This is a genomic window from Pseudomonas sp. B3(2017), from assembly GCF_002113595.1.
Taxonomy (GTDB): domain Bacteria; phylum Pseudomonadota; class Gammaproteobacteria; order Pseudomonadales; family Pseudomonadaceae; genus Aquipseudomonas; species Aquipseudomonas ekonensis.
The window spans coordinates 1-56,060 of the sequence record NZ_NEIU01000025.1; the positions used below are offsets into that span (position 1 = coordinate 1).

Below are 56,060 nucleotides of genomic sequence, written 5' to 3' on the forward strand. Positions count from 1 at the left end.
CCTGATCCCATCCCGAACTCAGAAGTGAAACGATGCATCGCCGATGGTAGTGTGGGGTTTCCCCATGTGAGAGTAGGTCATCGTCAAGATTAAATTCCGAAACCCCAACTGCGAAAGCGGTTGGGGTTTTGTTTTGCCCGCAGGAAAGTTTTGTTAGCGTACGCAGAACAAATTTGCACAGTTATTTTCGAATAAGAACACTAAAATAGACCCCTCTTTTTCGGAGCCAGTGCCCTTATGTCTGATTCGGTTGACGCCCCCGGGCTGTCAGATTTACCGCTGGATGACTTGGTGGCCTGCCATGAGTGCGACTTGCTGATGCGCAAGCCGAAACTTGCCCATGGCGAGAAAGCCCTTTGCCCTCGCTGCGGCTACGAACTGTACGCCCATCGCCACAACGTGGTGCAGCGCAGCCTCGCCCTGGTTGTGGCGGCGCTATTGCTTTATGTGCCGGCGAACTTTCTGCCCATCATGCAGCTCAATGTACTCGGGCAATCATCGCAGGACACGGTCTGGAGCGGCGTCGTCGGTCTTTTCGACACCGACATGCGCGGCGTCTCGATCGTCGTGTTCCTGTGCAGCATGGCGATTCCGCTGCTCAAGCTGTTGTGCCAATTGATGGTGCTGCTGACGATCCGCTTCAATGTCGGACGCAGTTATGGCCTGCTGCTCTATCGGATCTATCACCACATGCGGGACTGGGGAATGCTGGAGGTGTACCTCATGGGCGTGCTGGTGGCGATCGTCAAGTTGGCGGACATGGCGGCGATCACCGTCGGTCTCGGCCTGATGTGCTTCATCGGTTTGCTGTTGGTTCAGGTCTGGCTGGAGGTGGTGATGTCACCGCATCAAATCTGGCAGGCGTTATCAGGAGAGGATGCCCATGCGGGCGATTGATGCAGGCATTCTGATCTGTGCCGAATGCCATGAACTGAACAGGCAGGAGGCCGGCACCGATGAGCAGACGTGCACGCGTTGCGGAGCGCAGGTCCACGCCCGGCGTCCGAACAGCCTCGTGCGTACTTGGGCGTTGTTGATCACGGCCGCCATCATCTACATCCCGGCCAACGTGTTGCCGATCATGACCGTCAGCGCGTTGGGCCAAGGCGAGCCCGCCACGATCATGTCCGGCGTGATCCAACTGGTGCAGCACGGGATGATCCCGATCGCGGCGGTGGTGTTCATCGCCAGCATCCTGGTGCCGACGTTCAAGCTGGTGGGCATCGCCCTGCTGCTGTTTTCCGTGCAGCGGCACCAGCCGTTGTCCGCACGTCAGCGGATCTGGATGTACCGCTTCATCGAGTTCATCGGCCGCTGGTCGATGCTCGACATTTTCGTGATCGCCATCCTGGTGGCGGTCGTCAACTTCGGCCGGCTCGCCAGCGTCGAAGCCAATCTCGGCGCCGTCGCCTTCGCCAGTGTGGTGATCCTGACGATGCTCGCCGCTGTCACTTTCGATCCCCGACTGATTTGGGACAACACGGAGTCGGATGCCGACCATGACTGATTTGCCTGTAGCGAAAACCCGACCGGCCTCGAACTGGTCCGCCATTTGGGTGCTGCCCCTGATCGCCCTGATCATCGGCGGTTGGCTCGGCTGGCGTGCCTACAACGAGACCGGCATCGAGATTCAGGTGCGCTTCGAAAGCGGCGAGGGCATTCAGGCCAACAAGACCGAAGTGTTTTACAAAGGCATGACGGTCGGCAAGGTGAAGGCCCTAAAGCTCGACGACGAAGGCAACTCCAAAGGCGTGATCGCCACGATCGAGATGAACAAGGATGTCGGACAGTACCTCAAGACCAGCACCCGTTTCTGGCTGGTCAAGCCGAGCGTGAGCCTGGCCGGCATCACCGGCCTCGAGACCCTGGTGTCCGGCAACTACGTGGCCATCAGCCCGGGAGAAGGCGAGCCGACCCGCAAGTTCACGGCCCTGGCCGAAGAGCCGCCGCTGTCCGATTCCCAGCCGGGCCTGCACTTGACCATCAAGGCGGATCGCCTTGGCTCGCTGGACCGTGGCAGCCCGGTGTTCTACAAGCAGATCAAGGTCGGCCAGATCAAAAGCTACCTGCTGTCCGAAGACCAGAACACCGTCGAGCTCAAAGTGTTCATCGAACCGGCCTACGCCAAACTGGTGCGCAAGCACACGCGGTTCTGGAACGCCAGCGGCATCAGCATCGACGCCAACCTGTCAGGCGTGAAGGTGCGCAGCGAATCCCTGGCCAGCATCGTCGCCGGCGGCATCGCGTTCGCCACCCCGGAGAACCGCAAGGACAGCCCGCCCACCGACCCGAGCCTGCCGTTCCGCCTCTACGAGGACTTCGACGCCGCGGCCGCCGGGATCCGGGTGAAGGTCAAGCTCAGCGACTACGAAGGTTTGCAGGCCGGCCGTACGCCGGTGATGTACAAGGGCATCCAGGTCGGCAATCTCAAGGCGCTGAAGATCGATCCTGACCTGTCCACCGCCACCGCTGAACTGACCCTCGACCCGCTGGCCGAGGACTATCTGGTGGCCGGCACTCAGTTCTGGGTGGTCAAACCGTCGATTTCCCTGGCCGGCATCACCGGCCTGGAAGCGTTGGTTAAAGGCAACTACATCGCTGTGCGCCCGGGCGACAAGGGTGCGGCGCCGCAGCGCGAGTTCGAGGCCCGGCCGAAGGCGCCGCCGCTCGACCTGCGGGCGCCGGGCCTGCACCTGGTGCTGTTCACCGACAACCTGGGCTCGCTGGAGGTCGGCAGCCCGGTGCTCTACAAGCAAGTCAAGGTCGGTTCGGTGCAGAGCTATCAGTTCTCCAAGACCAAGAAGCAATTGGTCATCGGCGTGCACATCGAGAAGGAATACGAAAACCTGGTCAACGCCTCCACCCGTTTCTGGAACGCCAGCGGCGTCACGCTGACGGGCGGCTTGACCAGCGGCATCCAGGTCAAGAGCGAATCCCTGCAGAGCCTGATGGCCGGCGGCATCGCATTCGAGACGCCGCAGGCCAAGGCACCGCTGCAGAAGCGCATTCCGCGTTTCCGTCTGTTCGCCAACCATGACGAGGCGAACCAGAAAGGCGAGGTGGTGACGATCAAGGTCGACCGCGCCGACGGGTTACGCAGCGGCACGCCGATCCGCTTCAAGGGGTTGGATGTCGGCAAGGTCGAGAGCGTCGACCTGACGGACGACCTGCAGTCGGTGATCCTGACTGCCCGCATCACCGAAGTGCCGGAGCGCATCGCCCGGGTCGGCAGTCAGTTCTGGGTGGTCAAGCCGGAGCTGGGGCTGATCAAGACCTCCAACCTGGAGACCCTGGTCACCGGCCAATACCTGGAAGTGCAGCCGGCGGCGAAGAGCCTCGGGCCGCAGAAAAACTTCGTGGCGCTGGCCAGCCCGCCGGAAGCGGCGAAACAGGAGCCGGGGCTGAGCCTGGTGCTGAGCGCCGCCCGCCGGGGCTCGCTCAAGCCTGGCGTGCCGGTGACCTACCGCGAGATCACGGTGGGCAAAGTCACCGGTTACGAGCTGGGGCAGACGGCGGACCGGGTGCTGGTGCACATCCTGATCGAGCCGAAGTACGCGCCGTTGGTGCGCAGCGGCACGCGGTTCTGGAACACCAGCGGCCTGGGCTTCGATTACGGTCTGTTCAAGGGCGTGACGGTGCGCACCGAGTCGCTGGAGACCCTGATCCAGGGCGGCATCGCCTTCGCCACGCCGGACGGCGAGCGGATGGGCAGCCCGGCCCGTGCGGAGCAGACGTTCCCGCTGTTCGACAAGTTCGAGGACGAGTGGCTGACCTGGGCGCCGAAGATTCCGCTCGGCAAGTGACCTATGCGTAGGCGCCGGCACTGAAAATCCCAGGCCAAGAAAAAGGGCCGCGATCCATTGGATCGCGGCCCTTTGTTTTGCCTTCAGCCCACGCGGATCAGACCGCGTCCAGCTCCGGCTCGTCGGCTTGCGCGTTGAGGGTGGCCTTCACCACGTCGTGACGGCGGATGTACTTCCAGTCCGCCTCGTCGATGTAGATCCCCGCCGGGCCGCTGCCGCCTTCCAGGTCGATGGCGACACTGGCGCAGACCTGCGGCTTCACGCTCGCCAGGATCGGCACGAAGCCCAGCTGCAGGCTGGTCTCCAGCAGCGCGGCCTGGTTCTTCTCGTCGATGTCCGCCGCCTCGTCGAGGTAGTACGGCAGACGCACGCGGCCGGCCAGGTCGCGGTCCATCAAGTGCAGCAACAGGTACATGTTGGTCAGCGCCTTGATGGTCATGGTGGTGCCGTTGGACGCCGCACCGTCGATGTCGGTGTGGATCACCGGCTGGCCGTTGACCTTGGTGATCTCGAACGCCAGTTCGAACAAGTCCTTGAGGCCGAGCTGGTTGTGGTTGGCCGCCACCAGCCGCGCCAGGTATTCCTTGGCCTCTTCGTTCTTGTTGTCCTGCTCGGCGCTCTGGCTCAGGTCGAACACCGACAGGGTCTCGCCTTCCTCGTACTGGCCGGCGCTGTGGATGATCTGGTCGATGTGCTTGAGCGCTTCCTTGTTCGGTGCCAGCACGATGCGGAAGCTTTGCAGGTTGGACACCTGACGCTTGTTGATCTCGCGGTTGAACAGCGCCAACTGGTGTTCGAGGCTGTCGTAGTCGCTGCGGATGTTGCGCAGGGTACGGGCGATGTCGGTGACCGCCGCGCGCCGCGCCTTGCCCAAGGTGAGGGCTTCGTCGGTGCGGTGCGCGTAGGCGTTGATCAGCAGCTGCAGGCGGCGCTCCATGTCGTCTTCGCTGTCGAACTTGGCCACGCCCTTGAGGCGCACCTGGGCGTACAGCGCTTCGATCTGGCCGTCGCAGCGCAGCAGGCCCTGCCAGCTGTCCTGGTAGTCGTTGAGCAGCGGCAGCAGGTTGTCCATCGAATCGTCGACCGGATCCATGAACGGCGTGCCGAACGGCAGATCCGCCGGCAGCAACTGACGGCGGCGCAGGGCGTCGTCGAGGGTGCGTTGCTTGGCTTCCATGTCGGCGATCTGCCGGCCGACCAGCTGCAGCTTGGCCGACAGCTGCTGGACGCGTTCGGTGAACGCGTCGCTGGAGCGCTTGAGCTCGTCCTGGGCGGCTTCCATCTGCGCCAGTTGCTCAAGCTTGTCGCCTTCCTCGGCGCTCAGGGTCTGGGTGCGGCGGAAGTCTTCCAGCGCCTTCTGCGCGTCCAGCACCTGCTGGTACAGCGCTTCGGTCTGGGTCTTGCTCGCGGCGCGGTCGGCGGCCACGGCCTGCTGGGTCTTGAGTTGCTTGAGCTCTTTTTCCAGACGCTCCTTCTGGTCGCGCAGCGCGGCGCGGTCGGCCAGGGCCTGGAGGGCCGGCGGTTCGATGTGCGAGATGTCGATGGACAGGCCCGGCACCTCGAAGCGCTCGCCCTTGAAGCCGTCGAGGATCAGTTCCACGGACTTGACCCATTCTCCGGCGTCGTCCAGCGCGATGCCGTGTTCGCCCAGCGGCAGGCTGAACAGCGCACTGTTGAACAGGCGCATCAGGCGTTCGACGTCCTGCTGGGAGAACTCTTCGCGCAGGCGGGCGTAGCTGTTGTTGTCGGCGTGGTCGAGTTGCTGCTTCACCGACTTCAGGCGCTTCTCCAGATCGCGCAGGCGCTCTTCCAGATCTTCGGCGCTGAACTGACGGGACTGCGCCAGGGCGCCGGCCAGTTCGTCGTGGGCGTCCTTGGCGGCCAGCAGCTGCTGCTCCAGCACCTTGACGTCGTCGACCAACGCAAAGCGGTGCTTGAGCACCGACAGCTCACCGAGCCAGCGCTGGATGCCGGTGATTTCCCGCTCCAGGCGCATCAGTTCCTGGGTGCCGCCGCGCTGGTCGTTCTGCAGGTCGTCCTGCTCGCGGCGGTAGTGTTCGGCCTGGATCGTCAGCTCTTCCTTGCGCGCGTTGGCGTAGTCCGACCAGGTGCCGAGCAGCGAGTCGAGCAGCGGCGACAGGCGATGCAGCTTGCCGCGCAACACGTCGCGCTGCTTGACGCCGTTGGCCAGGGCCTCGACCAGCGGGCCGGCGGCCACCAGCGAGTTGTAGTCCTGTTCCATGCGGCGCACATCGCGGAAGGCTTCTTCGCAGGCGGCGATGTAGTCGACGCTGCCGGAGCGCAGGCTGTGCTCGAACGCGTCGAGGAACAGTTGCTTGAGCTTGGCTGCGGTGATTTCGCGCATGTGCAGCAGGTTGATGAACAGGGCGCGGAAGGTCTTCAGGCTTTGCTCGTTGGTGGAGCGCAGCGGGATCAGGGTCAGGTCGAGCGGGATCGACGTATGGCCGCCGACCAGCAGGCGACGCAGTTCGTCGGGCTTGAGCTCGTAGGCTTTGAGGCCTTCGCGCTCAAGGTTGCTGAACAGCTCCTTCTGGCGCAGGCAGGTGTCGTCTTTCTGGTAGTGGGCCAGGTCGAGCTTGCCGGCGTAGGCGAAGAACTGGTGGCCGAAGCCGCCGCCCGGGCCGCGACCGGCCACGCCGATCACGTGGGGGCCGTGGGGCAGGTTGACTTCGACGAGGATGTAGCTGGTGTCCGAGGCGAAGTAGAAGCGCCGCGACTGCTCCAGGCTGTACTTGCCGAAGCTCATGTCCGACATGCGCGCCAGGATCGGGAACTGCAAGGCGTTGATCGAGGCGGACTTGCCGAGGTTGTTCGCGCCGTAGACCGACAGCGGCTCTTCCAGCGGGAACAGGCCCAGGCTGTAGCCGGCGGTGTTCAAAAGGGCAAAGCGGCGGATGCCGTAGCGTTCCTGGCTCATTCGCCATACTCCTGTTCTTCGGCAATGGCCCGGGCCAGTGCGTCTTCTTCGCTTTCGTCCTCGAATTCGGACAGGTCAAGCGGGTCGTCGGTGGCCAGAAACTTCGCTTCGGCCGCGGCGTCGATCAGCACCGGCGCCGGCAGCGGCAGGACGCTGTGGACGCTGGCCGCCAGGTCGCGGTCCTGCTGCACCGACAGGCACACGTCGAGGAAACGGTGCATCGGCGGCAGGAAGCGGTACACGCCGTTCTCTTCGCTGGCGAAGCCGAGCTGGGTCATGCGGCGCATGATCTTCTCTTCGAGTTCGTCCTGGGTCTGCACTTCGGCCTGGATGAACAGGTCGCGGTACTTTTCCAGCAGCGACGGCAGTTCCTCGCGGCCGAGGCTGCCGCCGTCGAGCACGGCGATCGGGTCGCGGCCCTGGTCGGCCAGGTGCTCGACGAGGATGAAGGTGAACAGCGCCAGGCGCTGGGCGGTCTTGTTCACCGCGGCGGCGGCCATGTCCGGCACGAAGTAGTAGAAGCCGCGGGTGTCGCAGACCAGTTCGAAGCCCAGGGCCTTGAACAGCGTGCGGTACTGGTCCTGGAAGTTGGACAGTTGCGCGTACAGTTCCGGATCGCGGCGGCTGACGTGGTAGCCCTTGAACAGTTCGCGGAAGATCGGCGCGAGTTGGGACAGTTCGGATAGATCAAGATGCATGAGAAGTACCTGCAGAGAGGGGGCTCGCAGCATCCTCGGCGGCGGTGTCGCGGGCCGAGAGCAGGGCGAAGGAGCGCAGGCTGACCCGGTGCTCGTGAGTGTGGTATTCGCGGCGCTCCAGACGCTCGCGCTTGAAGCGTTTCTCCCGCGACAGGCGCGAGAACCAGTAGAGCAGTTCGTCGGTGGCGCCGTCCGGTTCCTGCTCCAGCAGCCAGTTCATCAGATCCGGCATCGGCAGGGCTTCTTCGCAGCGGTCGACCATTTCGCGCACGGTGCGCGGCGCCCGCGGGGCGTCGCCGCCCTTGGCGGTCTTGTGGGCCTTGGGGAAGCGCGCCGGTTTCGGCTCGAAGCGGGCGAGGGCGTACACGTAGGCCTCGACCTGGCTGGCGCTGCCCAGGAACGTGCTCTGCGGACGGGTGAACAGCGGCATCGCCGCCTGCGGCACGGCGTCGAGACCCTTGCGCCGGATCGCCGCCAGGGCGAGGGCGGCGCCGCGGGTCACGGCGTTGTGCCGGCGGGCCTCTTCGCGCAGCGGCAGCAGCAGTTCCCGGGCGTGGCGCAGGGTGAGCTGGGCGCTGGTCTGCATTTCGAGGATGCGCGCGTGGGTGCGCAGCAGCATGTCGTCGTCGACCAGGTGGCCCAGGCGCTGCTGTTCGCTGAGCATCTTGAGCAGCACGGTCTCGACCTTGCGCACGCCCTGTTCGAAGGCGCCGTCGGCGTTGACCAGGTCGATCATCGGCTCGACGTACTCGTCCCAGGTCGCCAGCACTTCGGCGTAGCGCTGGCGCAGCGGGATCTGCCGGTCGCTGGTCTTGGCCCGTTCGGCCACGGCCACCAGGGCCTGCTCGTCGTTGTCGAGCTTCTTCAGGACGTCGCGCACGCGCATGTCGAGCAGGCGCAGCTGACGGGCGAGGTCGTTGCCGTCGCGGATCTCGAAGGCGTCCTGGATGTAGCCGGCCAGGCGTTCGAGGTGGCGCAGGTAGGCTTCGATCTCCAGGCACAGGCCCAGGCGGTGTTCACGGCGCAGGTAGGCGAGGAAGTCGTGGATCTGCGCGTTGAGCTCGAAACGGTTCGGGCTTTTGGCCACGGGCACCAGAATGTCGAGGCGGATCCACACGTCGAGCAGGTGGGTGATGTCCTGCGGCGTGCTTTCCAGTTGCTGGGCGGCCAGTTGCGTGCGCAGTTCGTTGAGGCTCAGGGTGCCTTGGTCGAAGTGCTCGCACAGTGGCTCCAGAAGTGCCCAGTGTTCAGCGAGGGCGCGCAAGACGCGCTTGGGTTCGATCATCGGAATGGCCGGCTGGTTGGCGGATAAAAGCCGCGATTGTACTGCATCGCGCGCGGTGCGATTCATTCTCGGGACGGGCTGTCGCATTCTTTGGTGAACGGACACCGGTCAAGGCTATCGATCAACAGCAAGCGATCTTGAGCGAAGGGCGGTAGAATCAGCGCACTTTAAGTTATCCACAAGTGGCCGACCCTTGCTTATCGAGTCCCGCCGCCGCGCCTATCTGAACGCCATGCAGGTGGTCAATTGGCTGCCGCGCACCGAATTGCCCTTTGCCGCGCCGTCGCGGCCCGAGTTGCTGGAGGCGCCTGAACCCGAGGCCGTCGTGCCGGATCTGCCGGCCTCTGCGGCCTCGGCCCCGGCGCAATCGGCCCCGCGTGCGGCCGAGCGGGTGAAGATCGAAGTGCCGCGCCCGACGCCGGCCGCCGGCCGTCCTGCCGCCAAACCGGTGGAGGACGCCGAGGAGGCGGCGCCGGTCGTGCGTCCCGCACCGGTGCCGCCGCCGCGTTTCGCCCTGCAGCTGCTGCGGGCCGGGCGGTGCTTCCTGCTGGTCGAGCTGCCCACCGGCGAGCCGTTCCAGTCCCGGGATCCGGCCTACCTGCTGCTCAAGGACATGCTGCGCGCCGCCGGCCTGCCGGACGCCCCGCAGATCGTCGGCGAGCCGGTGCGCTGGCCGCTGCTGGTGCGCAGTTCGATGGATCAGGGGCCGGAGGCTGCCCGGGATTTCGTCCAGGGGTTCCTGTCGGTGCGCATGGAAGAAGCGCCGTGTGCGTTTGTGTGGCTGATCGGTCTGCCGGCGGTGCGGTTTGCCGGCGAGGCGGACGCCGAGGCGTTCAACCGCGAACTGCAGATCGAAGGGCTCGGCCCGGCCTGGGCGTTGCCGGGCCTGGAACTGTTGATGGAAGAGCCGCAGCGCAAGGGCGCCGTGTGGCAAGCCATGCGCCGGCTGATGGCGCGCTGGAAAGAATCGAATGAGTGACGCTGTATCGTTCCGCCCGATGACCGAGGCGGACCTGGACGCTGTGCTGAAGATCGAATACGCGGCGTACAGCCACCCGTGGACCCGCGGGATCTTTCTCGACGGTCTGGGCAAGTACCAGATCTGGCTGATGTTCGAAGGCCAGCAGCAGGTCGGTCACGGCGTCGTCCAGATCATCCTGGACGAGGCGCACCTGCTGAACATCACGGTCAAGCCCGAGAACCAGGGCCGCGGCCTGGGGCTCAAACTGCTGGAGCACCTGATGTCCCGAGCCTACGCGGCCGAGGCGCGGGAGTGTTTCCTGGAGGTGCGCGACAGCAACACCGCGGCGTTTCGCCTGTACGAGCGCTACGGCTTCAACGAGGTCGGCCGGCGCCGGGACTACTACCCGGCGGTGGGCGGACGCGAGGACGCCGTGGTGATGGTCTGCACGCTGGTCGACTGATCCCCTCTGGCCGCACAAGGCCTGCACGGTCTCAGCGCTTGCGGTCCAGCGGGTCGCGCCTGGCCAGTTCCGCCTCGTCCGGCCCGTCGCCGGCGCCGATGTCCCGGCTGTCGACGATGCTCAAGTCCCAGTCCGCCGGATCGTCCCGACCGGCCTCATGGGCATCCCTGGCGCCGTCTTCGCGGATCAGGGTCTCCGGGCTCAGGTCATCGTCGGTGGGCTGATGGTCGCCGACGGAAGCACCGGTCATGCCCGCTTCACGCACCCGCTGGCGGGGCATCAGCTGTTCGCGCTCCCGGGGCGGCAGTTCGTCGCCGATCTTGGCGTCCGGCTGTTCGTCGTCGAAATCCAGCTCGTGCACCGACCCCATGCGGTCTTGGGTATCATCGATCGGCGCCGGCTGCGCTGCGTCGAAGGGGCGTCGTGAGTCGTTCATGGCAATTCCTCGTACTATGCTATGGGCCTTATCTGGGTGGACTCACCGGGCACCCGAGAAATTCCGATGAAAACACTTGCCGCGCATCCGTGACCCCGACCGGCGGTCGACTGTCACACCCACGCATCTTTCTTGAGGCCTTACAGCATGCATGACTTACAAGACCTGATTGATAACAACGAGCGTTGGGCTGACGCGATCACCAAGGAAGACCCGGATTTCTTCGCCAAGCTGGCCCGCCAGCAGACGCCGGAGTATCTGTGGATCGGCTGCTCCGACGCACGGGTGCCGGCCAACGAGATCGTCGGCATGCTGCCGGGCGATCTGTTCGTGCACCGCAACGTCGCCAACGTGGTACTGCACACCGACCTCAACTGCCTGTCGGTGATCCAGTACGCGGTGGACGTGCTCAAGGTCAAGCACATCCTGGTGACCGGCCACTACGGCTGCGGCGGTGTGCGGGCCTCGATGCAGGATCGCCAGTTCGGCCTGATCGACGGCTGGCTGCGTTCGATCCGCGACCTGTACTACGAGAAGCGCGAAGAGATCGCCAAGCTGGCGACCGAGGAAGAGCAGGTCGACCGCCTGTGCGAACTCAACGTGATCCAGCAGGTGGCCAACGTCGCCCACACCAGCATCGTGCAGAACGCCTGGCACCGCGGCCAGAGCCTGTCGGTGCACGGCTGCATCTACGGCATCAAGGACGGTCGCTGGAAAAGCCTGAACACCACCATCAGCGGTTTCGAGCAACTGCCGCCGCAATACCGCCTGCGTCCGGTCGGGGCGCCGTGACGGCGTGATCAGCGCCGGCGCCTCCAGTCCTGCAGGAAGCGCTGGCCTTGCGGGTTCGGCGGTTCGTCGAACCCGGTGATCCAGCCGCGGCAGCGCGGGGCGCCGCAGCCGCAGGCGAACTGGTGCAGCACCTTGCTTTCGGTGGCGGCCAGATCGACCGTGAGCCGCTCGCCCGGCGCGATGTCCCTGAGCGCCCACAGCCACAGTTCGCTCATGTCCAGGAACACGTTCGGGTCGCAGGCATGTCCGATCAACCCGCAGAATCTCGGGTCATACAGATGCACGTCCGGCAGCAACTGCCGGGTCTGCCGGCAGCGGTAGGGCAGCAGTTGCCCCGAGATCCGGCACATGCGGCTGATGCGCAGGAATCCCTTGCGCGCCACGACGGCCGAGGGCAGGCCTTGGGGATCGTGGACGATCTCGAAGTCGTGCCGGGAGGGAAAGCCTAGGCGGACCGGCAGCCCCGCGAACGGATAGATGCCTTCCGTGTCGCGCGGCACGGGTCGTTGGACGACGCAACGGTTCATAACTGTCCCTGTCGATGGTCGTGTTGATTCCTCAAAACCGACGTCCTGTCGGTACTGTTTCGCTGATTGGCTCAATGTTCTCGCGAGCGGCCCGGCAGGTCTACTGTCAGATCTGACAGGCGAAATGGACGCATCCTTGCGTCAGCCCTGGCTGACACAAGGGGCGTCGAGCGTGCCTTACAGGTGCGGGGCGGGTTGGGCGGTGGCCGGCAACGGTTCCTTCAGGGCCTTGAGCTGCGTCTTGACCGGCGCGGTGGCGCACTTGGCCGCCGCCTGCTCCGGGGTGAGGTTGCGGATCGAGGTGTAGAACAGCTCGCAGGTCTTGACCTTCTGCGTGACTTGCCAGGTCTGGGTGCAACTGTCGAGCAGGGTCTTCGGATCGCTGCCCGGCTTGCTGCCCATGCCCGCCTGCCAGCAGGCGGCGCTCAGGTCCTGGCCCATCACCTTCAGGCCGGCCGCGTCGGCCTTGGCCTGGGCGTCGTCGCCGGTGTAGGTTTCCGGATCCGCCGCGTACCAGATGTAGCTCGGGTGGTTGGAGCCCAGCACCGGCACCTTCACGCCGTCGCTCGGGCTGATGGTCGCCAGGCCCAGCACGTTCACGGTCTGGCCGTACTGCTGCTTGATCCAGTTACGCACCGGCGCGCCGAAGGCCACCATCGGCAACGCGGCGCCGTTGGCGCTGACGCTGACCTGCTTGACCATGGTGGTCTGGTAGTCCTTGAAGTAGTCGTAGACGCCTTCCAGATCCTTGCCGGCGCTGGCCGGCGCGGCGATCGGGGCGATGTCGACGATGGTCTGGTAGGCCGGGGTCTGGTCGGCGGGGATGCCGTTGTCGGTCAGAAGCGCCGCCCAGCGGTCGGTGGTGTTGGAGCGCAGGTAGTCCTGGGCCTGGGTCAGCGAATAGTCCGGCGGGAAGTGCAGCAGCTCGACGCTCTTGCGGTTCTCCAGGGCCATGCCCAGCGGCAGGAACAGATACCAGCTGTACGCCCACTTGCCGTCGGCGTTGAGCTTGCTGGCGCCGGTGTAGGCCAGGTCGCCGGCGTCCAGCAGGGCGGACAGCGGCTTGTCGTAGCCCTGCGGCACGCCGCTGATCTCGGCGTAGAGCTGATCGTTGTCGGTCTTCACCAGCACCTTGGCGTTGGCGTACCCGTCGCGCTGCACGCTCTGGGTCAGGTAGTGCGACACGGTCTGTTCCAGCGTCCAGTTGCGGAAACAGATCACGCTGCAGTTGTTGGGGTAGGCGAAGAGGCGGGTGACGCGTTCGGTGCTGCCCAGCTTCAGGTCGACATCGGCGTGGGCCGCCGCGCTGAGGGTCAGCGCGGCGAGAGTGAGTCCTGCGAGTTTGAACATGCTCAGATCCTTTTCAGCGTGGGTCCCGGAGATGGGATGCGTGCCATATTGGATCAGCCGTACGGCGCAGAGAAGCGCCCGCACGGAGTTTTTTTGCACGCCCGCAGGCGCTCTCCTCAGACCGGAAAACGCAGGGCGGCGGTCAGGTCGCCCAGCGGTTTCTGGCCCCGGGCGGCCATGGCCTCGTCGCGTTGCCTGAGCCCGTCGAGCTTCTCCAGCCGGAACACCCGGGTGATCAGGCGCAGGATCGAGGCGGTGTCGTACACCGTATGGTCCACCGTGCCCTTGCGGGCGAACGGCGACACCACCAGCGCCGGCACCCGGGAACCGGGGCCCCAGCGGTCGCCCTTGGGCGGCGCGACGTGGTCCCACCAGCCGCCGTTCTCGTCGACCGTGACGATCACCACCATGTTTTTCCATTGCGGACTTTCCTGCAGCACCTTCAAGGCCCTGGCGATGTGGCGGTCGCCGGAGGCCACGTCGGCGTAGCCGGCATGCATGTTCAGGTTGCCCTGGGGCTTGTAGAAGCTGACGGCTGGCAGCTTGCCGGCCTCGGCGTCGGCGAAGAAGCGGTTGCTGCCCGACTCGTCGCCCAGGCCCGCGTCACGCAGGCGCCGGGCGCGCTCTTCGGGGTTCTCGGGCCCCTGCTGGCGGAAGTAGTTGAACGGCTGGTGGTGGTACTGGAAGTTCGGGATCTTGGGGATGCCGCCCGAGTCCTTGAACTGATCCAGCGTCGCTTGCCAGGCGCCGGCGTACCAGGCCCAGTCGATGTTGCGCTTGGAGAGCTTGTCGCCGATGTGTTCGTGGGTCTGGGGCACCAGGACGTTGGGCAGGTCCGGCTTGGAATAGGCCGGCCGCTCCGGGTCGCGGATCCAGGTGGGCCAGTACGGTGGCGCCAGGGTGTTCACCGCATAGCCGTCCGGCGTCAGCGCGCTCGGGCCGAACTGCGGCGGGCCGGTCATGGCGCTGGCCGGGGATTGCTCCAGCGGCTTGAGGCGCGGGTCGGCGGGGTCGTCGCTCTGCAGGGACGCGATCTGACCTTTGGCCACCGACTCGGCCGCGTGCGGATAGAAAGGCACGGTGGCGCTGATCAGGTACTGGTGATTGAGGAAGGAGCCGCCGAAAGCGCCCTGGAAGAAGTTGTCGCACAGCACGAACTCCCGGGCGACGTCCCACAGGCGCAGGGAATAGCGGCTCTGTGCGTAGTGGCCCATGGTCAGGCCGCCGGAGTCGGCCCAGGCCACGAAGCCGTCGTTCTTGCCGCCGTTGATCTGCATCTGGTTCTGGTAGAACACGTGCCACAGGTCGCGGGTCACCAGGCCCAGCGGCAAGTCTTCGGCGTTCGGCCCTTTGAGGGCGAACGGTGCGTTGGGCAGGTTTTCCTGAAACTGCACGGCGGTGGGGTACGTCACGCCGTCCAGGGTCTGCGGGCCGGTCTGCAGGATGCCGCCCCAGGCGGGAGGCAGGGCCGGCAGCAGGCTGCCGTCGCGGTCGCGCTGCTGGTAGTCGGCGGGCTTGAGGGCCGACAGCGGTCGCTCGACGCCCGGGAAGTCGCCGAACAGGTTGTTGAAGCTGCGGTTCTCGGCGTAGATCACCACCACGGTCTTCACGTGGGTTTGCAGGGCCTTGTCCAGTTCGGCCGCCGACAGCGGACGTTCGTCCGTCTTGCCCGATCCGTCGCTGCGGTTGCCGCAGGCCGCCAGCGTCGCGCCGGCGCCGAGCACCGCCACACCGCCGAGGAAACGGCGGCGACTGGTGTCGGCAGGAAGGTCATGGTCGGGGGAGGGCGGGGCGCTGTCGTTTGTGTCGTCGTTCATCTAGAAGCCTGTGTCTGCTTAATTGTTTCAGTATGTTTCTTGCGGACGCTAGCAAGGGAATGTGACGGTTGGGTGACCGTCCGCAAGGCCAGGCCCGTCGCAGCGGGAGCGCGGTGTGTCCGCGCCCCCGTCAGGCCTGAGTCCGCCAGCCGAGCCGGTTACGGCATCGCCGGCGGCAGGTAGGCCAGCGTCGTCCCCAGTGCCCACAGCAACGCCAGCACCAACGGCGTGTGCACCAGCAACTGCACGAACGAGAAGCCGATCAAGTCCCGCGCCTTCAGCCCCAGCACGCCCAGCAGCGGCAGCATGTAGAACGGGTTGATCAGGTTCGGCAGGGCCTCGGCGGCGTTGTAGATCTGCACCGCCCAGCCCAAGTGGTACTTGAGGTCGTTGGCCACCTGCATCACGTACGGCGCCTCGATGATCCACTTGCCGCCGCCGGACGGGATGAAGAAGCCGAGGATCGCCGAGTACACGCCCATCAGCAGCGCATAGGTGTCATGGGAGGCGATGCTGACGAAGAACGTCGAGATGTGGTGGGCCAGGGTCTGGGCGTCGGCGCCCTTGACCGTGGTCATCAGCGCGGCGATGGAGCCGTACAGCGGGAACTGGATCAGCACCCCGGTGGTGGTCGGCACGGCGCGGGCGACCGCGTCGAGGAAGCTGCGCGGGCGCCAGTGCAGCAGCGCGCCGAGCATGATGAACAGGAAGTTGTAGGTGTTCAGCCCGGAGATCGCGGTGATCGCAGGCTTGGTCGAGAACTCGTGGAACAGCCAACCGGCCGCCAGCAGCACCAGCACGATGATCAGCAGCGGGCTGTGTTCCAGCCACTCGCCGGGGCGGGTGCGCGGTTGCAGCGGCGGCAGGTTGAAGCTCGGGTCGATGCCGCAGGCCTGGGCGTCGCGGGCGGAGTTCGGGCCGGGGGCGGTGGCGTAGGCGATGATGATCGACACCACGATCAGCGCCAGCAGCATCACGCCGGACTGCCAGAGGAAGATGGTCTGGGTGAACGGGATCACCCCGGTGATCGACAGGATCGACGGCGGCAGGCTGCCGGGGTTGGCCTGCAGTTGCGCGGCCGACGAGGACAGGCCCAGCGCCCATACCGCGCCGAGGCCCAGGTAGGCCGCGGCGCCGGCGGCGCGGTAGTCCATCTTCAGGTCGCTGCGCCGGGCGAGGGCGCGCACCAGCAAGCCGCCGAACACCAACGACAGGCCCCAGTTGAGCAGCGAGGCGACCATCGAGATCAGCGCGACCCAGGCCACGGCCGAACGGCCGTTCTTGGGCAGCCGCGCCAGGCGGTCGATCAGTTTCACGGCGGGCGGCGAGCTGGCGACCACATAGCCGCCGATCACCACGAAGGCCATCTGCATGGTGAACGGGATCAGGCTCCAGAACCCGTCGCCGAACGCCATGGCGGCGTCGGTGGGCTTGGCGCCCATGGCCAGGGTGGCCAGGGCCACGATGATCACGGCGAGCGCGGCGAACACCCAGGAATCGGGAAACCAGCGTTCGGCAAAGTTGGAGCAGCGCAGGGCAAAACGGGCGGAGCGGCTATCTTCGATGTCAACGGCCACGGGAATACCTCGGATTCTTATGTTTATTGTGATCCGTCAGAAGCGCCGCGCCCCCTGTGGCAGCGGGCTTGTCCGCGAAGGCGTCAGGCCGGTCGGCATCGGTGCCGGACGCAACGGCCTCTTCGGGGGCAAGCCCGCTGCCACGGTGTGTCTGGCGTGGTGTCTGCGGACAGGCCCCAACAGTAAATCAGGCGCCGGCCTTTCCGTGAGCAGGTTTTGCAAAACCGGGACTATGGTCTAACGGGTTGTCCCCCGGCCCGTTTGCGTAGACCATGGGCGCCCCGGTTTTTGCCGCTGCCCGAGCCTCTGCCATGACTGCCGCCCCGCTTGCCCGACCGGCCCCTTTCAGCCGTTCCGACTACAAGACCTTAGGTCTTGCGGCGTTGGGCGGGGCGCTGGAGATCTACGACTTCATCATTTTCGTGTTCTTCGCCCTGACCCTCAGCCAGCTGTTCTTCCCGCCGGAAATGCCCGAATGGCTGCGCCTGCTGCAAAGCTTCGGGATCTTCGTCACCGGGTACCTGGCGCGGCCGCTGGGCGGGATCCTGATGGCGCATTTCGCCGACCGCCTGGGGCGCAAGAAGGTCTTCAGCCTGAGCATCCTGATGATGGCGCTGCCGTGCCTGCTGATCGGGCTGATGCCGACGTACGCGCAGATCGGCTACTTCGCGCCGCTGCTCCTGCTGGCGCTGCGCATCCTGCAAGGGGCGGCGGTGGGCGGCGAGGTGCCGAGCGCCTGGGTGTTCGTCGCCGAGCACGCGCCGCCGGGCCACCGTGGCTATGCCCTGGGCTTTCTGCAGGCCGGCCTGACCTTCGGTTACCTGATCGGCGCGCTGACCGCGACCTTCCTGGCGCAGATGTTCACCCCGGCGGAGGTGCTGGACTACGCCTGGCGCTACCCGTTCCTGCTCGGCGGCGTGTTCGGCGTGATCGGTGTGTGGCTGCGCCGCTGGCTCAGCGAGACGCCGGTGTTCATGGCGATGGAGGCGCAGCGCGAAGCGCGGGTCGAACTGCCGCTGCGCACGGTGCTGCGCGAGCACCGCCTGGCGATGCTGCCGGCCATGCTGCTGACCTGCGTGCTGACGTCGGCGGTGGTGGTGTTCGTGGTCATCACCCCGACCATGATGCAGAAGACCTTCGGCATGACCGCCAGCCGCACCTTCGCCTTGAGCGCGCTGGGCATCGTGTTCCTGAACATCGGCTGCGTGATCGCCGGCAAACTGGTCGACCGCATCGGCGCCTGGCGCACGGTCATGCTCTACAGCCTGCTGCTGCCGCTGGGCATCGGCGTGCTGTACGCCTGCCTGATCGGCGGGGGCGGCTGGATCGGCCTCGCCTATGCCGTGGCCGGGCTCGCCTGCGGCGTGGTGGGGGCGGTGCCGTCGGTGATGGTCGGCCTGTTTCCGGCGCGGATCCGGGTGTCGGGGATCTCCTTCACCTACAACATCGCCTACGCGGCCTGGGCCAGCGTGACGCCGCTGCTGCTGGTCGGGCTGATGCCGTGGAGCCCGTGGGTCTGCGTGATCTTCTGCGCCGTGATGGGCCTGGCGGGCCTGGCCGGCGCGGCGTATTTCGGCTCGCGGATGCCGCATCCGGGACAGTGCCGGGTGGCGGGAACCGCCTGAGTGGCGGGGGCCGAACTATTTTTGTAGGACAGCCCTCAAGCGCACTTCAGAAAAGAATCCCGAGGCCGATGGTTAGGTGGCATACCCGCTTTCTACCCATCGGTGCTTTCCCATGTTCAATACACGCCTGAAGCAAGAGCTCGCGGCTCTTCGCGAAGAACTCTCCAGCCTTCTGCAAGTGAAAGAGAGTCTGGAAAGCGAGATGCTGGTGCTGACCCTTGAGCCCGACGGACGCATCCAGTCCGCCAACCAGAATTTCCTCAACGAGATGGGCTACCGGAGCCACGACCTGATCGGTCGTGCCCTGGAAGACATCGTGCCGGCCCATGTGAAGTCCGATGAGTTCCACCACCGTTTCCGCGCCGCGCTGACCCGCGGCGAACACTTCGCCGGGGCCGTGCGCCTGCTGCGCGGCAATGGCGAAGAAGCCTGGTTGCGTTCCATTTCGCAGCCGATCCGCTCCTCGGACGGGCGGATCAAGTATTTCGCGATCTACTCCAGCGACCTGACCCGCACCATCGAGGCCTCGCGCGAGCACGAGAACCTGATCGGGGCGCTGGTGCGTTCGACCGCCGTGATCGAGTTCGACCTCAACGGCAACGTGCTGAGCGCCAACGACCGCTTCCTCAATGGCATGGGCTACAGCCTGGCGCAGATCCAGGGCAAGCATCACCGCATGTTCTGCGACCCGATGGAAGCCGGCAGCGCCGACTACCAGAACTTCTGGCGCCGCCTGAACAACGGCGAGTTCGTGGCCGGCCGCTTCAAGCGGGTGGACAGCCATGGCCGCACCGTGTGGCTGGAGGCTTCCTACAACCCGGTGGTCGACGCCAACGACAAGCTCTACAAAGTGGTGAAGTTCGCCACGGTGATCACCGACCAGGTCAACCAGGAGCAGGCGGTCGCCGAAGCCGCCAACATCGCTTACAGCACCTCGCTGCAGACCGACAGCACCGCCCAGCGCGGCACCGCGGTGGTGACCGAAGCGGTCAATGTGATGCGCGACCTGTCACGGCACATGCAGACCGCCGGCGAAGGCATCGAGGCGCTGAACGAGCAGTCGCTGGTGATCGGCACCATCGTCAAGACCATCAGCGGCATCGCCGAACAGACCAACCTGCTGGCGCTCAACGCTGCCATCGAAGCGGCCCGCGCCGGCGAGCAGGGGCGGGGCTTTGCGGTGGTGGCCGACGAAGTGCGGCAACTGGCCTCGCGCACCAGCCAGGCCACCGAAGAGATCGTCGGCGTGGTGCGCCAGAACCAGGACATGGCGCGCAACGCCGTGGCCTTGATGACCGACGGCAAGCTCCAGGCCGAACAGGGCCTGGCGCTGGCGGCGGAGGCGGGCACCGTGATCGTCGAGATCCAGGACGGTGCGCAGAAGGTGGTGAACGCGGTCGGCCAGTTCGCCAACCAGCTGTCCAACTGATTCAAGGCTTCTCCCTGTGGGAGCGAGCCTGTTCGCGATGGCGTCCGATCACTCACGTTCCAGGTGACTGACGGGGCGCCCTCGCACGCAGGCTCGCTCCCACAGTCATTGGGGCTGAGGCTACAATCGGTTCCTTTTCCCGGAGCAGATGCCCATGAGCGTTTCCCACCGCCGCCCGGTTCCCCTGAACAAAGCCTACCGCCTGCTCAACCACGGCCCGACCGTGCTGGTCAGCGCCGCCCACGGCGGCCAGCGCAACATCATGGCCGCCGCCTGGGCCATGCCGCTGGACTTCGAACCGCCGAAGGTGGCGGTGGTGCTCGACAAGTCCACCTGGACGCGGCAACTGCTGGAAGCCAGCGGCACCTTCGTGCTCAACGTCCCTTGTGCGCTTCAGGCCGACGTCGTGCAGACCGTCGGTTCGACCTCCGGGCTTGAGATCAGCCAGGCCCAGGGCCGGGACAAGTTCCAGGCCTTTGGCTTGCAGACGTTCGAAGGCGAACAGGTGCAGGCGCCGATGCTCGACGGCTGCGTGGCCTGGCTGGAATGCCGGCTGCTGCCGGAGCCGCACAACCATGACCGGTACGACCTGTTTCTCGCCGAGGTGATCGCCGCCCAGGCGGACGAACGTGTGTTCAGCGACGGCCGCTGGCACTTCGACGGTCAGGACGGTTTGCGCACGCTGCACCATGTGGCCGGCGGGCACTTCCTGAAGATCGGCGACCCGGTGGACGGCAAGGCGCTCAAGGCCTAAAGGCGGATATGGTTCTTCACGTGGGCACGGCTCGGCTGCGGCAGCAGAAAGTCGTGCAGCAGTGACACCCAGGCCGACAGCACCAGGGTCATGATGCCCAGCACGGCGTTGGCCAGCCACTGCTTGAGGGCCACGGGCTCCACTTCGATGAACGGTGCGATGATCAGGAAGCCGACGATGGCCCCCAGTCCGGTGCGCAGCAGCGTGAGGAAGCTGGTGCCGACCTCGGCGGTCACCTGGTAGATCGACTCGAAGCGCTCCCGCATGCGGTCTGTCTTGAGCCGGTACAGTTTCTTGTGCAGGCACACCAGGCTGTAGATCAGCAGCAGGCACACGGCGTGGTCGATCACCGGGGTGCTGGCCAGCAGGGCCTGGAGCATGGCATGCAGCTCCGAGGGACGGGTCGAGTGCATCAGCAGCGGCACCGTCCCCAGCAGGAAACCGACGATCAGCTCGGTTCTGAAACGCCGCAGAAACCTTCCGAAATCCGCGTATGAATTGCTCTGCCAGCGGTTGCTCATGGAATGCCGTGCCTTGTGCAGTTGAAGATGTAACACCTTAAATCAACGGCTTCAGGGCGGATGTCTGACGCTTCTTCGGATGTTGCAGGGCATTTCTCCACGTGGTGTGAGCAGAGCGCCGGGAACGGCCCTTGACCGGTTCTTTTCCCGGACCCGTTGCCGTCATGTCCGGGGCTGGCGGGAGCGAACCGCTCCCGCTCGACGGCGCAGCAGTCGCCGTGAGGGAACCTCAGTCCTTGAGCGGAATGTACAGCTCGACCACGCTGCGCGGATCCATCGGGCCGAAGAAGCGCTCGCCGCAGTATTCGAACTCGATGCCTTCGGCCGGGGCCATGCCGGCGGCGGGCAGCCATTCGCTGTAGGCCGCACGGAAGGTCTCCGGCAGCGTGGTCACCGAACCGTGGTGCTCGACGCGGGCGTACGGGCGGGCGGGAATGTGCAGTTCCACCATCCCGTCGGGCAGGTGGGCGCCGCTGCCCACCGGGAGCCCGGCGACGTACCGCCACTGACCGTCCGCCAAAGGCTCGCACACGCCGAAGGTGCCGACCGGCTCGCGCAGGCGGTCGATCTCGGGCTCCCTGGGTTCAAAGCGATCCCACATTTGCGCGATCGAACCGTCCTCTCCTTGCTGCCAGCTCATGCCCATGATCCGCAGCGCGGGGTAGGCGACCCGTTCGGGCGCCTGCAGGGCCGGCAGTCCGCGATCCGGCTGTGCGAGGTAGCGAGTCAGCTGGCCCAGCACGTTTTCGCTGCGCTGCAGTTCCGCGCGCAAGTGCCGGGCGTGGGCTTCGAGGGTCTCGCGCATCGCGCCGACGCTGTCGAGCCCGCCGCCTGCGGCCAGCGAGCGGATGTCCTCCAGCGCTAGGCCAAGGCCCTTGAGCCAGAGGATCCGGCCGAGGATGACGATCTGCTCCGGGCGATAGTAGCGGTAGCCGTTGTCGCGCCCGGTGAGCGCCGGGCTGAACAGCCCGATGCTGTCGTAGTGGCGCAGGGTCTTGGTGGTGAGCCCGTGGCAGCGGGCCATTTGTCCGATGGTCAGCATGAATCTCTCCTGTTTGGCTGCTCGGGACTCACGCTAAAGCCTGCCCCAAGGGCAAGCTCAATCCCCCAACGCCTCGCCTTCACGGCGCGGATCCGCCCCGCCCTCGAAAGAGACCTTTCCTTGCGCATCCTTGACCCGCACGATGGCCTGGGTGCCGCTGGTCATGTCGATCTCGTTCACCGCGTGCCCCTGGGCCTTGAGCGCCTGGATCAGGGCCGGGCTGAACTGGCCTTGCTCCAGTTCGGTGGGCCCGTTGCGGCTGCCGAAGTTGGGCAGGCTGATGGCGTCTTGGGCGTCGAGGTTCCAGTCGAGCAGGCCGACGGTGGTCTTGGCCACGTACTCGATGATCTGCGAGCCGCCCGGGGAGCCGACCGTGGCGACGAACCCGCCGCTGGCGCGGTCGAAGATCAGGGTCGGCGCCATCGACGAGCGCGGGCGCTTGCCGGGCTCGACGCGGTTGGCGACTTTCTGCCCGTTCTCCTCGGGGATGAACGAGAAGTCGGTCATCTGGTTGTTCAGCAAGAAGCCTTGGACCATCAGGTGCGAGCCGAAGGCGGCCTCGATGGTGGTGGTCATGGAGATCGCACCGCCGAAGTCATCCACCGCCACCACTTGCGAGGTGGAGATGCGCAGCGGCGAACGGTCCGGCGCATAGGCCACCTGTACCCCTGGCGGGTTGCCCGGCCGGGCGCTGCCCATGCTGCGCTCACCGATCAGGCCGGCACGTGTGGCCAGGTAGCCCGGATCCACCAGGCCCTTGACCGGCACCGGCACAAAGTCGGTGTCGGCCACGTATTGCGCACGGTCGGCGTAGGCGAGGCGTTCGGCCTCGGCGATCAGGTGCACGGCTTCAGGCGCAGGCTCAATGCCTGCGGGCAGGTCGGTCTTGCGGGGCTTGAGCGGCGTCAGCGCCAGGCGCGGGTCGCGGGTCTCGAGGGCCTGCAAGGTGCCGAGGATCTGCGCCACGGCAATCCCGCCCGAGGACGGCGGCGGCATGCCGCAGACCTGCCAGCGCTTGTAGTCGGTGCACAGCGGCGCGCGCTCCTTGGCCTGATAGCGGGCGAGGTCGTTCAGCGACAGGCTGCCGGGGTTGGCGTGGCCCTGGACCTTGGCGACGATCTCTTCGGCGATCGGGCCCTTGTACAGGGCGTCGGCGCCTTCGTGGGCGATGCGCTTGAGCACGGCGGCCAGTTCGGGATTGCGCAGGCGTGTGCCGACGGCCTTGACGCTGCCGTCGGCGTTGAGGAAGTACCTGGCCATGTCCGGCGACTGGCCGATCGCCGGGTCAGACGCCAGCAGCGAATGCAGTCGGGGGGACAGGGCGAAGCCGTCCTCGGCCAGCTTGATCGCCGGTTCGAAGAGCGTCGCCCACGGCAGGCGACCGTGCTGCCGGTGCGCCAGCTCCAGCGCCCGCATCACCCCGGGCGTGCCGACCGAGCGCCCGCCGATCTGCGCCTGGGGGAACGGCATCGGTTTGCCGTCCGCTTGCAGGAACAGCTTCTCGGTGGCGCCGGCCGGCGCGGTTTCACGCCCGTCGTAGGTGCGCACCTGCTTGCCGTCCCACAGCACGATCATCGCACCGCCGCCGATGCCCGAGGATTGCGGCTCGACCAACGTCAGCACCGCCTGCATCGCGATTGCCGCGTCGACGGCCGAACCGCCCTTGCTCAGCATCTCCCGGCCGGCTTCGGCGGCCAGCGGGTTGGCGGCGGCCGCCATGTGCCGGCTGGCGTGGCTGGCCTGCAGGCCGGTGCGGTAGCCGGAGGCGGCTTCCGGTGCCTGGGGCAAGGTCGATGCGGGCGGGGCGTTGCAGGCGGCGAGGGTGAGGGCGCTGACGATCAGGCTCAGGGCAGGCAGGCGAAAACGGCTCAGGGGCAGGGCTGGAAACACGCGGGCTTCTCCGTCCGTGGGGTGAAAAGACTGACGGACTGTATCGGCCGACCGTACGGGACGCAAACCGCCGGGTACTTTCTCCTTCAAGCCCCGGTGGATTTTCTGTAGGGTCGAAGGCACACGAGACGCCAGAAAACCTACAAGAGGCCTCCATGGACAACGCATTTGCCACGCACACCGGCTACCGCCTTCAGCGCGAACGCTTTATCGCCGCCGCGAACATCGCCGGGGCGACCCTCTTCTCTTACGCGCATCCGCTCAACGGGCCGTTCGGCGAGTCGTTGAGCACCGATGTCGCGGTGCTGGGCGATCCCCAGTCCGAGCGGCGTCTGGTGGCCATCAGCGGCACGCACGGGGTGGAGGGCTACTACGGCTCCGAGTGCCAGATCGACTGGCTGAAGCGGTTCACGCCCGACCAGTTGCCCAGGGACGTCGCCGTGGTGATGGTGCACCTGATCAACCCGTGGGGCACGGCGTGGCTGCGCAGGGTCAACGAGGACAACATCGACCTCAACCGCAACCACCTGGACTTCTCCCGGCCGTTGCCGGACAACCGGGCCTATGCGGCGCTGCACGGGATCTATGCCTGCACGCAGCTCGACGGCCCTGAGCGGCAGCGGGCCGATGCCCTGCTTGACGCGCAGATCGCCGAACACGGCTGGCCGGCGGTGATGTCGATCGTCGAGGGCGGCCAGCACAGCCACCCCGACGGATTGTTCTATGGCGGGCGGGAACCGGCCTGGTCGAACCGTACGTTGCACCGCATCGTCCAGCAGCACCTGGCGGGTGCCGAAACCGTGATGTGTTTCGACCTGCACACCGGCGCGGGCGAGTACGGCCACCCGATGCTGCTGACCATCACCCAAGGCCCTTACCCTGCGCTGGCCCAGGCTCAATCGGTTTACGGTCCGTGGCTGTACACCCTGCACACCGGCGCCGATACCCTGAGCGAAACCGGCGTCGCGGCGACGGCCACCGGCTACACCTCCCAGGCGCTGCTCGATGCGCTGACGGGCGTGCGGATGATGCCGTTCGTGATCGAGTGCGGCACCTACCCGGGGGCGCAGGTGCACCGGCATCTGCGCGACGACCACTGGCTGCACCTGCACGGCGATCCGCTCAGTGCGCAGGGGCGCAAGATCAAGCTCAACCTGCTGGAGCAGTTCTACCCGGCGGATCCGGACTGGCGGGCGATGGTGGGATTGCGCACCCGGCAGATCTGGGCGAAGGGGTTGGCGGCGCTGGGCGAGTGATGCCCGGCACTTTTCTCGGGGCATGAAAAACGGCTGTTCTTATGTGTAATTGCTGATTTTCTTTGTCATGGGTCATTCCCGGTGAAGGTCGATGTGTTTTGTGGGCGTACTGCCCCTTAAACTGTCGACCTACGCCGTGCGCCTCAAATGCTCAGGCGCTTCTAAATCCAGACAATCCTCGCGCTGCTCGCCAGTCCTTTACGATTTTGGTTACGCCCTCCGGGGAGTTATCGGCCCCGGCCTCTGGGTAATAGATCAAGTCCGACCCGGCCGGGTGTTCGCTGATTTTCTCGAAGTGCAACAGCAGCAAATCGGCGCGATCATCGTTCTCGGCTTCTGCATCCTCTTGGGCGAGTTCCTTCAGCAGCGCGACGAACTCGGCCTCGGTGTACTCTGAAAAGCTTTTTTTCAGTAATGTGTCTGTCATGGCTGACCTACTGGTTCCGATGAATATCGATGTGGTTTCGTGGTGTGTTGACTCGTAGATTATCTACGTCGTAAACGTTGCCACCCTCGGATACTTTTTCGAGATGATGAAGTTCGTAGGATCTTCTACCTCCCACACTTTCGGCGTTGCGTACACGTGGTGCTTTACCTTTACGCATACGGCCAACGCTTTGTTCGATGAACTGACCCGCCGCGGCTGACTCCGAGACAGCTTTCCAAAAGGCTGTTCTGAACGAGTCGAAACTTTGGAATTCGCGTCCTCTAAGCGCGTCAGCCACGTCCGTTGGAATTGGTACTCCCACTCCAGAGCCCGCTCCGATGAGCCAGGTTCCAAATACATCCTCACCCAGCCCCGTCACCGTCCCCGGCGTCAGTCTCGCCGGCTTGGAAAACACCACATACAGCGATTTCAGCCCGGTCTCTGCCGGGAACACCAGAATGCAGTCCTCGGCAGTCACATCCTCGCCGGGCAGGCCTTCTATCTGGCTGTCGGTGTTCTCGGGAATCGGGTGAACGAGGATTGTACCCAGTTGCTCCGCGTGTTCCGGATAGATCAGCGGCGGCAATGACCCCAGGGGCCCGCGCTGCGGCGTCCACAATATCGTGATGCCGTTGAGACTGGCCTCCATCGCTGTCTTGTCGCTGTTCCACTCGACCTTGACGGTGCGCACCGAGTCATCGCCCGAGGCGCCGGTATGGATGCCGTAGACCTGCATGACGCCTTCGGCATCGCGCCGGAACTGGAAACGCACGCGGGTAGTGGCGCGGGTCATGCGGCGCAACTGTTCATCGGTATGAAGAGTGCCGTCGCCCATCCTGGCCGGGAGCATTCCGAGGATGAACACACTCGCCGGGCCGCCTGCACCGCGTACCGCCCAGTTGAGGCGCTGCTGCAAGATGCCGCCGCCTGCCATGCGCCCCAATGCCAGATCAGCGCCGAGTGCCGTTGCTACCGCGCTGCTGGCGGACGGAAAGAGCATGGCGCCCGCCACCATGACCTTGCCGAAGTTGGAGGAGGGTTCCGCTGCCGTGCCGACATCCGTACGGCACCAGTTGTTCGCCGTGCAGGATTTGGCGAACACTTGATCTTCAGGGGACTTGGGCGTCGGCCATTCATCCTTTTCGATGTACACCGGCTCAGGCGGCGGTGGCGGGCTCCATGTGGCCCATGAGTAAACATCATTGCGACGTTTGCGAAGCCATTCATCATCGAAGAGAGGTTTGAATCGAGCCACGGCAACTCCCTGTATGGCTTGAATCGAGCCAAGGGAGCTTGTCGGTCAATGGGGGAGGCGGGCAAACCGACGGGGAGCGTTTCAGGCGCCTGATTTCACGAAAAATCCAGTTCGTACCAGGAGGGTGCTGGTTTCCCTACAGTGCTTTCCTGGACTGCGGCTTTTCTCGGGGCATAAAAAAACGGCCTACCTTTCGGTAAGCCGTTTTTAGTACTTGGTGGCTACACAGGGACTTGAACCCCGGACCCCAGCATTATGAATGCTATGCTCTAACCAACTGAGCTATGTAGCCAAGTGGCGCGCATTATTCACCCGTAATGCAGATGCGTCAAGCGCGAATTCAAAATATTTCTTCTTATTTTCAACCGCTTAACCCGCCAGGCCCGAAAAACGGGGGGAGGAGGGGTCAGCGCAGCTGAAATCTCGCGGTGTTGGCGCTCAGCGCACGGCTGCCTTCGCTCAGGGTGTCGGCCGCCAGATTCACCGCCCGCGCCCCTTCGAGCAGGCGCAGCGCCGCCTGATCGACCTGCTGGATGTTGCCGCTGACCTCATCGGCGGTGCTTGCCTGTTCGTCGACCGCCGTGGCGATCTGCGCCAGGGTGTCGGTGACGCTCTGCACGGCGCTGGCGATCTCGCCCAGGCGTTCGCCCAGGCCGGTGACCGCCTGGGCGTCCGATTGCGCCTGGCCGCAGGCGGCTTCCATCAGGCTCACCGCTTCGTCGACAGTGGTGCGCAGGCTGTCGACCGTCCCCGCGATCTGCGCCGTGGACGACTGCGTGCGCTGCGACAGGCTGCGCACCTCGTCGGCCACCACGGCGAAGCCGCGGCCCTGCTCGCCGGCGCGGGCCGCCTCGATGGCGGCGTTGAGCGCCAGCAGGTTGGTCTGTTCGGCCACGCCGCGGATGGTGTCGACCACCAACTGAATCTGCTGCCCCTGTTCGCTGACCCGGCCCAGCGCCGCCGCCGTTTCGTTCAGCCGCTGATTGAGCTGCTGGATGCTGGCGGTGGTGCGCTGGCTGTCGCGGCTGCTGTCGGCGGCGATGCGCCGAGTGTGCTGGGCACTGCCGGACGCCTGCTCGCAGCTCTGTGCCACGCCCTGGGAGGTTGCGGCCAGTTGGGTGGCCGCTGCGGCGATCTGGCTGATCTGCGATTGCTGCGCCTCGACTTCGCTCAAGGCGCCGCTGGAGTGGTCGTTGAGGCTGCGCACGGCCTGGCTCAACTGCGCGGTCTCGTGATCGACCCCCAGCAGGCTGCCGCGCAGCTGCACCACCGCGACGTTGAGCGCGGTGCTGATCGACGCCAGTTCGTCGCGGCCCTGCACCGCCACTTGCAGGCTCAGGTTGCCGTCGCGCAGGGCTTCGGCGAGCAGGGTGATGCCGCTGGCGCTGCGGCGGATCGAGGCCTGCAGGCAGAGGAACAGGTACAGCGCCAGCAGCAACAGGCAGCCGAACACCGCCGCCACGACGATGAACTGGCGGATGGCCGAGCCGTGGTAGTCGTCCAGCCGCCCGTCCAGCGAGACCAGCGATTGCTGGCGCAGCGTCGCCAGGTTGCCGAGCAGGGCGTCGAGGCTGCGTTCGAAGTCGTCCGGCTTGAGGTTGATGCTGCCGCCGAACACGCCGTCGTCCAGCACCTTGAGGCCGGTGTCGAGCTGCTTGAGGCTGTCGTGGTACTGCGCGGCCCATCCTTGCAGGTCGCTCGGCAGACGCGCCTCCAGCAGGCTGGCGGTCTTCACCAGTTGCTCGCGGGCGTCGCCGATGCGGCTGCGCAGGTCACGCAACTGCAAGCGGCTCTGCAGGGTGAACTGACCGGACACCACCGAGGCCTGCCCGACCGCCGCCAGGCGCCCGACCCGTTCGATCAGGTCCGGCGCATGCTGGGTGGAAATCTGCGTCAGCAGGTAAGTCTCCAGCCACGGCGCCAGGGTCAGGCGGTTGTCCATGGCGATCTGTTCCCGCAATGCCTGAAGGGCGCTGAGGGCGTTGGTGAAGCGGTCGTAGCCGTCCGGCCACCAGCCGACGCTGCCCAGGCTTTTCGAGTCCAGGCCGCCCAGCGCGGTCTGCAGGGCCTGATAGCGGGCCAGGGTTTCGCCGCCGGCGCCTTCAGCCTGCAAGGCATTGCCCAGCTCGGTGGTGGCCTGTGCGACGGCAGGCTGCACGCCATCGAACGCGGCCATCGCAGCGAGGGTGGCGGGCGTCGGCTGGCGGTTGGTTTCCGTGGCGCGCCAGCGGGCGGCGCGGTCGCGTTGGGCGGTGAGCAGGTTGTCCAGCGCGTCGAGGGCCAGCAACTGGCGGACGCCGGCCCGTTCGCCGGCGATGAGGTTGAGCCTGTCGCGGTAGTCCTGGCCGATCATCAACAGGCTGCCGGCCAGCGGCAGGATGAACAGCAGAAACAACAGCTGGAATTTGCGGGCGAAACCAAAGCGCCCCAGCAAACCGATCCCCGGCGATAAAAAAGCCTGCATGCCCCATGACTCCTCTGGACACCGCGCACCATCGGCGTGCGTCGCGGTCGTCGCGACCTCGACCGGTGCCCTGCTAAAAGGCCTCGAAAGTTCACTCTCGCCCGCTCTGTGGGCCGGCTCTGTAGCGAAACTTCCCATTCTCGGTTCCCTTTGTAAGGGGCCGCGTTCAAGGGGACAGACAAGGCAAGATTCAGACCATGGCGTTGAGCTATCACCGTTGCGGCGATGAACGATTAGTTCGTTAGCTGGCTAAGGGGATGGCGCTTGCGCACCGAAAAATGGCACATTGGCGCACCTGCCTGCGTGCACCCATCCGCTGTCCGGAAATTCCCATGGCCATCAGCAACGTCCAGCCCGCCGCTTCGGCGCCGGCGTCTCCCCAAAGCAGCCCACTGGTGATGCGCATCATCGGCGCCGTGGCGCTGGCGCATTTGATCAATGACCTGATCCAGTCGGTGTTGCCGTCGATCTACCCGATGCTCAAGGCCAACTACGGCTTGAGCTTCACTCAGGTCGGCCTGATCACCCTGACCTTCCAGTTGACCGCCTCGCTGCTGCAGCCGTGGGTCGGTTACCACACCGACCGCCATCCGAAACCGTGGCTGCTGCCGGCCGGTTCCGTGTGCACGCTGGTCGGCATCGTGATGATGTCGATGGTCGGCAGCTTCCCGTTGATCCTGCTGGCGGCGGCGCTGATCGGCATCGGCTCTTCGACCTTTCACCCTGAAGCCTCTCGTATCGCACGGCTGGCGTCGGGCGGACGCTTCGGACTGGCGCAGTCCACTTTTCAGGTCGGCGGCAACGCAGGTTCGGCATTCGGTCCGTTGCTGGCGGCTGCGATCATCATTCCCTTTGGCCAAGGCAACGTGGCGTGGTTCGGGCTGTTCGCCATGTTTGCGCTGTTCGTGCTGTACCGCATCAGCCGCTGGTACGCCGATCACCTGAACCTGTTCAAGCTCAAGGCCGGCCAGGCGGCGACGCACGGATTGTCGAAGGGCAGGGTGACCGGTGCGCTGGTGGTGCTCGGGCTTTTGGTGTTCTCCAAGTATTTCTACATGGCGAGCCTGACCAGTTACTTCACCTTCTACCTGATCGAGAAGTTCGACCTGTCGGTGGCCAGCTCACAGCTGCATCTGTTCCTGTTTCTCGGCGCGGTGGCGGCGGGGACGTTCTTCGGCGGCCCCATCGGCGACAAGATCGGGCGCAAGGCCGTGATCTGGTTCTCGATCCTCGGCGTGGCGCCGTTCACCTTGCTGATGCCCCATGTCGACCTGTTCTGGACCAGCGTCTTGAGCGTGGTGATCGGCTTCATCCTCGCCTCGGCGTTCTCGGCGATCGTGGTGTACGCCCAGGAGCTGGTGCCGGGCAACGTCGGGATGATCGCTGGGGTGTTCTTCGGGCTGATGTTCGGTTTCGGCGGGATCGGCGCGGCGCTGCTGGGGCACCTGGCGGACCTCTACGGCATCGAGCAGGTGTACCTGCTGTGCTCGTTCCTGCCGTTGCTCGGGGTGCTGGCGATCTTCCTGCCGCGCACGAAGAAGGCCTGATTCCGGGCCAGCAGGAATCGCGGGTGTCGGCAGAGTGGGCGGCCGCCACCCATCCTGTGGGAGCTGGCTTGCCAGCGATAGGGCCGGCACTGCTGGCATCTCTGTCGCCTGACCTGCCGCCATCGCTGGCAAGCCAGTTCCCACAGGGTTCCTTGGCGAGTGACAGGCACAAAAAAGCCGCGTATCGAACGCGGCTTTTTCATGGGCGCTGTGTGTTACACGTTGAAGCGGAAGTGCATCACGTCGCCGTCTTTGACGATGTAGTCCTTGCCTTCCAGGCGCCATTTGCCGGCTTCCTTGGTGCCGGCTTCGCCCTTGTACTGGATGAAGTCGTTGTAGGCGATGACTTCGGCGCGGATGAAGCCTTTCTCGAAGTCGGTGTGGATCACGCCGGCGGCCTGCGGCGCGGTGGCGCCCACGCGTACGGTCCAGGCGCGGACTTCTTCGACACCGGCGGTGAAGTAGGTCTGCAGGTGCAGCATTTCGTAGCCGGCGCGGATCACGCGGTTCAGGCCAGGCTCTTCCAGGCCCAGGGCCTCGAGGAACATGTCCTTCTCTTCGCCGTCGTCCAGCTCGGCGATTTCCGCCTCGATCTTGTTGCACACCGGAACCACCACGGCGCCTTCTTCTTCGGCGATGGCCTTGACCACGTCCAGGTGCGGGTTGTTCTCGAAGCCGTCTTCAGCGACGTTGGCGATGTACATGACCGGTTTGGTGGTCAGCAGGTGGAAGCCCTTGATGATCGCCTTTTCCTCGGCGCTCATGTTCTTCATCAGGCTGCGCGCAGGCTTGCCTTCGGTGAAGTGCGGGATCAGCTGTTCCAGCAGGGCTTTCTGCGCCACGGCGTCCTTGTCACCGCCCTTGGCGTTGCGGGCGACCTTCTGCAGTTGCTTCTCGCAGCTGTCGAGGTCGGCGAAGATCAGTTCCAGGTCGATGATCTCGATGTCGCGTTTCGGATCGACGCTGTTGGAGACGTGGATCACGTTCTCGTCTTCGAAGCAGCGCACCACGTGGGCGATGGCGTCGGTCTCGCGGATGTTGGCCAGGAACTTGTTGCCCAGGCCTTCACCTTTCGATGCGCCGGCCACCAGGCCTGCGATGTCGACGAATTCCATGGTGGTCGGCAGGATGCGCTTCGGATTGACGATTTCCGCCAGCGCGTTCAAGCGCGGATCCGGCATCGGCACGATGCCGCTGTTCGGCTCGATGGTGCAGAAGGGGAAGTTCTCGGCCGCGATCCCGGACTTGGTCAGGGCGTTGAACAGGGTGGACTTGCCGACGTTAGGCAGGCCGACGATGCCGCAATTGAATCCCATGGTGTTTCCCCTCGGATAAGAGTCAGGCCTTCTGGCTGTGCAGGTTTTTCATCGCGCGGTTCCATTCTCCGGCGAGGATATCCGGCAGCACGCCGAGGGCGAAGTCGATGCTGGCGTCGAGCTTTTCCTGTTCGGCGCGCGGCGCACGACCCAGGACGAAATTCGACACCATGCTGGCCACGCCCGGGTGGCCGATGCCGAGCCGCAGGCGATGGAACGTGTTCTGATTGCCCAGTTGCGCAATGATGTCGCGCAACCCGTTGTGACCGCCATGGCCGCCGCCCTGCTTGAGCTTGGCGACGCCCGGAGGCAGGTCGAGTTCGTCGTGTGCCACCAGGATCTCTTCGGGCTTGATGCGGAAGAAACCGGCGAGTGCCGCCACGGCCTGGCCGCTGCGGTTCATGTAGGTGGTGGGAATCAGCAGACGAACGTCCTGACCTTGATGCGAATAGCGTGCGGTCAGGCCGAAATACTTGCGGTCGGCCACGAGGCTGACGCCTTGTGCGTGGGCGATGCGCTCAACAAAAAGGGCCCCTGCGTTATGCCGGGTCTGTTCGTATTCGGCGCCTGGATTACCCAGGCCGACGATCAGTTTGATGGCAGTCACGATAGGGGCCCTTCTATGGAGTGGTGGATGTCATCGCCGCAGCTCGTGCATGCGGCGAAAACGGACGAAAGATGCGCATTTACCTGGGATGTAAACTCCGCGTTCTCGCCCGCTTTCTCGCTACGCTTAAGTCCGCGATGTTCCGCCCGCTCCGGCAAGCAGAGTGAAATTACTCTGCTGCGCCTTCTGCAGCTTCTGGAGCAACACGTGGAGCGTGAACGTTGGCGACAGCCAGGTCGTTGCCATGAGCCAGTGCCACGAACTCAACGCCTTTGATGGCCTTGATGTCGGACAGGTGGATGATGGTGCCGACTTCGGCCTTGGCCAGGTCAACTTCGATGAACTCAGGCAGGTCTTTGGCTTCGCACGAAACTTCGATTTCAGCCACGACGTGGGAGATCTCGCCGCCTTTCTTGACTGCGGCTTCTTCGTTGATGAAGTGAACCGGTACTTTGGCGGTCAGTTTCTGGCCGGCAACAACGCGCACGAAGTCAGCGTGCATGATGAACTGCTTGGCTGGGTGACGCTGCAGGGCCTTGACGATGACGTTCTGCTTGGTGCCGTCGACGTTCAGCTCGATCACGTGGCTGAAGGCAGCTTCGTTTTCGAACAGCTTGGTGATTTCCTTGGCCAGGATGGTCAGGGACTGAGCGTCCTTGTTGCCACCGTAGACAACGGCCGGGATGTTGGCGGCGTGACGCAGGCGGCGGCTCGCACCTTTCCCCAGGTCAGTACGCGCTTGTGCGTTCAGGGTGAAATCAGTCATTTCATATCTCCAAAATAGCCATCACCGAGTGGCGTTTGCGACCAGCGCCAAACACGGTATGGGCAAAAAAGCCCCGCCCCGGACAGGAATGCCGGGGCGGGGCGCTTTTCGTCAACAGGACATTTCGAGAAGGGCAGGGCCCTTAACGGAACATCGCGCTGATCGATTCTTCATTGCTGATGCGGCGAACCGCTTCGGCAACCACCGGTGCGATATCCAGTTGACGGATACGCGCACAGGCTTGTGCTGCAGCGGACAGCGGGATGGTGTTGGTCACCACCAGCTCGTCCAGCACGGAATTCTCGATGTTCTCGATGGCCCGGCCCGACAGCACAGGGTGTGTGCAGTAGGCGAAGACCTTGGCTGCGCCGTGCTCTTTCAGGGCCTTGGCCGCATGGCACAGGGTGCCGGCGGTATCGACCATGTCATCGACCAGGATGCAGGTGCGACCTTCGACATCGCCGATGATGTGCATCACTTCGGAGTGATTGGCTTTTTCACGGCGTTTGTCGATGATCCCGAGATCCACGCCCAGGGATTTGGCAACGGCCCGTGCACGCACGACGCCGCCAATGTCCGGGGACACGATCATCAGGTTCTCGAAGCGCTGGTCTTCGATGTCATCCACCAGAACCGGGGAGCCGTAGATGTTATCTACCGGAATATCGAAGAAACCCTGAATCTGGTCAGCGTGCAGGTCAACCGTGAGCACACGGTCGATGCCGACGACGGTGAGCATGTCAGCGACGACTTTCGCGCTGATGGCCACACGTGCGGAACGCGGACGGCGATCCTGACGGGCATAACCAAAGTAAGGGATAACAGCAGTGATACGAGTAGCCGAGGAGCGGCGGAAGGCATCAGCCATCACTACCAGTTCCATCAGGTTATCGTTGGTCGGAGCGCAAGTCGGCTGAATAATGAAGACGTCTTTACCGCGAACGTTTTCATTGATCTCGGCAGTGATTTCGCCGTCGGAAAACTTACCGACAGAAATGTCACCGAGAGGGATATGCAGCTGACGTACGACACGCCGAGCCAGATCGGGGTTAGCGTTCCCCGTAAAGACCATCATCTTGGACACGCGCAGTACCTGAAGGCTGAGGGTATACCTGGATGAGTATAGGAAAATGGCAGGGGCGGCTGGATTCGAACCAACGCATGGCAGGATCAAAACCTGCTGCCTTACCGCTTGGCGACGCCCCTGTATCTGTTGCTGCAAGTGCCGTGCACTTGGTTCCGTTAGAGCAGGCTCTGTAGCTTGCGATGCAACATCGAAACGTTGCTGCCTTTGGCTACAAACCCTGTAAGGGTCTCTGTCAGAAGGGCCGAGACTTTATCAGCTTCAGCTTTGCTTGGGAAGCCCCCAAACACACAACTTCCAGTTCCGGTGAGTTTTGCTTCGGTGAAATTACCTAGCAAATTCAATGCGTTACGTACTTCTGGATAACGCCTTGCAACCACCGGCAAGCAGTCATTTCGACTGTTTCCCTCGGGAACGGGGCGCACTTTAATGGGCGGTGTGTTACGTGTCAACAACGGATCGGAAAAAATTTCTGCCGTACTTACAGAGACTTGCGGAACCAGCACGACGTACCAGGGTTCTGCGGGCTCGACCGGGGTCAGTTTTTCGCCCACGCCTTCGGCGAAGGCGGCATGGCCGCGCACGAACACCGGGACGTCGGCGCCCAGCGACAGGCCGAGGCCGGCCAGGCGGTCTTCGTCCCAGCCCAACTGCCAGAGATGGTTGAGGCCCAGCAGGGTGGTGGCCGCGTTCGAGCTGCCGCCGCCGATGCCGCCGCCCATCGGCAGGATCTTGTCGATCCAGATGTCGATGCCCAGCGTGCAGCCGGACTGCTCCTGGAGTTTCTTCGCCGCGCGCACGATCAGGTTGCTGTCGTGGGGCACGCCGTCGAATTCGGTGTGCAGGCGGATCACGCCGTCGTCGCGCACGGCGAAGGTAATCTCGTCGCCGTAGTCGAGGAACTGAAAGATCGTCTGCAGTTCGTGGTAGCCGTCGTCGCGGCGGCCGAGAATGTGCAGCATCAGATTGAGCTTGGCCGGCGACGGCAGGGTCAGGCGAGGTGCGCTCATGTTCACAGCCCCAGCTTGCGCGGTTGCCAGGTCTTGATGACCAGGGTCACGTCCAGATCGGTGCCGTGCAGCTTGATCCGCTCCGGCAGCCAGAAACCGTTCTGTTCGGCATAGCTCAGGTACTCGACCTGCCAGCCGTCCTGATCCAGGCTGGCCAGGCGGCTGTCGGCGTCGAGGGTCAGGCGGCTCTTGCTGTCCGGCGCCGGCAGGCCGCGCACCCACCAAGCCAGGTTCGACACCGGCAGTTTCCAGCCCAGTTGCTCTTCGAGCAGGGCTTCCGGCGACTGTGCGTCGTAGCGGCCCTGGTTGGCGACCTCCAGCGAAACCTTGCCCGGCCGCCCGGTCAGGCGCGCCGCGCCGCGGCCCAGCGGGCCGGACAGGCGGATGTCATAGTAGTCCTGGCGCTGCAGCCAGAACAGCGTGCCGCTGCCGGAGTCCTTCGGCGCGCGGATGCCGATCTTGCCGTCGATCTGCCAGCCGTCGAGCCCGGTCAGTTGCTGCTTGTGCTCGCGCCATTGGGCCGGGTTGCCGTGGCCTTCGACCGATTCACGGGCGCCGAAGCCTGCGCAACCGGCGAGCAGGGCGATGAAGCTGAAAACGATGAGGTGGCGCAAAAACATGGGTTATAGGGTCTCGGATCCGGTCAGGCGCTTGATGGTGCTGCGCAGGATGGTGCTGTCGGGCTGATCCTTGAGGAACTTGCCCCAGATCTGCTTGGCTTCGCGCTGGTTGCCCTTGGTCCACAGCACCTCGCCCAGGTGCGCGGCCACTTCGTGGTCGGGGAAACGCTCCAGCGCCTGGCGCAGGTAGCGCTCGGCTTCGTCGAGGTTGCCCAGGCGGAAGTTGACCCAGCCGAGGCTGTCGAGCACCGCCGGGTCTTCCGGGTTGAGCTGGTGCGCCTGTTCGATCAGGGTCTTGGCTTCGGCGTAGCGGGTGGTGCGGTCGGACAGGGTGTAGCCCAGGGCGTTGAGCGCCATGGCGTTGTCCGGGTCGCGCTTGATGATCAGGCGCAGGTCCTTTTCCATCTGCGCCAGGTCATTGCGCTTTTCCGCCTGCATGGCGCGGGTGTAAAGCAGATTGAGGTCGTCCGGATACTGCTGCAGGGCTTGCTGCAGGGTTTTCCAGGCCTTGTCGCCCTGGTTGTTGGCGGACAGGGTCTCGGCCTCGATCAGGTACAGCTGGATCGCGTAGTCCGGCTGTTCGTCGCGCTGGACGGCCAGTTTGCTCAGGGCTTCGGCGGTCTTGCCGTTGTTCATCAGGATGTCGGCCTGGCGCAGCTGCGCCGGCAGGTAGTCGTTGCCCGGGCCGACCTGGGCGTACTCGATCAGGGCGCCTTGCGGGTCGTTGCGTTCCTCGGCGATGCGGCCCAGGTTCAGGTGCGCCGAATCGACATGGCTTTCCCGGGCGATCAGGTCTTCCAGGTAGCCCTTGGCCTCTTCCCAGGCCTTGGCCTCCAGGCACACCAGCGCCAGTGAATAGCGCAGTTCGTCGTCTTCGGGGTATTGCTGCACGAGGGAGGAGAACTCGGCCTTGGCGTCGTCCATCCGGTCCTGCTCGACCAGCATCCGCGCGTAGGTCAGGCGCAGGCGCTTGTCGTCCGGGTATTTGCGGATGCTCTTCTGCAACAGCGGCAGGGCCTCGTCGCCGCGGTTCATGCCTTGCAGCAGACGCGCGCGCAGCAGGATCGGGGCGATTTCGCCGTCCTCCGGCGGATTGTCCTCCAGCAGGGTCAGCGCGCCTTTGTTGTCGCCGTCCTGCTGCAGCAGCAAGGCCTTGCCGAAGATCAGCTGGTTGTTGTGCGGGTGACGCTGCAGCAGCCGGTCGAAGCTTTTCATCAGGCCGTTGCGGGTTTCCTGGTCGGTGTCGGCGGCCGACAGCGCCAGGAAATCGAAATGGGTGTCGCCCTTGCCCTGCAGGACTTTCTCCATGTAGACCATCGAGTCGTCATAGCGCCCGGCCCGCGCCAGCTGCACGGCGGCGGCACGCTGCGCCTCAAGGTCGTCCGGGGCGTTCTTCGCCCAGATCAGGGCGGTGTCGAGGGCCGGCTGGTCCGCGCCCAGGTACTCGGCGATGCGGAACGCCCGCTCGGAGACGCCCGGATCCTGGGTGTTGATGGCCTGGGTCACGTAGTTGTCCAGGGCGATGTCGAACCGGTTGCGCTGGCCGGCGAGTTCGGCGCTCAACAGGCTGAAGACGGTTTCCTCGCTGAACGAGCTGTAGACCTTGGCCTTTTCGGGCGCCGGGGCCGTGTCTTCGACCGGCGGGGTGCCGTCCGTCGAAACGGGGGCCAGGGACTGGCAGCCGCTGAGGAAGGCAATAGCGAGGAACAACGCGGAAGATCTATTCATATGGGGGAAGTGGCGACTAACCTGCGGTCGGATCATCATGACACAAGCCTTCGGCCAAACATAACCGAGTCTCGATTGTGGCCATTATAGGGGCCGGCAATGGAGACAATAGTCGGCGGTAGTTGTTCTGGATCTTTCGAAGTAGGACAATTGCCGGCTTCACGTCACCATCAGCGACCTTGAATGGCCTTCCTCGCACTCGGTATCAACCACAAGACTGCTTCAGTAGACGTCCGCGAGCGCGTGGCCTTTACCCCTGAGCAGCTGGTCGAGGCCCTGCAGCAGCTCTGCCGGCTCACCGACAGCCGCGAAGCGGCGATCCTCTCCACCTGCAACCGCAGCGAACTCTATATAGAACAGGATCACCTGTCGGCGGAGATCGTGCTGCGCTGGTTGGCCGAATACCACCAATTGAGCTTCGACGAGCTGCGCGCCAGCGCCTACGTGCATGAAGACGATGCGGCCGTTCGTCACATGATGCGCGTCGCCTCCGGGCTCGACTCGCTGGTGCTGGGCGAGCCGCAGATCCTGGGCCAGATGAAGTCGGCCTACGCCGTGGCCCGCGAGGCCGGCACCATCGGCCCGTTGCTGGGGCGCCTGTTCCAGGCGACGTTCAATGCCGCCAAGCAGGTGCGCACCGACACCGCCATCGGCGAGAACCCGGTGTCCGTGGCCTTTGCCGCCGTCAGCCTGGCCAAGCAGATCTTCAGCGACCTGCAGCGCAGCCAGGCCTTGCTGATCGGCGCCGGTGAGACCATCACCCTGGTCGCCCGCCACCTGCACGAGCTGGGGGTCAAGCGCATCGTCGTGGCCAACCGCACCCTGGAGCGCGCCAGCCTGCTGGCCGAGCAGTTCGGCGCCCACGCGGTGCTGCTGTCGGACATCCCGGCGGAGCTGGTGCGCAGCGACATCGTCATCAGTTCCACCGCCAGCCAGTTGCCGATCCTGGGCAAGGGCGCGGTGGAAAGCGCGCTGAAGCAGCGCAAGCACAAGCCGATCTTCATGGTCGACATCGCCGTGCCCCGGGACATCGAGCCGGAAGTGGGCGAGCTGGACGACGTCTATCTCTACAGCGTCGACGACCTGCACGAAGTGGTCGCCGAGAACCTCAAGAGCCGCCAGGGCGCTGCCCAGGCCGCCGAGGAGATGGTCTCGGTCGGCGCCGACGATTTCATGGCGCGCCTGCGCGAACTGGCGGCGGTCGACGTGCTCAAGGCCTATCGTCAACAGAGCGAGCGCCTGCGCGACGAAGAGCTGCAGAAGGCCTTGCGCTCGCTGGCCAACGGCGGCAACGCCGAAGACGTGCTGGGCCAGCTGGCCCGGGGCCTGACCAACAAACTCCTGCACGCGCCGAGCGTGCAGTTGAAAAAGCTTTCTGCCGAAGGCCGCGTCGATGCGCTGGCCATGGCCCAGGAACTCTTTGCCCTTGAGGGCTCACCGGATAGCTTTTCGGATAAAAAACCGCAATGAAAGCGTCACTGCTCAATAAGCTGGAGACTCTCCAGGAACGTTTCGAGGAACTGACGGCGCTGCTGGGCGACGCCGAAGTCATTTCCGATCAGGCCAAGTTCCGCACCTATTCGAAGGAATACGCGGAAGTCGAGCCGGTCGTCGAGGCCTACAAGAAGCTGCTCAGCGTGCAAGGCGACCTCGAAGGCGCCCAGGCGCTGCTCAAGGACAGCGACCCGGACCTGCGCGAAATGGCCGTGGAAGAAGTCCGCGAAGCCAAGGAGCGACTGGTGGTTCTTGAGGCCGACCTGCAGCGCATGCTGCTGCCCAAGGATCCGAACGACGGACGCAACGTGTTCCTGGAGATCCGTGCCGGCACCGGCGGCGACGAAGCGGCGATCTTCTCCGGCGACCTGTTCCGCATGTACTCGCGCTATGCCGAGAAGCGCGGCTGGCGCGTGGAGATCCTCTCGGAGAACGAGGGCGAGCACGGCGGCTACAAAGAAGTCATTGCCCGGGTCGAAGGCGACAACGTCTACGGCAAGCTGAAGTTCGAGTCCGGCGCCCACCGTGTGCAGCGTGTGCCGGCCACCGAATCCCAGGGCCGCATCCACACCTCGGCCTGCACCGTGGCGGTGCTGCCGGAGCCGGACGAGCAGGAAGCGATCGAGATCAACCCGGCGGATCTGCGCGTGGACACCTACCGTTCCTCCGGGGCCGGCGGTCAGCACGTGAACAAGACCGACTCGGCGATCCGCATCACCCACTTGCCGACCGGCATTGTGGTCGAATGCCAGGAAGAACGCTCCCAGCACAAGAACCGCGCGCGGGCGATGGCCTGGCTGTCGGCCAAGCTCAACGACCAGCAGACCGCCGCCGCCGCCAGCGCCATCGCCAGCGAGCGCAAGCTGCTGGTGGGCTCCGGCGACCGTTCCGAGCGCATCCGCACCTACAACTTCGCCCAGGGCCGGGTCACCGACCACCGCGTCAACCTGACCCTGTATTCCCTCGACGAGATCCTCGCCGGCGGCGTCGAAGCGGTGATCGAACCGCTGTTGGCCGAATACCAGGCTGACCAGCTCGCAGCGATAGGTGAATAAATGACCATCATCGCCAGCCTGCTGCGCGCCGCCGAACTGCCCGACTCGCCCACCGCCCGCCTGGACGCCGAGCTGCTGCTGGCCGCCGCCCTGGGCAAGCCGCGCAGTTTCCTGCACACCTGGCCCGAGCGCATCGTGCCGAGCGAGGTGGTGCTGGTGTTCACCGAATACCTGCAACGCCGCCGCAGCGGCGAGCCGGTGGCCTACATCCTCGGTCAGCAAGGGTTCTGGAAACTCGACCTGGAAGTGGCGCCGCACACCCTGATCCCGCGCCCGGACACCGAGCTGCTGGTGGAGGCCGCCCTCGAATTGCTGCCGGCGACCCCGGCCAGCGTCCTCGACCTCGGCACCGGCACCGGCGCCATCGCCCTGGCCCTGGCCAGCGAGCGCCCGGCCTGGCAGGTCACCGCCGTGGACCGCGTGCCGGAGGCCGTGGCCCTGGCCGAGCGCAACCGCCAGCGCCTGAACCTGAGCAACGCCAAGGTGCTGAGCAGCCATTGGTTCAGTTCGCTGCAAGGCCAGCGCTTCGGGCTGATCATCAGCAACCCGCCGTACATCCGCGCCGCCGACCCGCACCTGGCCGAAGGCGATGTGCGCTTCGAGCCGGCCAGCGCGCTGGTGGCCGGCGCCGACGGGCTCGACGACCTGCGCCTGATCGTCGCCCAAGCGCCGCAGCATCTGGAGGCCGGTGGCTGGCTGATGCTCGAGCACGGCTATGATCAGGCCGAGGCCGTGCGCGACCTGCTGCTGACCCGCGGTTTCGAAGACGTCCACAGCCGCACCGACCTGGGCGGCCACCAACGGATCAGCCTGGGGCGCCTGCCGTGCTGAATGATCAGGAATTGTTGCGCTACAGCCGGCAGATCCTGCTGCAGCACGTCGACATCGACGGCCAGCTGCGGCTCAAGGACAGCCGGGCATTGATCGTCGGCCTCGGCGGGCTCGGCGCGCCGGTGGCCCTGTATCTGGCGGCGGCGGGTGTCGGCGAGCTGCACCTGGCGGACTTCGACACGGTCGACCTGACCAACCTGCAACGCCAGATCATCCACGACACCGACAGCGTCGGCATGACCAAGGTCGACTCGGCGCTCAAGCGGCTGGGGGCGATCAACCCCGAGATCCGCCTCGTGCCGCACCGCCAGGCCCTGGACGAGGATTCCCTCGCCGCAGCGGTGGCGGCGGTGGATCTGGTGCTCGACTGCTCCGACAACTTCTCCACCCGAGAGGCGGTCAACGCCGCTTGCGTGGCGGCCCGCAAGCCGCTGGTCAGCGGCGCGGCGATCCGCCTCGAAGGGCAGCTGTCGGTGTTCGACCCGCGCCGGGCCGAAAGCCCCTGCTACCACTGCCTCTACGGGCACGGCAGCGAAGCCGAACTGACCTGCAGCGAGGCCGGCGTGGTCGGGCCGCTGGTGGGCCTGGTCGGCAGCCTTCAGGCGCTGGAGGCCATGAAGCTGCTGGCGGGGTTCGGCGAACCGCTGGTGGGGCGGCTGCTGTTGATCGATGCGCTGGGTTCGCGGTTCCGTGAGCTGCGGGTCAAGCGCGATCCGGGCTGCAGCGTGTGCGGTGCGCCGCATGCGTGAGGCCCCGGTCGCGGTGTTCGACTCCGGCGTCGGCGGCTTGTCGGTGCTGGCGGAGATCCAGCGTCTGCTGCCCGGCGAATCGATCCTGTACTTCGCCGATTGCGGCCACATTCCCTACGGCGAGAAAACCCCGGAATTCATCCGTCAGCGTTGCGCCCTGATGGCCGCCTTCTTCCGCGAGCAGGGCGCCAAGGCGTTGGTGCTCGCCTGCAACACCGCCACCGTGGCCGCCGTGGCCGACCTGCGGCGGGACTTCCCCGACTGGCCGATCGTCGGCATGGAGCCCGCCGTCAAGCCGGCCGCCGCCGCCACCCGCAGCGGCGTGGTCGGTGTGCTGGCCACCACCGGCACCCTGGCCAGCGCCAAGTTCGCCGCACTGCTCGACCGCTTCGCCACGGACGTGAAGGTCATCACCCAGCCCTGCCCGGGCCTGGTGGAGCTGATCGAAGGCGGCGACCTGCACAGCGACGCGCTGCGCCGGATGCTGCACGGCTACGTCGAGCCACTGCTGGCCGCCGGCTGCGATACGATCATCCTCGGCTGCACCCATTATCCGTTCCTCAAGCCGATGCTCGCGACCTTGCTCCCCGCGGACATCAGCCTCATCGACACCGGCGCCGCCGTGGCCCGGCAACTCCAGCGGCTGTTGGCCGAACGCGGCGCGCTCGCCGAGGGGCCGAGCCGGCCGGCGCGGTTCTGGACCAGCGGCGATCCGCAGGCCTTCAGAACAGTCCTGCCATTGCTGGGGCAAACGTCTGACGATGTGCAAAGCTTGGGTTTGTAAGAAATTTGTGTAATAACCGAAAAATAAGCTGAACTTCAGTTTAAGCGCGGACTTCTATAGCGTTGAGTCACATAACAACCATACGACCGTTCGGAAAAGGATGTTTCAAGTGAAGCGACTATTCTGCTTGGCCGCGATTGCGGCTGCACTGATGGGGCACAGTTTTACCGCACAAGCCGCCGGCGTCGAGTTCGGGGTCGGGGCGACCAGCGATTCGACCATGACCTATCGCCTGGGCATGAACTTCGACTGGGACAAGAGTTGGCTGCAGAGCGATGTCGGTCGCCTGACCGGCTACTGGAGCGGCGCCTACACCTATTGGGAAGGCGACAAGACCTCCAGCAACAACAGCCTGTCGTTCTCGCCGGTGTTCGTCTATGAGTTCGCCGGCCAGTCGGTCAAGCCGTATGTCGAGGCGGGGATCGGCGTCGCGGTGTTCTCCAACACCAAGTACGAGGACAACAACATCGGCGGCGCCTTCCAGTTCGAGGATCGCTTCGGTTTCGGCCTGCGCTTCAACGGCGGGCATGAGGTCGGGATCCGCGCGACGCACTACTCCAACGCCGGCCTTGCCAGCAGCAACGACGGGGTAGAGAGCTACTCGCTGCATTACACGATGCCGCTGTAGGTTCCCGAGCACAGCAGCCGATCAGGGGGCGCCGGCGCCGTCAAGGCGCCGGGCCATTCCGTGCAGCAGCGGGAACAGCAGCGCCCACAGCAGGCCGATGCCGATCAGGGTCGGCCATTGCCCATAGGCGAACCCTACGCCGGACAGTTGCCCGCCGGCGCCATACGACAACGCACCGCCCGCCGCGCCGAGCAGGCTCGCCCGCCACCACGGCCGGGCGCTCCATCGCAGGCAATGGCGCAGCGTGGTGCCCAGCAGCGCCCACAGCAGCATCAGCCACAGCGGGATCAGCGGCGACGGATCCGGGAACTCGAACACCCCCGATCCCCGCAGCACGCTGTCCACGGCGGTGCCGACGATCACCACGCAGAGGATCAGCCGGCCTTCCGCCGCCCAGCTGCTGATCCAGCGCAGGTGGATCACCAGCACCGCCAGCGCCAGCAGCAGCCACAGGCTGTTGCCCCCGAGCACGCAGGCCAGCCAGCCGATCTGGAACAGGACGGCGTTGGCCAGGCGTTCAGGCATCGAAGCGTCCCAACAGCGGCGCCGGCATGGCCGCCGGTTTGGCCAGCAGCAACTGGGCGGTGCCGATGGTGCGCTCCAGGAAGCCGCCCTCGCAGTAGCACAGGTAGAACTCCCACATCCGCAGAAAGCCGTCGTCGTAGCCCAGTTCGGCCAGAGGCCCCCGGGCGCGGCGGAAGTTCTCGTGCCACAGGCGCAGCGTGCGGGCGTAGTGCAGGCCGAAGTCTTCCATGTGCAGCAGGTTCATGTCGGTGTCGCGGCTGACGATCTCGAGCATCTTCTGCACGCAGGGCAGGGCGCCGCCGGGAAAGATGTAGCGCTGGATGAAATCCACCCCGCGCCTGGCCTGCTCGTAGCGCTGTTCGCGGATGGTGATCGCCTGCAGCAGCATCAGGCCGTTGCTTTTGAGCAGGTGCGCGCACTGCTTGAAGTAAGTCGGCAGAAACCGGTGGCCGACCGCCTCGATCATCTCGATCGACACCAGCTTGTCGTACTGCCCTGTGAGGTCGCGGTAGTCCTTGAGCAGCAAGGTCACCCGATCCTGCAGGCCAAGGCGTTCGATGCGCGCGGCGGTGAACGCGTACTGCGCCTTGGACAGCGTCGTGGTGGTCACCCGGCAGCCGTAGCGCTGCGCGGCATACAGCGCCATGCTGCCCCAGCCGGTGCCGATCTCCAGCAGATGGTCGCCGGGCGTGAGCGCGAGCTTCTGGCAGATCCGCTCCAGCTTGTTCAGTTGCGCCTGCTCCAGGCTGTCGTCGGGGTGCAGGAACTGCGCCGCCGAATACATCATGGTCGGATCGAGGAATTGCTCGAACAGGTCGTTGCCCAGGTCGTAGTGGGCGGCGATGTTCCTTTGCGATCCCTTGTGCGTGTTGCGGTTGAGCCAGTGCAGGGTGCGGATGAACGGGCGTCCGAGCAGCGCCATTCCGCGCTCCATGCCGTCGAGCACGTCGAGGTTGCTGACGAACACCCTCACCACGGCCGTCAGGTCGGGCGAGCTCCAGTAACCTTGAATGTAGGCCTCGCCGGAACCGATCGAGCCGTTGGCCGCGACCATGCCCCAGACCGCTGCATCGTGCACGTGGATCTCGCCGGTCGGCCCGCTGCCGGCGACGCCGAAGGTCTGGTGACGACCGTCCTCGACCAGCACCAGTTGCCCGTGCCTGATCCGCGCCAGCTGGCGCAGCACGCCTCGGCGCAGCAGGGAACCGCTCAGCCCATGGACGCAGAGCAGGCCGGCCCTGGCCGAAACGCTAGGGGACTTCATGGCGGTGTTCCTCGGCAGGGAGGGTGGCCGTGCGCATATGACCGTCGGCGGCGTGATGGGTGAACAGCGGCGCACGCTTGAGCAGCAGGCGCAGGGCCTGCCAGTAGATCGTCACGGCGGTCTTGCCGGTCATCCACGGGAACCGCCGCAGGTGGCGGTGCAGGCTGTGGCGGTCGAGCGTTTCGCGGTGCAGGTCGAGGGTGGCGTCGAACAGCTTGCGGCCGTCCTGCCAGTCGGCCATGTGCACACCGAGGGCCTCGCCGACGGGGCTGAAGCTCATGCGGTACTCAAGGTCCGGCGGCAGGAACGGCGACACATGGAACGCCTTGGCCACCGTGAAATGCCGGTGACTGTCCGGCGGGTCGTCCGACCGGGCCGGCAGCACGTAGTGGTAGCGCTCGCGCCACGGCGTATTGCTGACCTCACAGAGAATCGCCGCCAACCGGCCGCAGGGTTCGTGGCAATAGAAGAAACTCACCGGGTTGAACGCCAGGCCGAAGCTTCGGGGCTGGGTCAGCAAGTGGATCGCGCCTTGAGGCTCATGGCCGATGGCGAGGCCGACCTGGCGGCGCACGGCGTCGCTCAGGCGTTCGCCGGGCTGGGAAAACGCCTTGAGGTAATCGCGCTCGCGGAACGAGAACGGGGCGAAACGGCTGCGCCCCGCCAGCGGCGAGAGCCCGAGCACGGTCTCTTGCTCGGTCAGATCCAAGTACAGCAAGCCGATCCGGTAGCGGAACGCATGGCGGCAGGGGGCGAACCGCCGGTGCGTGATCCAGCCGCTGTACAGGGCGCTGTTCACAGCCGTTCCCCGAACGCGGCCGCCACCCGCAAGGCACTGGCCACGCCGTCTTCATGAAAGCCGTTGGCCCAGTAGGCGCCGCAGTAGTGGGTGTGTTGCCGGCCATCGAGTTCGGTCCAGCGTGCCTGGGCCGCCACCGCCGCCAGGCTGAACTGCGGATGCGCATAGAGGTAGCGGCCGAGGATGCTGGCGGGCGTGATGCCGGCACTCTGGTTGAGGCTGACGCAAAACGTGGTGTCGCTCTGGATGCCCTGCAGGATGTTCATGTCGTAGGTGACCGCCGGCAAGGCATCGCCGGCGCCGCCCAGGCGCACGTTCCAGCTGGCCCGGGCCCGTTTGCGGGTGGGCAGCAGTCGGATGTCGGTGTGCAGCACCACTTCGTTGTCGGCGTAGGGCAGGGCGCCGAGCACTGCCTGTTCGGCGGAACTGGGGCGGTCGAGCAGGCTCAGCGCCTGGTCGCTGTGGCAGGCCAGCACCACTTTGTCGAAGCGTTCGCGGCCGGCGGGGCTGTGGATATCGACGCCGCGCCCGTCGCGGACCACCCGCTCGACCGGGCAGCCCAGACGGATCCTGTCCCGGAATGCAGCGCTCAGCGGTGCAAGGTAGGCGCTTGAGCCGCCTTCGATCACCTGCCATTGCGGGCGGTCGCTGACGGACAACAAGCCGTGGTTCTCGAAGAACCGCACGAAGAACCGCAACGGAAACCTGAGCATCCCGGCCATGGGCATCGACCAGATCGCCGCTCCCATCGGCACGATGTAATGCAGGATGAAGCGTTCGCCGTAGCCGCCGGCCTTCAGGTAGTCGTCCAGGGTGGTGTCGGCGGCGATCCGTCGTTCGGCCAGGTCGCGCCGGGCGCTCCGGTTGAAGCGCAGGATGTCGCGCAGCATGCCCCAGAACCCCGGCGACAGCAGGTTGCGGCGCTGGGCGAACAGGCTGTCGAGGTTGTTGCCGTTGTATTCGAGGCCGGTGTCCGGGTCGGTCACCGAAAAGCTCATTTCGGTGGGCCGGAAGCGCACGCCCAGTTGCCCGAGGATGTGCATGAAGTTCGGGTACGTCCTGTCGTTGAACACGATGAAGCCGGTGTCCACCGCGTACTCGCGCCCCCCGACCGTCACCTGGGCCGTGTGCGTGTGGCCGCCGATGCGGTCGGCGGCCTCGAACAGGGTGACGTCGTGCCGTCGCGCAAGCAGGTAAGCGCAGGTCAGGCCCGCGATGCCGCTGCCGACGACGGCGATGTTCACGTGGCGTCCTTGAGCGGCGGCGTGCTGCGCACCATGCGCTTGCCGATCGCCAGTTGCGCCCGCGCCGGCAGCTTCGACAGCGGCCACAGCGCCGCCATGAACAGCGCCGGGAACGCGATCTCCAGCGGGCGGTTCCGCAGGCTGGCGAAGATGTGCCGGGCGGCCTTGTCCGCCGGCCAGCTCAACGGCATCGGAAAGTCGTTTTGTGCAGTCAGGGGCGTATCGACGAAGCCCGGGCTGACGACAGTGACTTCGATGCCTTCGTCCGCCAGGTCGATGCGCAGCGATTCGAACAGGTAGCGCAGGCCGGCCTTCGAGGCGCCATAGGCCTCCGCCCTGGGCAGCGGCAGGTAGGTGACCGAGCTGGCCATGCCGACCAGGTGCGGCGCCCTGCCCTTGCGCAGCAGGGGCAGGGCGGCTTCGATGCAGTAACTGGTGGCGAGCAGGTTGGTGCGCACCACGTGTTCGACGATCGAGGCGTCGAACTGATGGGCATCGACGTATTCGCAGGTGCCGGCGTTGAGGATCACCGTGTCCAGCGAGCCCCATTCTCCGGCGATCCGCTCGCCAATTTCCCGCACGGTCTGGCTGTTCGTCAGGTCGCCCGGCACCACCAGCACCTGGCCCGGATAGCGTTGCGCCAACACCTTGAGCGGTGCGGTCTGGCGGGCGCTGACCGCCACATGCGCCCCGGTCTTAAGAATCTCCTCGGCCAATGCCGCACCGATGCCGCTGCTGGCACCGGTCAGCCAATACCGCCGCTGAAGCGTGCGACGATTCATCCCATTCTCCTTTTCAGCCAGGCGATCGCCCGGCCCAATACGGGTAGATGTTCATAAAGTAGCGCCCCGGCATCGAAATAGTCGCGGTGGCGGTAAACCTTGTCGCGCCAGAGCAAGTGCGAGCAGCCGCCGACCCGGATCGGCCGCCCGCGGGCCAGGCGCGGATGGCGGTAGGTCATGACCCAGCGCAGATAGCCCTCGCAGTCGCCGATCTGGTCGAAGCCGTGAAAGTCGAAGCGCAGTTCGCTGACATTGGCATACATTTCGCCGAACAATTCACGTAATTGCGCCAGTCCCTGCACTTCGTGCAGCGGATCGGTGAAATGGATGTCGTCACTGTACAGCTCGCCGAGGCGGTGCAGGTTGTCCTTGTCCAGTTCGGCGAACCGATGGGCGAAGCGGCGCAGGAACTCACTCATGGCCCTCTCCTGTAGACGAACGGGACGGCAGGTTCTTGAAGGCCGCCAACGCCCGTTCCCGTGAGGTGCCCAGGTTGACGATCGGCGCCGGGTAGTCCGCCACGCCGAACAGGCCGCCGAGGGCCGCCGGGTTGTGCACGTCCTTTTTGTTCAGCCCGGCCAATTGCGGCAGCCAGTGTTTGATGAACACGCCTTCGCCGTCGAATTTCTCCGACTGGCTCAGCGGATTGAAAATGCGGAAGTAGGGCGCCGCATCGGTGCCGGTCGAGGCGCTCCACTGCCAGCCGCCGTTGTTCGCCGCCAGGTCGCCGTCGATGAGGTGGCGCATGAAAAAGCGCTCGCCCTCGCGCCAGTCGATCAGCAGGTTCTTGGTCAGGAACATCGCCACCACCATGCGCAGGCGGTTGTGCATCCAGCCGGTCTCCAGCAATTGGCGCATGGCCGCGTCGATGATCGGCAGGCCCGTGCGCGCCTCTTGCCAGGCCGCCAGGTCCTCTGGCGCATCGCGCCACGGCAGGGCTTCGGTTTCCGGGCGGAAGGCGCGATGGCGGGAGACCCGTGGGTAGCCCACCAGGATGTGCTTGTAGAACTCGCGCCAAAGCAGCTCGTTGATCCAGGTGACGGCGCCGGCCTTGCCGCTTTCGAACTCGCCCTGGTTGCTTTGCAGCGCGGCGTGCAGGCATTGGCGCGGCGACAGGACGCCGGCGGCGAGGTAAGCGGATAGCTGGCTGGTGCCCGGCTTGGCGGGGAAGTCGCGTTCGCTCTGGTAATAGTCGATCTGCGCGTCGGCAAAGGTGTCGAGGCGCCGCTGGGCTTCGGCCTCGCCGGCCGGCCAGAGGGCGCGCAGGGATGGGCTGGGGGGCGCAAACCCTACGACGGCTTCGGGCACCGGATCGCTTTCGATCTCCAGCGGCGCCTGCTTGCCCGGCGCTCTCACCAACGACGGCATCGAACGGTGCAAGCGCTCGTGGCAGACCTTGCGGAACTGGCTGAACACCTGAAAGTAGCCACCGGTTTTGGTCAGCACACTGCCGGGCCTGAACAGCAATTGGTCGAGGTGGCTGGTGAACGTAATGTCTTCGGCGTGCAGGGCACGGGCGACGGCGGCGTCCCGGCGGCTTTCGTGGAGGCCGTACTCTTCGTTCACGTGCACGGCCTCGATCCGCAACTGCCGGCACAGGTCGAGCAGCACCTCGGGCACCTGATCCCAGCGAGGTGCGGTGCGGATCAGCAGGGGAATGTTCAGCTCGCCCAGGGCCGCGCTCAATTCATGCAGGTTGCGCAGCCAGAAATCGACCTTGCAGGCGGCATCGTCATGGATCTGCCATTGCTCGGGGCTCAACAGGTACACGGCCACGGTCGGGCCCCGGCCGGCGGCTGCGGCGAGGGCGGTGTTGTCGTGTCGGCGCAGGTCGCTGCGCAGCCAGATCAATTGCATGGTGCCTTGTTCCAACCTCATCAGATCAATCCGCACTGAAGGAGCCCCTGGTGGGCCGACAAGGGATCTTCGGCCAGGGACAACTCAGTGTGTTCGCAAGCTTGGCCGGACAGCTCGGCGTGGTGGATGCGCACCGTCGCTCCGGCGATCATTGTCGGGCAGCCGACGCCGCTCAACAGTTTCGGCAACTGGGCCAGGTTCAGGGCCTTGCTGGAATACAGCAGGACGCCCCGCGCATGCAGCTGTTCGGCCGCCATCGCCAGCTCTGCCGGCGGCAACGGCCAGTCGAACACCTGAACCGGGCAGTCGCTGCCGCTGATCAGCCAGGCGCAGAGCCACAGGCGCGGCTCCAGCGCCAGGTCCGACTGATTGACCAGCAGCAGCGGCGCCGTGCGCAACTGGCGATTGTTATGGTAGATGCGCGCGCCGAATTTGCTGCGCAGCCAGGAATAAAAGAACACCCGCTCCATCTCGCTGCCGAACTGGCCCTGCCAGCGTTGTTCGAGCGCCGCCAGCAGCGGCATCAGCAGTTGGTCGCACAGGGTGCGCGGCGGGTACAGGGCCATGGCCTGGTTGAAACCGTCATCGAGGCTGCGTTCGTTCAATTGCGTGACGGCGGTCAACAGGTTCTGCAACTGCGGCTGCCAATCGCTGGTCGCCGTTTCGTTGAACGCCTGCGGGGTGTCGAGCAGCGGTTTGACCTGGCTGACCGCGACCCCGCGGTCGAGCCAGGTGAGGATCGCCCGGATGCGCTGCACGTGCTCGGCCGAGTACAGACGGTGCCCCTTGGGAGTGCGCTGGGGCACCACCAGGCCGTAGCGGCGCTCCCAGGCGCGCAGGGTGACGGCGTTGACCCCGGTCTGGCGCGCCACCTCGCGGATCGGCAGCCAGCCGTCGTCCAGGGCTTTCTTGAAATCCGCGCCCAGGTCTTCCCGGGCGCTGGTGTCGGGTGTGGCGTTCATCAAATGGCGTTTCGCAGGCTGAGGTTTTCGGGGGGCGGCTGCAGGTACACCTGCTGCGCGATGTAGGGATCCGGATGGCGCCGGAAGTGGTGCTTGAGCAGCGTCAGCGGCACCACCAGCGGCACGATGCCGTGGCGGTACTGGCCGATGACCTGCTGCATTTCCTGTTTGTCCGCCGCGCTGATCGCCTGCTTCAGGTAGCCGCTGATGTGCTGCAGCACATTGCTGTGGGTGCCGCGCGTGGCGCATTTCTTCAGGGCGGCCATCAGTTCGCTGAAATAGTGCGGGGCGACCGTGGCCGGATCGCTGTGGCCCATGCTGCCCAGCAGATGGCCGAGCGCCTTGTAGTGGACAGGGCTGTGGGCCATCAGCAGGTATTTGTAGCGCGAGTGGAATTCGGTGAGGGCCCGGCGGCTCAGGCCCTGTGCGGTCACGGTCTGCCAGTCGCGGTAGGCGAACACCCGGGTGATGAAGTTTTCCCGCAGCACCGGGTCGTTCAGGCGTCCGGCTTCCTCCACCGGCAAGTCCGGGCGCCCGGCGCAGAAGGCCTGGGCGTAGATCCCGCGTCCGCCGCCGACCGGCGCGCCGTTGTCGTGGTAGACCTTGACCCGCTCCAGCCCGCAGGACGGAGACTGCTGCATGAAGATGTAGCCGCAGATGTCATCCAGCCCGTCGGCCATGGCCCGTCCGTAATCGGCCAGGTCCCGGGTGACGTCGAGCCGGCGGTCGACGGTGCCGAGGGCTTGCGGGTGATCCGGATCGCCCACCAGCCGGATCGGCTGCCGGGGCGTGCCCAGGCCGATCGCCACTTCCGGGCACAGCGGCACGAACTCGAAGTAATCGCTGAGGGTGTCGGTGCACAGCCGCGAGGCCTTGTGCCCGCCGTTGTAGCGCACTTCGGCGCCCATCAGGCAGGCGCTGACGGCGATTTTCGGGGGGGAGGGGCAATGGTCGGGCATGGCGACACCTTGAATCGAAGTCCTGTACAGATTTCAAATTCTGTACAACATTGCCTTCAGCATAGATTCAAAGGTGTACAAGTCAAACAGTTTGTATAGATTTTTGGGCGAGAAGGGCAGCCCGACGGGAGCGAGCCTGCCCGCGGTTGCGGGCAGATCGGCTTACTGCAAATGCGCGTGCAGCCTGCGTGCCGCTTCCTGGCCGCTGAGCCAGGCGCCTTCGACGCGTCCGGACAGGCACCAGTCGCCGCAGGCGTACAGGCCCAGGTCGGCATCGGCCAGGGTGCCCCATTCATGGCTGCTCGCCGGGCGGGCATACAGCCAGCGGTGGGCGAGGCTGAAGGCCGGGGCGGGCATGGCGCTGTGCAGCAGTTCGGCGAACGCGCCGTGCAGGTGTTCGATCACCGCTTCCTTCGGCAGGTCGATGTGCTGGCGGCTCCAGGCGCTGCTGGCGTGCAGCACCCAGGTGTCGAGGGTGGTGTCGCGTCCCGGCTTGCTGCGGTTGCGCGCCAGCCAGTCGAGGGCGCTGTCCTGGACGAAGCAGCCTTCGATGGGGGTGTCCAGCGGTGTCTCGAAGGCCAGGGCCACGGCCCAGGTCGGTTCCATCTTCACCCCGGCGGCGGCCCCGGCGAGTTTCGGCGCGGCGGCCAGCAGCGCCGTGGCCTGCGGGGCTGGCGTGGCGATCACCACATGGCTGAACGGCCCGTGGGTGAAGCCTTCGGCATCCTGCAGGTGCCAGTGTTCTTCGCCGCGGTAGACCTCGGTGATGCGGCAGGCGAAATGCACCTCCAGGCCTTCGAGCAGGCCGCGGGTGATGGCGCTCATGCGCGGCGTGCCGACCCAGCGGGTCTGCTCGTCCGGCGACAGGTTCAGTTGCCCGCCGTGGAAGGTATAGAGCTGCGGCGCCCATTCGGCGACCCAGCCGTTGCTCTGCCAGCGCTGCACTTCGGTGACGAAGCGCCGGTCGCGGGCGGTGAAGTATTGGGCCCCCATGTCCAGCGCGCCGGCGTCGCTGCGCTTGCTCGACATGCGCCCGCCGCTGCCGCGGCTCTTGTCGAACAGCTGGACGCTGTGCCCGGCGTCGGTCAGGGCCTGGGCGGCAGAGAGTCCGGCGATGCCGGTGCCGATGATTGCGATAGGTACAGTCATAGGGGCCTCGTTTACCTTTCTGTACAGACTACGCCGTGATTGAAAGCTGTACAATTTTGTTTTCTGGTATAACTTCCAGCGATTTCGTTCTGACAGCTTGGCCTATTGTTAAACAATAGAGCCCGCCCAATAGAAAAGATCCCTGCCTATAAAAATAGACTAGTGATCCGGGATAAACGCCACGCGAGGAAGATGTCATGCACATATTGCTGACCGGCGGTACTGGTTTGATCGGGCGGCAGCTCTGTCGGCACTGGCTGCAGCAGGGACATCGGTTGACCGTATGGAGCCGCCGCCCGGAACAGGTCGCCAAGCTTTGCGGTGCACAGGTGCGTGGCATTGCGCGGTTGCAGGACCTGGATGACGGCCCGCTGGACGCCATCGTCAACCTCGCTGGCGCGCCCATTGCCGACCGGCCCTGGACGCACCGGCGCAAGGCCTTGCTGTGGAGCAGCCGCATCACGCTGACCGAATCCTTGCTGGCTTGGCTTGAGACCCGTGCGCAGAAACCGTCGCTGCTGATTTCGGGCTCGGCGGTGGGCTGGTACGGCGACGGCGGCGAGCGGGAACTGAACGAAACCGCTTCGCCGGTGATCGATGATTTCGCCAGTCAGTTGTGCGTCGCCTGGGAAGAGACCGCGCAACGGGCCGAGGGCCTGGGCATCCGGGTGGTGCTGGTGCGCACGGGGCTGGTGCTGTCGGCCGAGGGCGGCTTTTTGTCGCGCCTGCTGCTGCCGTTCAGGCTCGGGCTGGGCGGGCCGCTGGGCAACGGCCGGCAGTGGATGCCGTGGATTCATGTCGACGATCAAATCGCCCTGATTGATTTTCTTCTGCACCTCAACGGGGCCAACGGTCCTTATAATGCCTGCGCGCCGAAACCGGTGCGCAACCGCGAGTTCGCCAAGACCTTGGGCCAAGCGCTGCACCGCCCGGCGTTCATGCCGATGCCGGCCCTGGCGCTGAAGGTCGGCCTCGGCGAGCTGTCGCAACTGCTGCTCGGCGGCCAGAAAGCCATGCCGGCACGCTTGCTGGAAGCAGGATTCACTTTCCGGTTCACGGATTTACGCGCGGCCCTGGACGATATCGCCCGCCGCCTCTGAAATAGGATGTTGCATGACCGATCACGCCTTGCTTCTGGTCAACCTGGGTTCGCCGGCCTCCACCTCGGTGGCCGACGTGCGCCGCTACCTCAATCAGTTTCTGATGGATCCCTACGTGATCGACCTGCCTTGGCCGGTGCGGCGTCTGCTGGTGTCGCTGATCCTGGTCAAGCGCCCCGAGCAGTCGGCCCACGCCTATGCCTCGATCTGGTGGGACGAAGGCTCGCCGCTGGTGGTGCTCAGCCGCCGCCTGCAGCAGCAGATGACCCAGCAGTGGACCCATGGTCCGGTGGAGCTGGCGATGCGTTACGGCGAGCCGTCCATCGAGTCGGCGCTGGTCAGGCTGGTGGCCGCGGGGCACAAGCGCATCACATTGGCGCCGCTGTATCCGCAGTTCGCCGACAGCACCACCACCACGGTGATCGAAGAGGCCCGACGCGTGCTGCGCGAGAAGCGCCTCGACGTGCAGTTGTCGGTGCTGCAGCCGTTCTACGATCAGCCGGAATACCTCGACGCGCTGGTGGCCAGCGCCCGGCCGCACCTGCAGCAGGATTACGACCACTTGCTGCTGAGTTTCCATGGCTTGCCGGAACGGCACCTGAAGAAGCTCAACCCGGGCCACCGTTTCGAAGGCGGCGGCGACTGCTGCGCCGGGGCGCCGCCGGAGGTGGTCGCCACCTGTTACCGCGGCCAGTGCCTGCGCACCGCGGCCGAGTTCGCCAAGCGCATGGGCATCCCGGACGGCAAGTGGTCGGTCTCGTTCCAGTCGCGGCTGGGGCGCGCGAAGTGGATCGAACCCTACACCGAAGCGCGGCTGGACGAGTTGGCCAAGAACGGCGTGAAGAAGGTGCTGGTGATGTGCCCGGCGTTCGTGGCCGATTGCATCGAAACGCTGGAGGAGATCGGCGACCGCGGCAAGGAGCAGTTCCTTGAGGCGGGCGGGGAAGAGTTGGTGCTGGTGCCGTGCCTCAATGACGAGGAACAGTGGGCGAAGGCGCTGGCGACCCTCTGCGAACGGGCGCCGCTGGCGCTTTAAACGACATCGCCAGCAGGCTGGCTTCCACAGAGGTTCACTGAACACCTGCTGTGGGAGCCCGCCTGCTGGCGATGGTTTTCTTTCAGGCCGAAGCCTTAGAGCAGCGGCTCATCCGCCTTCTTGTGCTTCCAGCTGTCGTTGCCCGGCAGGATCAGGTTCAGCGCAATCGCCACCACCGCGCACAGCGCGATGCCTTTGAGGCCGAAGTCGTCCGGGCCGTTGCCGGTGCCGATCAGTACGCCGCCGATGCCGAACACCAGGGTCACGGACACGATCACCAGGTTGCGCGCCTCGCCCAGGTCGATCTTGTGGCGGATCAGGGTGTTCATCCCCACCGCCGCGATCGAGCCGAACAGCAGGCACAGGATCCCGCCCATCACCGGCACCGGAATGCTCTGCAGCAACGCGCCGAACTTGCCGATGAACGCCAGGCTGATGGCGAAGATCGCCGCCCAGGTCATGATTTTCGGGTTGTAGTTCTTGGTCAGCATCACCGCGCCAGTGACTTCGGCGTAGGTGGTGTTGGGCGGGCCGCCGAACAGGCCGGCCGCCGTGGTGGCGATGCCGTCACCGAACAGGGTGCGGTGCAGGCCCGGCTTCTTCAGGTAGTCGCGGCCGGTCACGCTGCCCACCGCGATCACGCCGCCGATGTGCTCGATGGCCGGGGCCAGGGCCACCGGGACGATGAACAGGATCGCCTGCCAGTTGAACTCCGGTGCGGTGAAGTTCGGCAGGGCGAACCACGGGGCCGCGGCGATCTTCGCGGTGTCGACCACGCCGAACCAGAACGACAGCGCAAAGCCCACCAGCACGCCGGAGATGATCGGCACCAGGCGGAAAATGCCTTTGCCGAA

At 65.4% G+C, this 56,060-nt stretch carries 50 protein-coding genes, 2 tRNA genes, 1 rRNA gene and 2 pseudogenes (1 of these 55 running past the window's edge); 21 read left to right on the forward strand and 34 right to left on the reverse strand.

Features of this window, described 5'->3' with window-relative positions; all coding sequences use genetic code 11:
• The 4 genes from rrf to CAG33_RS25550 form a co-directional block, all read left to right on the forward strand.
• Positions 1-89, forward strand: a 5S ribosomal RNA gene (gene rrf / locus CAG33_RS25535); the annotation flags it as partial.
• Positions 90-237: 148 nt separating this feature from the next.
• Positions 238-897: a paraquat-inducible protein A gene (locus tag CAG33_RS25540; protein ID WP_085584651.1), complete on the forward strand. Its 660-nt coding sequence runs from the start codon at positions 238-240 to the stop codon at positions 895-897.
• Positions 884-1,507, forward strand: a complete 624-nt coding sequence (locus tag CAG33_RS25545; RefSeq protein ID WP_085584653.1) for a paraquat-inducible protein A — start codon at positions 884-886, stop codon at positions 1,505-1,507. Before CAG33_RS25540 ends, CAG33_RS25545 begins: the two co-directional genes overlap by 14 nt.
• The gene (locus tag CAG33_RS25550) at positions 1,500-3,803 is read left to right on the forward strand and encodes an intermembrane transport protein PqiB (protein WP_085584655.1); all 2,304 of its coding nucleotides are present in this window, start codon (positions 1,500-1,502) and stop codon (positions 3,801-3,803) included. Before CAG33_RS25545 ends, CAG33_RS25550 begins: the two co-directional genes overlap by 8 nt.
• 97 nt (positions 3,804-3,900) lie before the next feature.
• On the opposite strand, the gene mksF is transcribed toward CAG33_RS25550, so the two are convergent.
• From mksF to mksB, 3 genes are read right to left on the reverse strand one after another with little or no spacing between them, the layout of a single operon-like run.
• Positions 3,901-6,741: an Mks condensin complex protein MksF gene (gene mksF, locus CAG33_RS25555; RefSeq protein WP_085584657.1), complete on the reverse strand. Its 2,841-nt coding sequence runs from the start codon at positions 6,739-6,741 to the stop codon at positions 3,901-3,903.
• The gene (mksE, locus tag CAG33_RS25560; RefSeq protein WP_085584659.1) at positions 6,738-7,439 is read right to left on the reverse strand and encodes an Mks condensin complex protein MksE; all 702 of its coding nucleotides are present in this window, start codon (positions 7,437-7,439) and stop codon (positions 6,738-6,740) included. Before mksE ends, mksF begins: the two co-directional genes overlap by 4 nt.
• Positions 7,429-8,724 carry an Mks condensin complex protein MksB gene (gene mksB / locus CAG33_RS25565; protein ID WP_170930077.1) on the reverse strand — a complete coding sequence of 432 codons (1,296 nt, stop codon included), beginning with the start codon at positions 8,722-8,724 and terminating at the stop codon, positions 7,429-7,431. The genes mksE and mksB overlap by 11 nt, the downstream gene beginning before the upstream one ends.
• Positions 8,725-8,956: 232 nt before the next feature.
• Here mksB and CAG33_RS25570 point away from each other — a divergent pair, with 232 nt between their 5' ends.
• Both CAG33_RS25570 and rimI read left to right on the forward strand, forming a co-directional pair.
• Positions 8,957-9,703 (forward strand): energy transducer TonB, encoded by a 747-nt coding sequence (locus tag CAG33_RS25570; RefSeq protein WP_085641013.1) that lies wholly within the window; start codon positions 8,957-8,959, stop codon positions 9,701-9,703.
• Positions 9,696-10,148: a ribosomal protein S18-alanine N-acetyltransferase gene (gene rimI, locus CAG33_RS25575; RefSeq protein ID WP_085584665.1), complete on the forward strand. Its 453-nt coding sequence runs from the start codon at positions 9,696-9,698 to the stop codon at positions 10,146-10,148. Before CAG33_RS25570 ends, rimI begins: the two co-directional genes overlap by 8 nt.
• Positions 10,149-10,179: 31 nt before the next feature.
• Here the strand turns inward: rimI and CAG33_RS25580 are convergent, their stop codons facing one another.
• Positions 10,180-10,584 (reverse strand): serine kinase/phosphatase, encoded by a 405-nt coding sequence (locus CAG33_RS25580; RefSeq protein WP_085584667.1) that lies wholly within the window; start codon positions 10,582-10,584, stop codon positions 10,180-10,182.
• A gap of 147 nt (positions 10,585-10,731) precedes the next feature.
• On the opposite strand from CAG33_RS25580, the gene can reads away from it, so the two are divergent.
• Positions 10,732-11,376, forward strand: a complete 645-nt coding sequence (can, locus tag CAG33_RS25585; protein ID WP_085584669.1) for a carbonate dehydratase — start codon at positions 10,732-10,734, stop codon at positions 11,374-11,376.
• Between the two features lie 8 nt (positions 11,377-11,384).
• Here can and CAG33_RS25590 read toward each other — a convergent pair whose 3' ends face one another.
• From CAG33_RS25590 to CAG33_RS25605, 4 genes are all read right to left on the reverse strand, one after another.
• Positions 11,385-11,903, reverse strand: coding sequence for an SET domain-containing protein (locus CAG33_RS25590; RefSeq protein ID WP_085584671.1), 519 nt, complete (start codon positions 11,901-11,903; stop codon positions 11,385-11,387).
• Between the two features lie 177 nt (positions 11,904-12,080).
• Complete coding sequence (locus CAG33_RS25595) at positions 12,081-13,253, reverse strand: hypothetical protein (protein WP_085641015.1); 1,173 nt, start codon at positions 13,251-13,253, stop codon at positions 12,081-12,083.
• A 116-nt stretch (positions 13,254-13,369) separates the two neighbouring features.
• Positions 13,370-15,070 carry an acid phosphatase gene (gene acpA, locus CAG33_RS25600; protein ID WP_085641017.1) on the reverse strand — a complete coding sequence of 567 codons (1,701 nt, stop codon included), beginning with the start codon at positions 15,068-15,070 and terminating at the stop codon, positions 13,370-13,372.
• A gap of 158 nt (positions 15,071-15,228) precedes the next feature.
• Positions 15,229-16,647, reverse strand: coding sequence for a short-chain fatty acid transporter (locus tag CAG33_RS25605; RefSeq protein WP_085641019.1), 1,419 nt, complete (start codon positions 16,645-16,647; stop codon positions 15,229-15,231).
• A 311-nt stretch (positions 16,648-16,958) separates the two neighbouring features.
• Here CAG33_RS25605 and CAG33_RS25610 point away from each other — a divergent pair, with 311 nt between their 5' ends.
• From CAG33_RS25610 to CAG33_RS25620, 4 genes and pseudogenes are all read left to right on the forward strand, one after another.
• Positions 16,959-18,272 (forward strand): MFS transporter, encoded by a 1,314-nt coding sequence (locus CAG33_RS25610; protein WP_085584679.1) that lies wholly within the window; start codon positions 16,959-16,961, stop codon positions 18,270-18,272.
• Between the two features lie 202 nt (positions 18,273-18,474).
• Positions 18,475-19,113, forward strand: a pseudogene (locus CAG33_RS29145) (PAS domain-containing protein); the annotation flags it as partial.
• Positions 19,114-19,269: 156 nt separating this feature from the next.
• Positions 19,270-19,701 (forward strand): annotated as a pseudogene (locus CAG33_RS29150) (methyl-accepting chemotaxis protein); the annotation flags it as partial.
• A gap of 154 nt (positions 19,702-19,855) precedes the next feature.
• Positions 19,856-20,455: a flavin reductase family protein gene (locus tag CAG33_RS25620; RefSeq protein ID WP_085641021.1), complete on the forward strand. Its 600-nt coding sequence runs from the start codon at positions 19,856-19,858 to the stop codon at positions 20,453-20,455.
• Here CAG33_RS25620 and CAG33_RS25625 read toward each other — a convergent pair.
• From CAG33_RS25625 to ggt, 3 genes are all read right to left on the reverse strand, one after another.
• Positions 20,452-20,976, reverse strand: a complete 525-nt coding sequence (locus CAG33_RS25625; protein WP_085584685.1) for a hypothetical protein — start codon at positions 20,974-20,976, stop codon at positions 20,452-20,454. The genes CAG33_RS25620 and CAG33_RS25625 overlap by 4 nt on opposite strands.
• Positions 20,977-21,205: 229 nt before the next feature.
• Positions 21,206-22,018 (reverse strand): MerR family transcriptional regulator, encoded by an 813-nt coding sequence (locus CAG33_RS25630; RefSeq protein WP_085641023.1) that lies wholly within the window; start codon positions 22,016-22,018, stop codon positions 21,206-21,208.
• 57 nt (positions 22,019-22,075) lie between these two features.
• Positions 22,076-23,908, reverse strand: coding sequence for a gamma-glutamyltransferase (ggt, locus tag CAG33_RS25635; RefSeq protein ID WP_085641025.1), 1,833 nt, complete (start codon positions 23,906-23,908; stop codon positions 22,076-22,078).
• A gap of 155 nt (positions 23,909-24,063) precedes the next feature.
• Here ggt and CAG33_RS25640 point away from each other — a divergent pair, with 155 nt between their 5' ends.
• On the forward strand, positions 24,064-25,164 hold the full coding sequence (locus CAG33_RS25640) for a DUF2817 domain-containing protein (protein WP_085641027.1): 1,101 nt from the start codon (positions 24,064-24,066) through the stop codon (positions 25,162-25,164).
• A 151-nt stretch (positions 25,165-25,315) separates the two neighbouring features.
• Here CAG33_RS25640 and CAG33_RS25645 read toward each other — a convergent pair whose 3' ends face one another.
• The 4 genes from CAG33_RS25645 to CAG33_RS25660 form a co-directional block, all read right to left on the reverse strand.
• Positions 25,316-25,591 carry a bacteriocin immunity protein gene (locus CAG33_RS25645; protein ID WP_085641029.1) on the reverse strand — a complete coding sequence of 92 codons (276 nt, stop codon included), beginning with the start codon at positions 25,589-25,591 and terminating at the stop codon, positions 25,316-25,318.
• A gap of 7 nt (positions 25,592-25,598) precedes the next feature.
• Positions 25,599-26,846, reverse strand: a complete 1,248-nt coding sequence (locus tag CAG33_RS25650) for an S-type pyocin domain-containing protein (protein WP_085641031.1) — start codon at positions 26,844-26,846, stop codon at positions 25,599-25,601.
• A gap of 215 nt (positions 26,847-27,061) precedes the next feature.
• Positions 27,062-27,138, reverse strand: a tRNA-Met gene (locus tag CAG33_RS25655).
• 114 nt (positions 27,139-27,252) lie between these two features.
• A complete protein-coding gene (locus CAG33_RS25660) occupies positions 27,253-29,310 on the reverse strand; it encodes a methyl-accepting chemotaxis protein (RefSeq protein WP_085584697.1) in 2,058 nt (685 codons plus the stop codon).
• A 332-nt stretch (positions 29,311-29,642) separates the two neighbouring features.
• On the opposite strand from CAG33_RS25660, the gene CAG33_RS25665 reads away from it, so the two are divergent.
• Positions 29,643-30,857, forward strand: a complete 1,215-nt coding sequence (locus CAG33_RS25665; protein ID WP_085584699.1) for an MFS transporter — start codon at positions 29,643-29,645, stop codon at positions 30,855-30,857.
• A gap of 215 nt (positions 30,858-31,072) precedes the next feature.
• On the opposite strand, the gene ychF is transcribed toward CAG33_RS25665, so the two are convergent.
• From ychF to CAG33_RS25705, 8 genes are all read right to left on the reverse strand, one after another.
• A complete protein-coding gene (ychF, locus tag CAG33_RS25670; RefSeq protein ID WP_085584701.1) occupies positions 31,073-32,173 on the reverse strand; it encodes a redox-regulated ATPase YchF in 1,101 nt (366 codons plus the stop codon).
• Positions 32,174-32,195: 22 nt separating this feature from the next.
• On the reverse strand, positions 32,196-32,780 hold the full coding sequence (gene pth, locus CAG33_RS25675) for an aminoacyl-tRNA hydrolase (RefSeq protein ID WP_085584703.1): 585 nt from the start codon (positions 32,778-32,780) through the stop codon (positions 32,196-32,198).
• Between the two features lie 169 nt (positions 32,781-32,949).
• On the reverse strand, positions 32,950-33,546 hold the full coding sequence (locus tag CAG33_RS25680; protein WP_085584705.1) for a 50S ribosomal protein L25/general stress protein Ctc: 597 nt from the start codon (positions 33,544-33,546) through the stop codon (positions 32,950-32,952).
• Between the two features lie 142 nt (positions 33,547-33,688).
• Positions 33,689-34,630, reverse strand: coding sequence for a ribose-phosphate pyrophosphokinase (locus CAG33_RS25685; protein WP_003171603.1), 942 nt, complete (start codon positions 34,628-34,630; stop codon positions 33,689-33,691).
• Between the two features lie 47 nt (positions 34,631-34,677).
• A tRNA-Gln gene (locus tag CAG33_RS25690) sits at positions 34,678-34,752 on the reverse strand.
• Positions 34,753-34,788: 36 nt separating this feature from the next.
• Positions 34,789-35,640: a 4-(cytidine 5'-diphospho)-2-C-methyl-D-erythritol kinase gene (gene ispE / locus CAG33_RS25695; RefSeq protein WP_085584707.1), complete on the reverse strand. Its 852-nt coding sequence runs from the start codon at positions 35,638-35,640 to the stop codon at positions 34,789-34,791.
• Between the two features lie 2 nt (positions 35,641-35,642).
• A complete protein-coding gene (gene lolB / locus CAG33_RS25700; RefSeq protein ID WP_085584709.1) occupies positions 35,643-36,260 on the reverse strand; it encodes a lipoprotein insertase outer membrane protein LolB in 618 nt (205 codons plus the stop codon).
• A gap of 3 nt (positions 36,261-36,263) precedes the next feature.
• Positions 36,264-37,988: a tetratricopeptide repeat protein gene (locus CAG33_RS25705; protein WP_085584711.1), complete on the reverse strand. Its 1,725-nt coding sequence runs from the start codon at positions 37,986-37,988 to the stop codon at positions 36,264-36,266.
• A 183-nt stretch (positions 37,989-38,171) separates the two neighbouring features.
• Here CAG33_RS25705 and hemA point away from each other — a divergent pair, with 183 nt between their 5' ends.
• From hemA to CAG33_RS25735, 6 genes are all read left to right on the forward strand, one after another.
• Entirely contained in the window at positions 38,172-39,458 is a 1,287-nt protein-coding gene (gene hemA / locus CAG33_RS25710; protein ID WP_085584713.1) for a glutamyl-tRNA reductase, read from the forward strand.
• On the forward strand, positions 39,455-40,537 hold the full coding sequence (gene prfA / locus CAG33_RS25715; protein WP_085641033.1) for a peptide chain release factor 1: 1,083 nt from the start codon (positions 39,455-39,457) through the stop codon (positions 40,535-40,537). The genes hemA and prfA overlap by 4 nt, the downstream gene beginning before the upstream one ends.
• Complete coding sequence (gene prmC, locus CAG33_RS25720) at positions 40,538-41,368, forward strand: peptide chain release factor N(5)-glutamine methyltransferase (protein ID WP_085584717.1); 831 nt, start codon at positions 40,538-40,540, stop codon at positions 41,366-41,368. It abuts the gene before it with no gap.
• The gene (locus tag CAG33_RS25725) at positions 41,362-42,117 is read left to right on the forward strand and encodes a molybdopterin-synthase adenylyltransferase MoeB (protein ID WP_085584719.1); all 756 of its coding nucleotides are present in this window, start codon (positions 41,362-41,364) and stop codon (positions 42,115-42,117) included. Before prmC ends, CAG33_RS25725 begins: the two co-directional genes overlap by 7 nt.
• Entirely contained in the window at positions 42,110-42,901 is a 792-nt protein-coding gene (murI, locus tag CAG33_RS25730; protein WP_085584721.1) for a glutamate racemase, read from the forward strand. Before CAG33_RS25725 ends, murI begins: the two co-directional genes overlap by 8 nt.
• Before the next feature lie 109 nt (positions 42,902-43,010).
• On the forward strand, positions 43,011-43,529 hold the full coding sequence (locus CAG33_RS25735) for an acyloxyacyl hydrolase (protein ID WP_085584723.1): 519 nt from the start codon (positions 43,011-43,013) through the stop codon (positions 43,527-43,529).
• A 21-nt stretch (positions 43,530-43,550) separates the two neighbouring features.
• On the opposite strand, the gene CAG33_RS25740 is transcribed toward CAG33_RS25735, so the two are convergent.
• From CAG33_RS25740 to CAG33_RS25785, 10 genes are all read right to left on the reverse strand, one after another.
• Positions 43,551-44,054, reverse strand: coding sequence for a DUF2878 domain-containing protein (locus tag CAG33_RS25740; protein WP_085584725.1), 504 nt, complete (start codon positions 44,052-44,054; stop codon positions 43,551-43,553).
• Complete coding sequence (locus CAG33_RS25745; RefSeq protein WP_085629370.1) at positions 44,047-45,318, reverse strand: cyclopropane-fatty-acyl-phospholipid synthase family protein; 1,272 nt, start codon at positions 45,316-45,318, stop codon at positions 44,047-44,049. The genes CAG33_RS25740 and CAG33_RS25745 overlap by 8 nt, the downstream gene beginning before the upstream one ends.
• Entirely contained in the window at positions 45,305-46,117 is an 813-nt protein-coding gene (locus tag CAG33_RS25750; protein ID WP_085584729.1) for a DUF1365 domain-containing protein, read from the reverse strand. The genes CAG33_RS25745 and CAG33_RS25750 overlap by 14 nt, the downstream gene beginning before the upstream one ends.
• The gene (locus tag CAG33_RS25755; RefSeq protein WP_085629372.1) at positions 46,114-47,361 is read right to left on the reverse strand and encodes an NAD(P)/FAD-dependent oxidoreductase; all 1,248 of its coding nucleotides are present in this window, start codon (positions 47,359-47,361) and stop codon (positions 46,114-46,116) included. Before CAG33_RS25755 ends, CAG33_RS25750 begins: the two co-directional genes overlap by 4 nt.
• Positions 47,358-48,143, reverse strand: a complete 786-nt coding sequence (locus CAG33_RS25760; RefSeq protein WP_085584733.1) for an SDR family oxidoreductase — start codon at positions 48,141-48,143, stop codon at positions 47,358-47,360. Before CAG33_RS25760 ends, CAG33_RS25755 begins: the two co-directional genes overlap by 4 nt.
• Positions 48,140-48,562, reverse strand: coding sequence for a nuclear transport factor 2 family protein (locus CAG33_RS25765; protein WP_085584735.1), 423 nt, complete (start codon positions 48,560-48,562; stop codon positions 48,140-48,142). Before CAG33_RS25765 ends, CAG33_RS25760 begins: the two co-directional genes overlap by 4 nt.
• Entirely contained in the window at positions 48,555-50,000 is a 1,446-nt protein-coding gene (gene phrB / locus CAG33_RS25770) for a deoxyribodipyrimidine photo-lyase (protein ID WP_085641041.1), read from the reverse strand. The genes CAG33_RS25765 and phrB overlap by 8 nt, the downstream gene beginning before the upstream one ends.
• Positions 50,001-50,020: 20 nt before the next feature.
• On the reverse strand, positions 50,021-50,962 hold the full coding sequence (locus CAG33_RS25775) for a MerR family transcriptional regulator (RefSeq protein ID WP_085584737.1): 942 nt from the start codon (positions 50,960-50,962) through the stop codon (positions 50,021-50,023).
• On the reverse strand, positions 50,962-51,921 hold the full coding sequence (locus tag CAG33_RS25780) for a DUF523 and DUF1722 domain-containing protein (protein ID WP_085641035.1): 960 nt from the start codon (positions 51,919-51,921) through the stop codon (positions 50,962-50,964). Before CAG33_RS25780 ends, CAG33_RS25775 begins: the two co-directional genes overlap by 1 nt.
• A gap of 162 nt (positions 51,922-52,083) precedes the next feature.
• Complete coding sequence (locus CAG33_RS25785; RefSeq protein WP_085584741.1) at positions 52,084-53,070, reverse strand: NAD(P)/FAD-dependent oxidoreductase; 987 nt, start codon at positions 53,068-53,070, stop codon at positions 52,084-52,086.
• A 197-nt stretch (positions 53,071-53,267) separates the two neighbouring features.
• Here CAG33_RS25785 and CAG33_RS25790 point away from each other — a divergent pair, with 197 nt between their 5' ends.
• Both CAG33_RS25790 and hemH read left to right on the forward strand, forming a co-directional pair.
• Positions 53,268-54,170: a TIGR01777 family oxidoreductase gene (locus tag CAG33_RS25790; protein ID WP_085584743.1), complete on the forward strand. Its 903-nt coding sequence runs from the start codon at positions 53,268-53,270 to the stop codon at positions 54,168-54,170.
• A 13-nt stretch (positions 54,171-54,183) separates the two neighbouring features.
• Positions 54,184-55,206: a ferrochelatase gene (gene hemH, locus CAG33_RS25795; RefSeq protein ID WP_085584745.1), complete on the forward strand. Its 1,023-nt coding sequence runs from the start codon at positions 54,184-54,186 to the stop codon at positions 55,204-55,206.
• A gap of 95 nt (positions 55,207-55,301) precedes the next feature.
• Here hemH and CAG33_RS25800 read toward each other — a convergent pair whose 3' ends face one another.
• Positions 55,302-56,060: the 3' portion of a uracil-xanthine permease family protein gene (locus CAG33_RS25800; protein ID WP_085641037.1), read on the reverse strand. 516 nt of this gene lie beyond the right edge of the window; 759 of the gene's 1,275 nt are visible here — the last part of the coding sequence; the start codon falls outside the window, past its right edge — the gene reads right to left on this strand; it ends in the stop codon at positions 55,302-55,304.

Bases quoted from the DNA above. Each gene is read 5' to 3' on its own strand.
- CAG33_RS25570 (WP_085641013.1), top strand. From the start codon at position 8,957: ATGCAGGTGGTCAATTGGCTGCCGCGCACCGAATTGCCCTTTGCCGCG.
- CAG33_RS25550 (WP_085584655.1), top strand. From the start codon at position 1,500: ATGACTGATTTGCCTGTAGCGAAAACCCGACCGGCCTCGAACTGGTCC.
- CAG33_RS25765 (WP_085584735.1), bottom strand. From the start codon at position 48,562: ATGAGTGAGTTCCTGCGCCGCTTCGCCCATCGGTTCGCCGAACTGGAC.
- phrB (WP_085641041.1), bottom strand. From the start codon at position 50,000: ATGCAATTGATCTGGCTGCGCAGCGACCTGCGCCGACACGACAACACC.
- CAG33_RS25665 (WP_085584699.1), top strand. From the start codon at position 29,643: ATGGCCATCAGCAACGTCCAGCCCGCCGCTTCGGCGCCGGCGTCTCCC.
- CAG33_RS25625 (WP_085584685.1), bottom strand. From the start codon at position 20,976: ATGAGCAACCGCTGGCAGAGCAATTCATACGCGGATTTCGGAAGGTTT.
- CAG33_RS25580 (WP_085584667.1), bottom strand. From the start codon at position 10,584: ATGAACGACTCACGACGCCCCTTCGACGCAGCGCAGCCGGCGCCGATC.
- CAG33_RS25645 (WP_085641029.1), bottom strand. From the start codon at position 25,591: ATGACAGACACATTACTGAAAAAAAGCTTTTCAGAGTACACCGAGGCC.
- CAG33_RS25785 (WP_085584741.1), bottom strand. From the start codon at position 53,070: ATGACTGTACCTATCGCAATCATCGGCACCGGCATCGCCGGACTCTCT.
- mksB (WP_170930077.1), bottom strand. From the start codon at position 8,724: ATGATCGAACCCAAGCGCGTCTTGCGCGCCCTCGCTGAACACTGGGCA.
- CAG33_RS25775 (WP_085584737.1), bottom strand. From the start codon at position 50,962: ATGAACGCCACACCCGACACCAGCGCCCGGGAAGACCTGGGCGCGGAT.
- lolB (WP_085584709.1), bottom strand. From the start codon at position 36,260: ATGTTTTTGCGCCACCTCATCGTTTTCAGCTTCATCGCCCTGCTCGCC.
- CAG33_RS25540 (WP_085584651.1), top strand. From the start codon at position 238: ATGTCTGATTCGGTTGACGCCCCCGGGCTGTCAGATTTACCGCTGGAT.
- prmC (WP_085584717.1), top strand. From the start codon at position 40,538: ATGACCATCATCGCCAGCCTGCTGCGCGCCGCCGAACTGCCCGACTCG.
- hemH (WP_085584745.1), top strand. From the start codon at position 54,184: ATGACCGATCACGCCTTGCTTCTGGTCAACCTGGGTTCGCCGGCCTCC.
- CAG33_RS25545 (WP_085584653.1), top strand. From the start codon at position 884: ATGCGGGCGATTGATGCAGGCATTCTGATCTGTGCCGAATGCCATGAA.
- CAG33_RS25630 (WP_085641023.1), bottom strand. From the start codon at position 22,018: ATGCTGACCATCGGACAAATGGCCCGCTGCCACGGGCTCACCACCAAG.
- CAG33_RS25740 (WP_085584725.1), bottom strand. From the start codon at position 44,054: ATGCCTGAACGCCTGGCCAACGCCGTCCTGTTCCAGATCGGCTGGCTG.
- CAG33_RS25640 (WP_085641027.1), top strand. From the start codon at position 24,064: ATGGACAACGCATTTGCCACGCACACCGGCTACCGCCTTCAGCGCGAA.
- CAG33_RS25590 (WP_085584671.1), bottom strand. From the start codon at position 11,903: ATGAACCGTTGCGTCGTCCAACGACCCGTGCCGCGCGACACGGAAGGC.
- CAG33_RS25595 (WP_085641015.1), bottom strand. From the start codon at position 13,253: ATGTTCAAACTCGCAGGACTCACTCTCGCCGCGCTGACCCTCAGCGCG.
- CAG33_RS25660 (WP_085584697.1), bottom strand. From the start codon at position 29,310: ATGCAGGCTTTTTTATCGCCGGGGATCGGTTTGCTGGGGCGCTTTGGT.
- mksE (WP_085584659.1), bottom strand. From the start codon at position 7,439: ATGCATCTTGATCTATCCGAACTGTCCCAACTCGCGCCGATCTTCCGC.
- CAG33_RS25620 (WP_085641021.1), top strand. From the start codon at position 19,856: ATGAGCGTTTCCCACCGCCGCCCGGTTCCCCTGAACAAAGCCTACCGC.
- ychF (WP_085584701.1), bottom strand. From the start codon at position 32,173: ATGGGATTCAATTGCGGCATCGTCGGCCTGCCTAACGTCGGCAAGTCC.
- CAG33_RS25760 (WP_085584733.1), bottom strand. From the start codon at position 48,143: ATGAATCGTCGCACGCTTCAGCGGCGGTATTGGCTGACCGGTGCCAGC.
- mksF (WP_085584657.1), bottom strand. From the start codon at position 6,741: ATGAGCCAGGAACGCTACGGCATCCGCCGCTTTGCCCTTTTGAACACC.
- CAG33_RS25705 (WP_085584711.1), bottom strand. From the start codon at position 37,988: ATGAATAGATCTTCCGCGTTGTTCCTCGCTATTGCCTTCCTCAGCGGC.
- CAG33_RS25790 (WP_085584743.1), top strand. From the start codon at position 53,268: ATGCACATATTGCTGACCGGCGGTACTGGTTTGATCGGGCGGCAGCTC.
- prfA (WP_085641033.1), top strand. From the start codon at position 39,455: ATGAAAGCGTCACTGCTCAATAAGCTGGAGACTCTCCAGGAACGTTTC.
- murI (WP_085584721.1), top strand. From the start codon at position 42,110: ATGCGTGAGGCCCCGGTCGCGGTGTTCGACTCCGGCGTCGGCGGCTTG.
- hemA (WP_085584713.1), top strand. From the start codon at position 38,172: ATGGCCTTCCTCGCACTCGGTATCAACCACAAGACTGCTTCAGTAGAC.
- CAG33_RS25780 (WP_085641035.1), bottom strand. From the start codon at position 51,921: ATGCCCGACCATTGCCCCTCCCCCCCGAAAATCGCCGTCAGCGCCTGC.
- can (WP_085584669.1), top strand. From the start codon at position 10,732: ATGCATGACTTACAAGACCTGATTGATAACAACGAGCGTTGGGCTGAC.
- CAG33_RS25680 (WP_085584705.1), bottom strand. From the start codon at position 33,546: ATGACTGATTTCACCCTGAACGCACAAGCGCGTACTGACCTGGGGAAA.
- acpA (WP_085641017.1), bottom strand. From the start codon at position 15,070: ATGAACGACGACACAAACGACAGCGCCCCGCCCTCCCCCGACCATGAC.
- rimI (WP_085584665.1), top strand. From the start codon at position 9,696: ATGAGTGACGCTGTATCGTTCCGCCCGATGACCGAGGCGGACCTGGAC.
- CAG33_RS25610 (WP_085584679.1), top strand. From the start codon at position 16,959: ATGACTGCCGCCCCGCTTGCCCGACCGGCCCCTTTCAGCCGTTCCGAC.
- ispE (WP_085584707.1), bottom strand. From the start codon at position 35,640: ATGAGCGCACCTCGCCTGACCCTGCCGTCGCCGGCCAAGCTCAATCTG.
- CAG33_RS25745 (WP_085629370.1), bottom strand. From the start codon at position 45,318: ATGAAGTCCCCTAGCGTTTCGGCCAGGGCCGGCCTGCTCTGCGTCCAT.